47 protein-coding genes (1 of these 47 only partly in view) are annotated in these 57,671 nt (G+C 65.1%); 28 read left to right on the top strand and 19 right to left on the bottom strand.

The genetic code is table 11. The features are described from left to right. On the top strand, window positions 1-1,575 hold the 3' end of the coding sequence (gene icmF, locus AC56KL_RS07450; protein WP_497179530.1) for a fused isobutyryl-CoA mutase/GTPase IcmF. It extends 1,713 nt beyond the left edge of the window; the window shows 1,575 of its 3,288 coding nt (coding positions 1,714-3,288); the start codon falls outside the window, past its left edge; it ends in the stop codon at window positions 1,573-1,575. 158 nt (window positions 1,576-1,733) lie between these two features. On the opposite strand, the gene AC56KL_RS07445 is transcribed toward icmF, so the two are convergent. Continuing rightward, window positions 1,734-2,834, bottom strand: coding sequence for a WD40/YVTN/BNR-like repeat-containing protein (locus AC56KL_RS07445; protein ID WP_497179529.1), 1,101 nt, complete (start codon window positions 2,832-2,834; stop codon window positions 1,734-1,736). 2 nt (window positions 2,835-2,836) lie between these two features. Beyond that, window positions 2,837-3,106 carry a MoaD/ThiS family protein gene (locus AC56KL_RS07440; RefSeq protein WP_497179528.1) on the bottom strand — a complete coding sequence of 90 codons (270 nt, stop codon included), beginning with the start codon at window positions 3,104-3,106 and terminating at the stop codon, window positions 2,837-2,839. Between the two features lie 133 nt (window positions 3,107-3,239). Here AC56KL_RS07440 and AC56KL_RS07435 point away from each other — a divergent pair, with 133 nt between their 5' ends. The 4 genes from AC56KL_RS07435 to AC56KL_RS07420 all read left to right on the top strand — a co-directional run bounded on the left by AC56KL_RS07435 (window position 3,240) and on the right by AC56KL_RS07420 (window position 8,354). Further along, entirely contained in the window at window positions 3,240-3,542 is a 303-nt protein-coding gene (locus AC56KL_RS07435) for a hypothetical protein (RefSeq protein WP_497179527.1), read from the top strand. Window positions 3,543-3,764: 222 nt separating this feature from the next. Then, a complete protein-coding gene (gene prsT, locus AC56KL_RS07430) occupies window positions 3,765-6,545 on the top strand; it encodes an XrtA/PEP-CTERM system TPR-repeat protein PrsT (protein ID WP_497179526.1) in 2,781 nt (926 codons plus the stop codon). 60 nt (window positions 6,546-6,605) lie between these two features. Then, entirely contained in the window at window positions 6,606-7,475 is an 870-nt protein-coding gene (locus tag AC56KL_RS07425) for a PEP-CTERM/exosortase system-associated acyltransferase (protein WP_497179525.1), read from the top strand. A 27-nt stretch (window positions 7,476-7,502) separates the two neighbouring features. Continuing rightward, entirely contained in the window at window positions 7,503-8,354 is an 852-nt protein-coding gene (locus AC56KL_RS07420) for a PEP-CTERM/exosortase system-associated acyltransferase (RefSeq protein ID WP_497179524.1), read from the top strand. A gap of 29 nt (window positions 8,355-8,383) precedes the next feature. Here the strand turns inward: AC56KL_RS07420 and AC56KL_RS07415 are convergent, their stop codons facing one another. After that, a complete protein-coding gene (locus tag AC56KL_RS07415) occupies window positions 8,384-9,211 on the bottom strand; it encodes a ThiF family adenylyltransferase (protein WP_497179523.1) in 828 nt (275 codons plus the stop codon). A gap of 423 nt (window positions 9,212-9,634) precedes the next feature. On the opposite strand from AC56KL_RS07415, the gene AC56KL_RS07410 reads away from it, so the two are divergent. Next, window positions 9,635-10,504 (top strand): PEP-CTERM sorting domain-containing protein, encoded by an 870-nt coding sequence (locus AC56KL_RS07410; RefSeq protein ID WP_497179522.1) that lies wholly within the window; start codon window positions 9,635-9,637, stop codon window positions 10,502-10,504. 76 nt (window positions 10,505-10,580) lie between these two features. On the opposite strand, the gene AC56KL_RS07405 is transcribed toward AC56KL_RS07410, so the two are convergent. From AC56KL_RS07405 to AC56KL_RS07380, 6 genes are all read right to left on the bottom strand, one after another. Beyond that, entirely contained in the window at window positions 10,581-11,681 is a 1,101-nt protein-coding gene (locus tag AC56KL_RS07405; RefSeq protein WP_497179521.1) for a nucleotidyltransferase domain-containing protein, read from the bottom strand. Further along, entirely contained in the window at window positions 11,681-12,604 is a 924-nt protein-coding gene (locus AC56KL_RS07400) for an HprK-related kinase A (protein ID WP_497179520.1), read from the bottom strand. The genes AC56KL_RS07405 and AC56KL_RS07400 overlap by 1 nt, the downstream gene beginning before the upstream one ends. Further along, a complete protein-coding gene (locus AC56KL_RS07395; RefSeq protein WP_497179519.1) occupies window positions 12,598-12,858 on the bottom strand; it encodes an HPr-rel-A system PqqD family peptide chaperone in 261 nt (86 codons plus the stop codon). Before AC56KL_RS07395 ends, AC56KL_RS07400 begins: the two co-directional genes overlap by 7 nt. Window positions 12,859-12,899: 41 nt before the next feature. Then, window positions 12,900-13,466: a hypothetical protein gene (locus AC56KL_RS07390; protein WP_497179518.1), complete on the bottom strand. Its 567-nt coding sequence runs from the start codon at window positions 13,464-13,466 to the stop codon at window positions 12,900-12,902. A 194-nt stretch (window positions 13,467-13,660) separates the two neighbouring features. Beyond that, window positions 13,661-14,275 (bottom strand): XrtA/PEP-CTERM system exopolysaccharide export protein, encoded by a 615-nt coding sequence (locus tag AC56KL_RS07385; protein ID WP_497179801.1) that lies wholly within the window; start codon window positions 14,273-14,275, stop codon window positions 13,661-13,663. 157 nt (window positions 14,276-14,432) lie between these two features. Next, a complete protein-coding gene (locus AC56KL_RS07380) occupies window positions 14,433-15,239 on the bottom strand; it encodes a S1 family peptidase (protein ID WP_497179517.1) in 807 nt (268 codons plus the stop codon). 380 nt (window positions 15,240-15,619) lie between these two features. Here AC56KL_RS07380 and AC56KL_RS07375 point away from each other — a divergent pair, with 380 nt between their 5' ends. From AC56KL_RS07375 to AC56KL_RS07325, 11 genes are all read left to right on the top strand, one after another. Next, the gene (locus tag AC56KL_RS07375) at window positions 15,620-17,149 is read left to right on the top strand and encodes an XrtA system polysaccharide chain length determinant (RefSeq protein ID WP_497179516.1); all 1,530 of its coding nucleotides are present in this window, start codon (window positions 15,620-15,622) and stop codon (window positions 17,147-17,149) included. 18 nt (window positions 17,150-17,167) lie between these two features. Next, a complete protein-coding gene (locus AC56KL_RS07370) occupies window positions 17,168-18,157 on the top strand; it encodes an XrtA-associated tyrosine autokinase (RefSeq protein ID WP_497179515.1) in 990 nt (329 codons plus the stop codon). Then, entirely contained in the window at window positions 18,138-19,724 is a 1,587-nt protein-coding gene (locus tag AC56KL_RS07365) for a TIGR03016 family PEP-CTERM system-associated outer membrane protein (RefSeq protein ID WP_497179514.1), read from the top strand. Before AC56KL_RS07370 ends, AC56KL_RS07365 begins: the two co-directional genes overlap by 20 nt. A gap of 14 nt (window positions 19,725-19,738) precedes the next feature. Next, window positions 19,739-20,776 (top strand): XrtA/PEP-CTERM system-associated ATPase, encoded by a 1,038-nt coding sequence (locus AC56KL_RS07360; protein ID WP_497179513.1) that lies wholly within the window; start codon window positions 19,739-19,741, stop codon window positions 20,774-20,776. After that, a complete protein-coding gene (locus AC56KL_RS07355; protein ID WP_497179512.1) occupies window positions 20,773-21,657 on the top strand; it encodes an XrtA system polysaccharide deacetylase in 885 nt (294 codons plus the stop codon). The genes AC56KL_RS07360 and AC56KL_RS07355 overlap by 4 nt, the downstream gene beginning before the upstream one ends. A 54-nt stretch (window positions 21,658-21,711) precedes the next feature. Further along, a complete protein-coding gene (locus tag AC56KL_RS07350; RefSeq protein ID WP_497179511.1) occupies window positions 21,712-22,809 on the top strand; it encodes a FemAB family XrtA/PEP-CTERM system-associated protein in 1,098 nt (365 codons plus the stop codon). A gap of 3 nt (window positions 22,810-22,812) precedes the next feature. Continuing rightward, window positions 22,813-24,006: a TIGR03087 family PEP-CTERM/XrtA system glycosyltransferase gene (locus AC56KL_RS07345; RefSeq protein ID WP_497179510.1), complete on the top strand. Its 1,194-nt coding sequence runs from the start codon at window positions 22,813-22,815 to the stop codon at window positions 24,004-24,006. Further along, on the top strand, window positions 23,997-25,586 hold the full coding sequence (gene xrtA / locus AC56KL_RS07340; RefSeq protein ID WP_497179509.1) for an exosortase A: 1,590 nt from the start codon (window positions 23,997-23,999) through the stop codon (window positions 25,584-25,586). Before AC56KL_RS07345 ends, xrtA begins: the two co-directional genes overlap by 10 nt. Window positions 25,587-25,602: 16 nt before the next feature. Then, window positions 25,603-26,784, top strand: a complete 1,182-nt coding sequence (locus tag AC56KL_RS07335; protein WP_497179508.1) for a TIGR03088 family PEP-CTERM/XrtA system glycosyltransferase — start codon at window positions 25,603-25,605, stop codon at window positions 26,782-26,784. 67 nt (window positions 26,785-26,851) lie between these two features. After that, complete coding sequence (locus AC56KL_RS07330; RefSeq protein WP_497179507.1) at window positions 26,852-28,747, top strand: XrtA/PEP-CTERM system amidotransferase; 1,896 nt, start codon at window positions 26,852-26,854, stop codon at window positions 28,745-28,747. A gap of 45 nt (window positions 28,748-28,792) precedes the next feature. Further along, the gene (locus AC56KL_RS07325; protein WP_497179506.1) at window positions 28,793-29,857 is read left to right on the top strand and encodes a glycosyltransferase; all 1,065 of its coding nucleotides are present in this window, start codon (window positions 28,793-28,795) and stop codon (window positions 29,855-29,857) included. A gap of 13 nt (window positions 29,858-29,870) precedes the next feature. Here the strand turns inward: AC56KL_RS07325 and AC56KL_RS07320 are convergent, their stop codons facing one another. The 3 genes from AC56KL_RS07320 to AC56KL_RS07310 form a co-directional block, all read right to left on the bottom strand. After that, window positions 29,871-30,752 (bottom strand): hypothetical protein, encoded by an 882-nt coding sequence (locus AC56KL_RS07320; RefSeq protein ID WP_497179505.1) that lies wholly within the window; start codon window positions 30,750-30,752, stop codon window positions 29,871-29,873. 71 nt (window positions 30,753-30,823) lie between these two features. Beyond that, window positions 30,824-31,828 (bottom strand): NAD-dependent epimerase/dehydratase family protein, encoded by a 1,005-nt coding sequence (locus AC56KL_RS07315; RefSeq protein ID WP_497179504.1) that lies wholly within the window; start codon window positions 31,826-31,828, stop codon window positions 30,824-30,826. 8 nt (window positions 31,829-31,836) lie between these two features. Then, complete coding sequence (locus AC56KL_RS07310; RefSeq protein WP_497179503.1) at window positions 31,837-33,204, bottom strand: UDP-glucose dehydrogenase family protein; 1,368 nt, start codon at window positions 33,202-33,204, stop codon at window positions 31,837-31,839. A gap of 323 nt (window positions 33,205-33,527) precedes the next feature. Between AC56KL_RS07310 and AC56KL_RS07305 the strand changes: the two genes are divergently transcribed. From AC56KL_RS07305 to AC56KL_RS07295, 3 genes are read left to right on the top strand one after another with little or no spacing between them, the layout of a single operon-like run. Beyond that, window positions 33,528-34,724 carry a glycosyltransferase family 4 protein gene (locus AC56KL_RS07305; protein ID WP_497179502.1) on the top strand — a complete coding sequence of 399 codons (1,197 nt, stop codon included), beginning with the start codon at window positions 33,528-33,530 and terminating at the stop codon, window positions 34,722-34,724. Continuing rightward, entirely contained in the window at window positions 34,721-35,878 is a 1,158-nt protein-coding gene (locus AC56KL_RS07300; RefSeq protein WP_497179501.1) for a glycosyltransferase family 4 protein, read from the top strand. The genes AC56KL_RS07305 and AC56KL_RS07300 overlap by 4 nt, the downstream gene beginning before the upstream one ends. Next, window positions 35,871-37,196: a putative O-glycosylation ligase, exosortase A system-associated gene (locus AC56KL_RS07295; RefSeq protein ID WP_497179500.1), complete on the top strand. Its 1,326-nt coding sequence runs from the start codon at window positions 35,871-35,873 to the stop codon at window positions 37,194-37,196. Before AC56KL_RS07300 ends, AC56KL_RS07295 begins: the two co-directional genes overlap by 8 nt. Window positions 37,197-37,200: 4 nt before the next feature. Here the strand turns inward: AC56KL_RS07295 and AC56KL_RS07290 are convergent, their stop codons facing one another. Together AC56KL_RS07290 and AC56KL_RS07285 are read right to left on the bottom strand one after the other, a co-directional pair. Then, on the bottom strand, window positions 37,201-38,436 hold the full coding sequence (locus AC56KL_RS07290) for a pyridoxal-dependent decarboxylase, exosortase A system-associated (RefSeq protein WP_497179499.1): 1,236 nt from the start codon (window positions 38,434-38,436) through the stop codon (window positions 37,201-37,203). Beyond that, a complete protein-coding gene (locus AC56KL_RS07285) occupies window positions 38,433-40,031 on the bottom strand; it encodes an acyl-CoA ligase (AMP-forming), exosortase A system-associated (protein ID WP_497179498.1) in 1,599 nt (532 codons plus the stop codon). Before AC56KL_RS07285 ends, AC56KL_RS07290 begins: the two co-directional genes overlap by 4 nt. A 211-nt stretch (window positions 40,032-40,242) precedes the next feature. Here AC56KL_RS07285 and AC56KL_RS07280 point away from each other — a divergent pair, with 211 nt between their 5' ends. Both AC56KL_RS07280 and AC56KL_RS07275 read left to right on the top strand, forming a co-directional pair. Further along, the gene (locus AC56KL_RS07280) at window positions 40,243-41,397 is read left to right on the top strand and encodes an aminotransferase class I/II-fold pyridoxal phosphate-dependent enzyme (protein WP_497179497.1); all 1,155 of its coding nucleotides are present in this window, start codon (window positions 40,243-40,245) and stop codon (window positions 41,395-41,397) included. Continuing rightward, window positions 41,394-42,437 carry a GNAT family N-acetyltransferase gene (locus AC56KL_RS07275; protein WP_497179496.1) on the top strand — a complete coding sequence of 348 codons (1,044 nt, stop codon included), beginning with the start codon at window positions 41,394-41,396 and terminating at the stop codon, window positions 42,435-42,437. Before AC56KL_RS07280 ends, AC56KL_RS07275 begins: the two co-directional genes overlap by 4 nt. Before the next feature lie 34 nt (window positions 42,438-42,471). Here AC56KL_RS07275 and AC56KL_RS07270 read toward each other — a convergent pair whose 3' ends face one another. Then, window positions 42,472-43,536, bottom strand: coding sequence for a polysaccharide deacetylase family protein (locus tag AC56KL_RS07270; protein ID WP_497179495.1), 1,065 nt, complete (start codon window positions 43,534-43,536; stop codon window positions 42,472-42,474). Between the two features lie 818 nt (window positions 43,537-44,354). Between AC56KL_RS07270 and AC56KL_RS07265 the strand changes: the two genes are divergently transcribed. The 6 genes from AC56KL_RS07265 (at window position 44,355) to AC56KL_RS07240 (ending at window position 51,233) form a co-directional block, all read left to right on the top strand. Then, window positions 44,355-46,586: a hypothetical protein gene (locus AC56KL_RS07265; protein WP_497179494.1), complete on the top strand. Its 2,232-nt coding sequence runs from the start codon at window positions 44,355-44,357 to the stop codon at window positions 46,584-46,586. A gap of 395 nt (window positions 46,587-46,981) precedes the next feature. Next, window positions 46,982-47,785, top strand: coding sequence for a glycosyltransferase family protein (locus AC56KL_RS07260; protein WP_497179493.1), 804 nt, complete (start codon window positions 46,982-46,984; stop codon window positions 47,783-47,785). 35 nt (window positions 47,786-47,820) lie between these two features. Further along, complete coding sequence (locus tag AC56KL_RS07255) at window positions 47,821-49,281, top strand: oligosaccharide flippase family protein (RefSeq protein WP_497179492.1); 1,461 nt, start codon at window positions 47,821-47,823, stop codon at window positions 49,279-49,281. 26 nt (window positions 49,282-49,307) lie between these two features. Then, window positions 49,308-49,556: an acyl carrier protein gene (locus tag AC56KL_RS07250; RefSeq protein WP_497179491.1), complete on the top strand. Its 249-nt coding sequence runs from the start codon at window positions 49,308-49,310 to the stop codon at window positions 49,554-49,556. After that, on the top strand, window positions 49,553-50,401 hold the full coding sequence (locus AC56KL_RS07245) for a hydrolase 2, exosortase A system-associated (RefSeq protein ID WP_497179490.1): 849 nt from the start codon (window positions 49,553-49,555) through the stop codon (window positions 50,399-50,401). The genes AC56KL_RS07250 and AC56KL_RS07245 overlap by 4 nt, the downstream gene beginning before the upstream one ends. Further along, window positions 50,394-51,233 carry a hydrolase 1, exosortase A system-associated gene (locus AC56KL_RS07240; RefSeq protein WP_497179489.1) on the top strand — a complete coding sequence of 280 codons (840 nt, stop codon included), beginning with the start codon at window positions 50,394-50,396 and terminating at the stop codon, window positions 51,231-51,233. The genes AC56KL_RS07245 and AC56KL_RS07240 overlap by 8 nt, the downstream gene beginning before the upstream one ends. Window positions 51,234-51,255: 22 nt before the next feature. Here the strand turns inward: AC56KL_RS07240 and AC56KL_RS07235 are convergent, their stop codons facing one another. The 4 genes from AC56KL_RS07235 to AC56KL_RS07220 all read right to left on the bottom strand — a co-directional run bounded on the left by AC56KL_RS07235 (window position 51,256) and on the right by AC56KL_RS07220 (window position 57,648). Next, window positions 51,256-52,758 carry a right-handed parallel beta-helix repeat-containing protein gene (locus AC56KL_RS07235; RefSeq protein WP_497179488.1) on the bottom strand — a complete coding sequence of 501 codons (1,503 nt, stop codon included), beginning with the start codon at window positions 52,756-52,758 and terminating at the stop codon, window positions 51,256-51,258. Continuing rightward, a complete protein-coding gene (prsR, locus tag AC56KL_RS07230) occupies window positions 52,755-54,119 on the bottom strand; it encodes a PEP-CTERM-box response regulator transcription factor (RefSeq protein ID WP_497179487.1) in 1,365 nt (454 codons plus the stop codon). The genes AC56KL_RS07235 and prsR overlap by 4 nt, the downstream gene beginning before the upstream one ends. Before the next feature lie 13 nt (window positions 54,120-54,132). Beyond that, window positions 54,133-56,199 (bottom strand): XrtA/PEP-CTERM system histidine kinase PrsK, encoded by a 2,067-nt coding sequence (prsK, locus tag AC56KL_RS07225; RefSeq protein ID WP_497179486.1) that lies wholly within the window; start codon window positions 56,197-56,199, stop codon window positions 54,133-54,135. Between the two features lie 81 nt (window positions 56,200-56,280). Further along, on the bottom strand, window positions 56,281-57,648 hold the full coding sequence (locus AC56KL_RS07220; protein WP_497179485.1) for a TIGR03013 family XrtA/PEP-CTERM system glycosyltransferase: 1,368 nt from the start codon (window positions 57,646-57,648) through the stop codon (window positions 56,281-56,283). Between the last annotated feature and the right edge of the window lie 23 nt (window positions 57,649-57,671).

The raw sequence follows: 57,671 nt of genomic DNA, 5'->3' as shown, positions 1-57,671 counted from the left end.
ATGCTGGAAAACGTGCCGGGCTCCTTCCCGTACACGGCCGGTGTGTTCGCGTTCAAGCGCGAGGGCGAAGACCCGACCCGCATGTTCGCGGGCGAAGGCGACGCCTTCCGCACAAACAAACGCTTCAAACTCGTGTCGACCGGCATGGACGCCAAGCGCCTGTCCACTGCCTTCGACTCCGTAACCCTGTACGGCGCCGACCCGGCGCTGCGTCCGGACATCTACGGCAAGGTCGGCAACTCGGGCGTGTCGATCGCGACCCTGGACGACATGAAGGTGCTGTACGACGGCTTCGACCTGTGCAGCCCGAGCACGTCGGTGTCGATGACGATCAACGGCCCGGCCCCGACCATCCTGGCGATGTTCATGAACACCGCCATCGACCAGCAGATCGACAGGTTCGTGGCGGACAACGGCCGCCAGCCGACCGACGACGAGGCCGCCAAGATCAAGGACTGGGTCCTGATGAACGTGCGCGGCACCGTGCAGGCCGACATCCTGAAGGAAGACCAGGGCCAGAACACCTGCATCTTCAGCACCGAGTTCTCGCTGAAGGTGATGGGCGACATCCAGGAATACTTCGTCCATCACCAGGTGCGCAACTTCTACTCGGTGTCGATCTCGGGCTACCACATCGCCGAAGCCGGCGCGAACCCGATCTCGCAGCTGGCGTTTACCCTGTCGAACGGCTTCACCTTTGTCGAAGCCTACCTGGCGCGCGGCATGCACATCGACGATTTCGCGCCGAACCTGTCCTTCTTCTTCTCGAACGGCATGGATCCGGAGTACACGGTGCTGGGCCGCGTGGCGCGCCGCATCTGGGCGGTGGCCATGCGCGACAAGTACGGCGCCAACGAGCGTTCGCAGAAGCTGAAGTACCACATCCAGACGTCGGGCCGCTCGCTGCACGCGCAGGAGATCGACTTCAACGATATCCGCACCACGCTGCAGGCCCTGATCGCGATTTACGACAACTGCAACTCGCTGCATACCAACGCGTATGACGAAGCGATTACCACCCCGACCGACGAATCCGTCCGTCGCGCGCTGGCAATCCAGCTGATCATCAACCGCGAATGGGGCCTGGCGAAGAACGAGAACCCGAACCAGGGTTCTTTCATCATCGACGAGCTCACCGACCTGGTCGAAGAGCAGGTGATGCAGGAGTTCGAGCGCATCGCCGAGCGCGGCGGCGTGCTTGGTGCGATGGAGACCGGCTACCAGCGCGGCAAGATCCAGGAAGAGTCGATGCTGTACGAGCACCAGAAGCACGACGGCACCCTGCCGATCATCGGCGTGAACACCTTCCGCAATCCGAACGGTCTGGGTGCACCGGCAACGATCGAGCTGGCGCGTTCGACCGACGACGAAAAGCAGTCGCAGCTGACCCGCCTGGAAGCCTTCCACGCACGCCATGCCGACAAGGCCCCGGCCGCCCTGGCCGCCCTGCAGCAGGCCGCGATCGACAACGAGAACGTGTTCGCCAGGCTGATGGACGCGGTGTGCGTCTGCTCGCTGGGCCAGATCACGACCGCGCTGTTCGAGGTTGGTGGGCAGTACCGCCGCAATATGTAATTCAGGTAGATGAATCTTGACCGGACTAGCGACAAAGTTCGGTCAAGAACTAGCTCAAGGCCGCAGCCTCGCTTGGAGCGCGGTCCGGATGTCGGAAATTTGCGCGACTGAAGCTTGCCTTACGTCGTGGTGGACCTCGAGCACGATTGGGCGATGCGCTAACCGAAGCTCACCGCATACACCGGCGGCAGCGTGGTGGACAGGGTCTGCCAGCTGTCGCCGCCGTTTTCCGAAATCCATACCCCGCCTGTCGTCGACCCCATCAGGAGGGTATTGCCGTCATTGCTGACCGCCAGTCCATGGCGATAGACCATGTCGTAGCAATGCTCCTGTGGCAGGCCATCGCGCAGCACCTCGAAGCTTTTTCCGCCATCACGCGTGCGAATCACTGCCAGCGCGGCGCCGACCGGGATGCGGCGCTGGTCCGCCTCCAATGGCACGAACCAGGCCGTGTTCCCGTCTTTCGGATGGGCCGCTGCTGCGAAGCCGAAACGCGACAGCGGCGCTGCAGTGATTTCCTGCCAGTACCGCCCACCGTCCATCGAGCGCCACATGCCGTTATGGTGCTGGCACCAGAGGACGGTCGGCTGGTCGATACAGCGCACGATGCGGTGCGGGTCCTGGATTTCTTCGTTCTCGTTCATCTCGGGAGGCATATAGTCGGCACGCATGCCGGTCGAGCTAACGGTCCAGCTCTCGCCGCCGTCCTCGCTGCGCCAGGCGCCGCCGCAGGACACCCCTACCAGCATCAGCTTCGGGTCGCGTGGGTCGACACTGATGCTGTGGATGCCGGGTACGTCGTAGCCGCCTCCGAACCAGTTGGCGCGCTGCGGTACGTCCCACAGCGAGCGTAGCAGCTGCCACGAGTCGCCATGGTCGCTCGAAACGAACAGGCCGCCGGGCAGGGTACCCGCCCACAGCAGGCCGGGCTGGCTGGCATGGCCTGCTTCCAGCGCCCAGATCATCCGGTTGTTCCAGTCAGTTTTGTCTTCGTTCTGTCCTGGCAAAGGCGCCGGCTTTGGCGGGTAGGCGGGCGCAGGCAGCTCGGTCCAGGTTTCGCTACCCGCACGGCGGCGATGCAGCTTGACCCCGAAATGGCCCAGGTTCAGCGCAGCATACACGCTGCCATCGCGCCGGTCCGGCAGCGCCATTGAAACCGGCTCGCCAAGGAAGTGAACCGGACCGAATTCCCAGCCGCCGTTCGCCTTGTGGAGCTCGAACAATCCTTTGCGGGTGGACAGGTAAGCACGCTCGCTCATGTTTAGCCTCCAGAAAGTGCTTGCAGCACATAGACCTGACTGCCCGACTGCAAAGGGTCGTCCAGGCACGCCGTATCGCGGCAGCGCCGGCCATCGATAAAGATTGTTACGTTGGCGCGCAGCCGGCCCTGGTCGTCCAGCACGTATCCACGCAGCAGCGGATTGATGGAAAAGGCAGCGTCTAGTCCGCTACGCAAGTCGTGCGCCGCCGTCTCGACTTGCGGCACAGTCGTAAAGCGTGCCAGTTGCTGGGTGAAGAATAGTCGTGCCATCGTGGCCGCCCTTCGTTTCTTGTACAAGATTCCTATCTATCTTCGCAGGATTGCCTGCACGCTGTCCAATCCCGTGGCTGTCACGGGCGGCGCTGACCTAGAATAGACTCACCGATACCAGCGGAGTCCACGCATGCCGATCAAGCCCGACCAGCTCGCCGCCCTGATGCACGAAGTCGAACAGGAAGACCCGATCGATTTCGCCGACCTGCCCTTCCCTGAAGACGAACTGCGCGCCCTCGTGGCCACGCATTTGTGCGAGATGGCGGCTTCCATGGAAAACTTCAGCACCGAAGACCGTTTGATGACCCTGCTCGCCGTGTCGGCCAAGCTGGTGCTCGAAAACCTGGTCTTGCACGTGCAACTGTTGCGCCGCCATGGCTTGCCGGTCGGCGACAATGTCGACGCCTTGCTCAGCCGCCTGCGCAAACCCTGACAGCCCAGGCCGGCCGCGATCTGCAGCGAACTGCTGCTATTTTTCCTCCAATCAATACTTATCATGCCACCAACGCCGAATAGCAACAGGCACGCGCTATTTGCGCGTACGGATGAGCTCATGGCCTTTTCAGCCGATTCCTTAGTGTATTATTAACACTCGGGAACTTCGCTTGCACCCATACCATTTGTAACGCAAGCGCCTTCATCAAAGGGAATGACAATGCCGGGTACTCTCACCAAGAAACAACTTGCCGTTGCCGTGGTTTCCGGCGCTATCCTGCTGAGTGCAGGCATGGCTGGCTGCAGCCGTACGCAGACTGCAGAGGAACTGATTGCGGAAGCGCAGCAGTACGAGCAAAAAGGCGACCGCAAAGCTGCCTTGATCCAGCTCAAGAATGCGGTTTCGCAAAACCCGGAAAACGCCGAAGCCCGCCTGCGCCTGGGCACCATGCACCTCGAACGCGGCGATATCCCGTCGGCGGACAAGGAATTGCGCAAAGCCGCCAGCCTCGGCGCCGCACCGGACAAGACGCTGCCTCTGATCGCGCGCACCCTGCTCCAGCAAGGCAAGGCCAAAGAACTCCTCGAAGAAATCACGCCGGAGGAAGCCAAGGCATCCCCGCTGCTGCTGGCCCGCCGCGGCGATGCCTACCTCATGCTGGGCGATAAAGACAAGGCCAAGGAAGCCTATGACGCCGCGCTGGCGGTGAACGCCAACGCCGGCGACGCGCTGATCGGCCTCGGTCGCCTGGCAGCAGCAGACAACAACCTGGAAGCAGCCAACCGTTTCATGCTGGATGCCACCACCCGCGACCCCGGCAATACCGAAGCCTGGATGATGGTGGGCCACCTGCAGCGCAGCCAGGGCAAGGTCAAGGAAGCCCTGGCCGCCTATGACAAGGCATTGGCAATCAATCCCGCACACCGCAGCGCCCACGTCGAAAAGGCCTATATCCATATCGGCGCCAACGACCTCGCCGCGGCGAAAGCCGATATCGATGCTGCGAAGAAGCACTGGAGCACCGACCTGAACGTGACCTATGCCCAGGCCCTGCTTTCCTACACGGGTGGCAAGCATGCCGAAGCGAAGGAATCCCTGCAGAAAATCCTGAAAGCCGCGCCCGAGCACATGCCGAGTGTCCTGCTTTCCGGCGCCGTGGAACTGAACCTGGGCAGCAACCAGCAAGCCGAACAGCACCTGCGCAAATACCTGGAGACGCTTCCGAACAATGTCTACGCGCGCAAGCTGCTGGCGCAGGCATTGCTCAAATCCGGTCAGCCTGCCGAGGCAACCGCGGTGCTGGCGCCGGCCCTGAAGAACGGCGACCAGGACGTGCAGCTGCTGGCCCTGACCGGCCAGTCCTACCTGCAGTCGCGCGACTTCGCCAAGGCATCCTCCTACCTCGAGCAGGCCAGTGCGCTGGCGCCGGGTGCGGCGAGCATCCGTACCTCGCTCGGCCTGTCGAAGATGGCACAGGGCGACTGGGACAAGGCGATCGGCGAACTGGAGCGCGCCACGACGCTCGATCCGAAATCGACCGAAGCCGGCCTTGCCCTGGTCCAGGCCGAGCTGCGCCGCGGCCAGCTCGACAAGGCCCTGGCGGCCGCGCTGGCGCTCGAGAAAACCCAACCCGACAATCCCGTCGTGCATCACGTGAAAGGCGGCGTCTACCTGGGCAAGCAGGACATCAAGAACGCCCGCGCCAGCTTCGAGAAAGCGGTCGCGTTGAACCCGACCTTCTTCCCTGCCGTTTCGAACCTGGCGCGCCTCGACATGAGCGAGAAGAACGTGGCAGGGGCGAAGAAGCGATTCGAAGCCATGCTCGCGAAGGACAAGAAGAATATCCAGGCCATGGGCGCGCTGGCGGCCGTCGAGCTGTCGCAGGGACGGGCTGCCGAAGCCACCACTTGGCTGGAAAAAGCCCAGTCCGAGAATCCGCAAGAGGTCGCCCCGGCGCTGGCGCTGGCCGGCCATTACCTTAACGTGAAGCAACCCGAGAAGGCCCTGGGACTGATGCGCAAGACGATCACCGCGCATCCAGCTGATCCGGCCGTGCTGGACACGATGGGCCAGGTCCAGGTGGCCAACAAGGACCTGAACGGCGCCTTCGAGACCTATAGCAAGCTGACCGCGGCGATGCCGAAATCGGCGCCGGCGTTCATGCGCCTGGCTTCCGTGCAGGTATTGATGAAAAACGACAGCGGTGCGGGGGAAAGCCTCAAGCGCGCCTTGTCGATCGACCCCAAGTTCGTCCAGGCACGCATGGGGCAGATCGACCTGGCGACCCGCAGCGGCAAGCATGAAGAAGCGCTCGCGATTGCACGCCAGATACAGGCGGAGAACCCGAAAGCGCCTACCGGCCTGCTGGTAGAAGGAGAACTGCTGCTGGCGCAGAAGAAGACGGCGCCGGCATTGGCAGCGTTCGAAAAAGCGTTCGCGATGTCCAATTCGCCGCAAATCCTGACGAAAATCCACCAGGTGATGGTCCAGAACGGCAAGGCTGCCGAAAGCGAGGCGCGGCTCGTGAAATACCATGCCGCCAATCCCGGCAATGACATGATTGCCATGCTGGTGGCCGATAATTACCTGGCCAAACGCCAGTTCAAGCCAGCCATCGCGGCGCTGCAGGCTGCACTCAAGACCAATCCGTCGAACCCCGCCGCGCTCAACAACCTGGCCTGGGCCTACCAGGAGGAAAACGACGCGCGCGCGCTGCCGATGGCGGAACAGGCCTATAAGCTGGCCGGCAACAATCCGGCGATCATGGATACCCTCGGCTGGATCCTAGTCCAGCGCGGCGACACTGCGCGCGGCATCGAACTGCTGCGCAAGGCAGTCAATGCTGCGCCCAAGTCGTCCGATGTGCGCTTCCACCTGGCGGCCGCGCTTGCCAAAGCCGGTGACAAGGCAGGGGCACGCAAGGAAGCCGAACAGTCCCTTGCGGGAGGACAGCCATTTGCGGCGATGGATGAAGCAAGAGCTTTATTACGACAGCTGTAAAACCGGGCGGCCTTCGTGGCCGCCTTTTTTTTTGCCTGACGGCTCTAAATATTTCCTACGATGACTTCCCTTACTCGACAAGAAACATCTGAACGAGCCTCGGCGAGTCGATTCACGAGGCTGATTACCCTATTAAATGGCAAGCGCGATATTCTTATTCCCTATTTCACTTTTCAAAAAGTGCTAAAGGGAAATATCGATTCCTGTGTTCTAAAAGAAATATTTCGTCTGCGCTATGAAGTTTACTGCCTGGAAAGACAATATCTCGACGCAAGCGAATTCCAAAAAGAGCTGGAGACGGACGAATACGACGACTGTTCCATTCACTTCGCCGCGTACACGCTCGACAATAACCTGATTGGGACCGTGCGTCTCGTCCAGCCCCATCCTCATCAGGAATATCCGTTTGCCTCCCATTGCAGCCCATTCCCGGACTTCGTCGCCCCGGCGCGCGAGTCGGCAGCCGAGATTTCTCGTCTTGTCGTAAAGAAAGTCTACCGCCGTCGCCGTGGCGATTCGATGGAAGGCATTTCGCAAGATTTCCTTGAAAAAGGCAGCACTGGCGCCATTAAACCGTACTCAAGCGTACGGAGCGACAGGCGCCAAAATAGTCCGCTATTATTGTTGGGAATGTATCGGGAGATGTACCGCTATAGCCGCCAGAACGGGATTCGTTATTGGTATGCCGCTATGGAAAGGTCGCTGGCTCGCTCGCTGGAAAAGATGGGATTCAGGTTTGTGCCAATTGGGCCACAGGTCGATTATTACGGCCCTGTTACCCCGCACATGGCGGACCTGGATGAACTACTCGAGCGTTTACGAAAAGAAAATAAATTTCTTGCGGCCTGGTTCAACGACGAGCCCATTCCCTTCTGGATCATGGTGAAGACCATGGCCCGGAATCTCATGGGAGGGCTCAAGAAAAAATAACTTGGTTCCAGAACTGGACAAGGACAGATGGACAACGGAAAACTACGCGTCGACCCTGACGCCTTCTTGTCCCGCGTGGAATTCGGGGCTCATCAGGAAACAATCGATCACGTCAATCGCAAGATTTTTCGCGCCTACCGCGGCTGTAATCCCAGTAACATTCCTAACGATATCTTCAGGTTGCGCCACCAGGTCTACTGCCTGGAGTGCGCCTTCCTCCAGCCGGAACAGTACGTCGACGGAATGGAGCTCGACGACTACGATGATGCGTCGACCCACTTTGCTGCGTATACGCTGGATGAAAAGCTGATCGGGGCGGTCAGGCTGGTGCAGCCGCATTCGTCCAAGCCCTACCCGTTCGAGCTGCACTGCCAGGTATTCAGCGACTACGAGATGCCCAGCCGGGACCAGGCGGCCGAGATTTCGCGCCTGGTCGTGAAGAAAAGCCACCGGCGCCGGCGCGCCGATAGCGTGCTCGGCATCCCCGGCTTTGTGCAGCATGACGATCCATCCCAGGAATTCGATCCGGCCATCGACCGGCGCGACCGTACCTCACCCATGCTCCTGCTCGGCATGTACCGTGAAATGTACCGCCACAGCCTGGATTCCGGGATTCGTTACTGGTATGCGGCCATGGAACGCTCGCTGGCGCATGCACTGAAGAAGATGGGTTTCCGGTTCATGGCAATCGGCCCGGAAGCGAACTATTATGGATCAGTAACGCCCTATGTGCTCGACCTGCACGACCTGCGGCGTAAACTGGCGATGAGCAATCCGACGCTGGCGGCCTGGTTTGCCGAAAGGCCGCCGGTCGTCGAACATAGCCACCCGTCGCGCGTGCACGTCGTGCGCAAGCCGGGCATGGGCAACGATCACTAAATGCCTGTCCCGGTAGGCCGGGATAGGCACTAAGCGGCGATATTCACCATCCTGGTGACATGGTTGCGGAAACTGTGGATCACCATGTGCGGCGCTGCCGGCACGTCCATTTCGGCCAGCATGTCGTGCATCATCGCCATCGCTAGCGCCGCTACGGAAAAACTTCCCACCGCAATCTGCGACGCCGGGCACGCGGTGCCGTCTTCCATGATGGTCAGGGCCTTCGCGACTTCTTCCCTGACCTGTTCGTCCAGGTGCGCACCGATGCGCCCCATTACCCGCGTAAACACGGCCGTATAGTTCAGATTCCCCTCGGCGGCTGCAGCCTCGACGTCGCGCTGCAGGAGCTCCGGCAGCGAATTGCCGGAATGCGGAGGGAAATACAGTACACCGGCTCCGAAACCAATGTTCAGCGCCGTGAAGATCGGTTTGCCCTGGGCAGCCGCATTGCCGTGCAGGGCCAGCACCGCCTCCAGGTCGACGAAATCGATGGTGTCGAAGATGACGTCGACCTTGTTGACCAGTTCAGCCGCGTTGTGCTTGTCCAGCATGGCGACATGGACTTCGACCGTCGCTTCCGGATTGATGCGCAGGATGTGCTTCTTGAGTGCCTCGACCTTGGACATGCCCACGTCTTCGAAGTCGAAGAACTGGCGGTTCAGGTTGTGGGCGTCGACGGTATCGCCATCGATGAGCACGAAATGACGGAAGCCGGTCCGGGCGGCACAGATCACGGGTCCGCTGCCGAGTCCGCAGCCCGCAAACAGGATGCGAGTTTGTGCAATCTTATCCTGCGTCCCTGCGTGAATATAACCAGAGTTTCGTTTAGTAAATTCATTGTAATCAAAAGTAGTCATGGGATTCCTAATCATCGGTTAAGTTTCAGCCTAACTGCAGTATACCTGGTAGCAGACAGCACAAATTTTATCAAAAACAACATTATTTCGATTCGTAAATAAATTGTAATTGAAGGTAGCGACCCCGGTATCAATAACATTTCTATTTACCTTAATTAATATTTTTATTGCAGTGCAATATCTTTCCACTAATAAACTACCTAGAATCGAACGTTATTGCACTATATCATCTAATAAACGCTTGTGTTAAATAGCGCACTGTCGGCATCTTTTACAATCCGAGTGTGGATATAATAAATTCCATAAGGAAACCATACAATTTATCTTTATAATCAATTACTTACATTTCAACCTTAAAGCTGGCACAGATAATGCTAATTGTTTATCGTCGCTGTTGTGTATAACCACCTTGTGAGGATTAAGATGAACATGAACAAAGTTTCGAAAGCTGTTGCTGGTATCGCTCTGGCTTGCGGTCTGGCTGCCCCGGCAAGCGCCGCTCCGATCAATCTGAGCGTGGGCGACATCAAGATTACCTTCAACGCCTTCGATGCCGGCACCGTTGGCTACCAAGGTTCGGGCGAGGTGTGCAACACCCGCGAAAGCTGCGATGCAGCCGCAGCGATGAAATCGCCAGGTGGCATCGGTAGCGAAGATACCTGGGGCATCTTCTCGGTCGAAAGCATCAGCAATGAGTCGACCGGCGAGCAAATCTTCGTCGCTGGCCAAGGCGGTCAGTACCTGACCGGTGTCTTCGGCGGCCTGTACGACGTGTACGCCCAAGTGGTCAACGGCGGTGTCACCCTCACTTCGACCCTGAGCCAAGGTGGCTGGCTGAAGATGTACCTGAACGATGCCATGTATGATGGTTCCATCGGTCCGACCGGCCGCATTGGCGCCATGGGCTACGAAGGCATCACCGACATCGGCGGCACGCTGGCCCTCGACGCTATTTTCGCTCCGAATGCGATCGATTCGCCGGTGGGTGAGAATTCCTACGCTTCCACCTTCTTCAACAACGGTGAAACGGGCTTCGGTTCGGGCTACCTGGACGTGACCGGTGGCGCCTGGGCAAAGCAGTTCGATACCAACTCGCAAAAAGATGGCCACGATCTGCTGCTGACCACCACCTTCGACAACAACAACGGCCAAGGCCTGAACGGCTGGACCGTTGACGCCAGCGGCCACGTCGACGGCTCCATCGGCGAAGTCCCGGAACCGGGCTCGCTGGCTCTGCTGGGCCTGGGCTTCGCCGGCCTGGCCGGCCTGCGCCGCCGCCGCGCTGCCAAGTAATGTCTTGACTGCCGGGGAAACCCGGCAGCGCCAGACAGCCGAAAGGCCGGATCCTTACGGATCCGGCCTTTTCCGTTTACACGGCCGCTTCGGCGTGGCGCGGCGCGATGAAGGCCTTGTGGAACAGGTGACGCGCCAGCATCACCGGCGGCATGCGCAGCCAGTTGCCACGCAGGTAGAGGACCCCGAGCGCAAGCCGGGTGAAGCGGTCGGCGCAGCTCGGGTGCGGCGGGAGCAAGGCGCGCAGGAACAGCGCATCCATCAGCGCCAGCAAGGGCCAGGGCGGCCGGCCTGCGGCATCGGCCTGGGCCTGCACCGCCGCCGGCACCACGGTCCCGAACAGGCGGCTGCAATACCGCAGCGCGTAGAACAGCGGCCGCGCCAATTGCAGCTGCACGGCGCGCGCCGCGAGACCATCCCAGAATCCGGGTCTGGCGCCGAAGTGCTGCAACAGCCGGTGCAGGTCGAGCAGGTCGCGCAGGCCATGGTCCATCTCGCCCTCGGAAAACAGGTGCACGGCGCTGTGCAGCACCAGGTCATGCGGCGCCAGCATCCACAGGCCAGCACTGCCCGCAACCGGCTGCGCCGCCGCGCGCAGCAGCGCAGGGTCGGGCCGCATGCGCGCGGTTTCCGGCAGGATCGCATGGTGCACGTCGATCGTATTGCCGCGCTGGACGTGTTCCATCGGCGGCAGCTCGTGCATCCAGTCGCGGTAATAGCGCTGGTCGTAGGGATCCTGCTTGGTGCCGGCCCAACCGTGCAGCATCAGCGCCGCCTCGACCTCGCCGATGCGTTCCTTCGGCACCAGGATGTCGACGTCGGAAAAGATGCGTCCCTGCGCCGGCGGCAGCCCGGCCAACGCATAGGCTGCCCCTTTGAGCAGGATCAGCGGCATGCCGAGGCCCGCCAGGGCACGCCGGATCTGGTCGACCTCGAAGCGCACGGCGCCCCGGTGGCGGCTGGCCCCGGCAGCGGCCCAGTCCAGGTGGCGGCGCGGCGCAGCGGGCACCGTGTCGAGCAGTCCGGCCTGGTCCAGGCTTGCCGCCAGTGTTGCGACCATGCCGGCATTGGCCGCCTGGCGCAGCACCAGGTCCCAGCCGGACAGGTCGAGCCGCCCGATCCGTACCGGCTCGCGCAGGATCTCGACCAGCAGCGGCAGCGGCCTTGCGCCGGGCATCAGTGGCCGCCTTCGGCAAAGCGCTCGAACACGGCCATGGCATCGTCGAGCCGGCCGTAGCTGAACGTGTACCCGGCACAGTCATCGACCAGGCGCCCGAGGGTGTCGAAGCCCCGTGCGCCCAGCACCGGGTAGTTGAAATTGTTGTCGGCCATGCCGGTAAACAGGCGCGCCTTCGGCAGTGGAGTCAGCTGCGCCGGTGCGCCCGCAGCATACGCCGGGAACACGATGTGGGTCGCGCGCGCCGGCTCATCGGCGGCGGCGATGCTGGCCCTGGGCGCACGCATGTGGGCGATGGTGCCCTTGGTGGTGCCATGGATTTCCGGGCCGAACAGCGCATCCGGAGCGAACTCGCGGAGCACTCCGATCGAGGCATTCTTGAGGCTGACCGGGCGCGCCAGCGGAACCAGGGCCAGGTCGTGCGGCCGCACCAGGGTCAGCTCGTCCGACAGCAGGCGCCAGCCGCGGGTGGCCAGGGCGGCGCACAGCGTGCTCTTCCCGGAACCGGGCGGCGCCGGCAGGATCACGCCGGCATGGCCGCGCTGGAGCACGGCGGCGTGGAAAATCAGGTAGCCGTGCGCATGCTGCGTGACGCACCAGTTCATCACCCATTCGAACATGGCCAGGGCCTGGCCCAGCGGCAGGGGCTGGAACGGCGCCCGGCCGTCGCTGTCGAACCGCACCTGCGGGCGGTACCAGCGGCGCAGGCCGCCCGAGCGCCGGAAGCTCAGCTGGAAATCGGCGAAGCCATCTTCGCCTTCCACCGGAGAGTCGGCATACAGGAGCGCGATGGCGTCGGCGAGGTGCCCGAGGTCGGTACGGATGCGGTTGCGGAAAGGGCCGGTGCGCAGCACCAGGCCCGGCCCGGACAGGGCCAGGCGGCGGCGCACTTCATCGCGGCCGAGGCTGGCCACGGTCAGCATGGACAGGGCTCGATCAGGCTGAGCTGCGACAGTTCGCGGAGCAGCGTTTCGAGCTGGCTGCCGAGGGCCTCGTCATCGATGTCGAATTCCTCGAGCAGCCTGGAGGCCAGCACCGCCGGGGACGCAGGCCCTGGGCGCAGCGCTTCCAGCACACACAGTGCGGCCGGTCCCAGCAGGTGGGTGGCGCCGGACAGGTCGTTGTACAACACGGCTTCGTCGTCCCAGCAGCGGTAGTGCAAGGACTGCCCGTTCATCACACGCCAAAGCGGATGCGGCGAATCGACCCGCGACATGCTTAATTGCCGTTATAGGTAGACTCGAGGTAATTCTTCGTGGTCTCGACATTCCAGTAGATACCGCGTGCGGGCTCATAGTGGCCGGAACTCTGCAGCTGCGTCCACATCTGTATCAGGGTGCGCTCGGACAGGAAGCCGATCTTTCCCGACTTGACGTTCAGGTAAGCTGCCACCATGTGCATGCCGATGTTTTGCTTGTCCCAGCTTTGCGAACTAAGCATCTTCAGCAGCGACGTCTTGCCATAGGTGTTCATATTGGCGCTTGAGCAAGGGTATACCTCCCCGAACAAGGTCGAGGTCTCGACCGGCCAGCCCCCATGGTTTTTCCAGTAGCCCGGCGACCTGCCGATACAGGCCGGTCTCGTGTCGTCCGCATCGTTACTGCTCAGGCCGCTGGAGAGCGCGGACGAGGGCGACGCGCACTTGAAGTTGAGCGCATGGCTGCGCGTCGTCCATAACACGCCGGCCGCGCCGAGCCCGGCCTTGGCCAGGCGTCGACGCCCTGCGCCGCGCGGGCTCATCGGCGCTCCCTGCGCGGGGCGCTCTGCTTGGTCTTCGGTGGACACGGTGTCTATCCTCGCATTGGTGGTTCACTACAACGGCACAGTTACACTTAAGCAAGAAATATGCCGTTCCGCTTCGATTACGCAAAACTGTCTGCAAAAACAAGCGCATAGCGTGCCACGCTCATCCTGGCAAGCCCAGTCTAGCGAGATTCCTGGGCGCTGTGTCAAATTTTCCGACAGCTGTCAGGAATCTCTTAGAAAAAACTCTCCGGTATCACCAGCACGTCGCCTGGACGCATCGTGATGTTGGCGGAGATGTCCCCGTCCTTGATCAGGTCGTCAAGGCGCACCGCGTATTTCTGCTGTTTGCCATCCACGGTACGGATGATGCTGGCGCGGTTGCCCGAGGCGAATTCGGTGACGCCACCGACGGCGATCAGTACGTCCATCAGGGACATATCCTTGCGATACGGCAGTGCCTGCGGACGGGCAGCCTGGCCGATCACACGGATCTGCTCGCTATAATTGCCGACGAAATTCGTCACCACCACGGTGACTACCGGCTGCTGGATGAACTTCGCGAGCGCCGCTTCGATGTCGCGCGCCAGCTGGGTCGAGGTCTTGCCGGCAGCCGGCAGGTCTTCGACCAGCGGAGTGGTGATCTTCCCGTCCGGGCGTACCGGGACCGACATCGACACTTCCGGGTTGCGCCAGACGATGATGTTGATGGAGTCGCCCGGTCCGATCAGATATTCGGGGTTGACCGCCGCGGCTGACGGTACGGGAGCCGGGGTGGTGGCGCAGCCGGCCAGGACGAACAGGCAGCTGAGCGCCGCGGCCTGGGCAGCGTGCTTGATCTGATGGGTCATTTTCGTGCTCACGTCAAAATCCTCTGGTTGGCGGGCGCCGCAGGCCTTTCTGGCTAAGCGGCAACATGCTTGAGTCGGTCGAGCATAATTCTATACCATAGCACTTAGGCAACACGTGCACAATTGAAATACCGGCGCTGTCAAGGCATTGCCGGCACTAGGGCGCGCGCCTCAACAGCTCGCGCACGTGGCGCACCGGGATCGCATAGGTGATGCCGCTTGGATTCGATACCGCACTCTCCTTCAGCCCTTTCAGGTACACCGAATTGATCACACCGACCACATTGCCGTTGTCGGGCCGATACAAGGGACTGCCGCTGTTGCCGGGATAGGCCGTGCCGTCGAGCTGGTAGACCCCGAATGCCGAGCGCTGCAGCTGGGCGATCGCGCGCGCATCCAGCCGGCGCGAGTCGAGCGATGGCCTGACTGCCGGCGTGATCGCGGCCAGCAGCGCGCGGTGAGTCGCCGCGTGCAGGCCCAGCCGCATGCCAAGGGGGTAGCCGGTGAAAACCAGGTCCTGCCCCTCGGCCACGCTGTCGTCGGTGTCCAGCGCCAGCGCCGCCAGCGGCGCCCCTGTCAGGCGCAGGTGGGCAAGGTCGTGCTCGGCATCGAGTCCGGCCAGCCGCGCCGGGCGGAAGCTGACGGTTTCGCCTTCTCCACCAACCACAATGCCGAGCTCCTCGTTGCGCGCAAGGTCCAGCAGCTTCGGGATCACGTGGGCATTGGTGATGATGCTCAGGCCGTCGCCAACGGCAAATCCGGTTCCCACGAACACGACAGCAGGCTGCCGCGTCTTGAGCATGGTACCGACCCCGACTACGGACGGTTTTACCCGGGCCACCGTGCGCGGCAGGTCCTGGGCCCGCACTGCACCGACGATCGTACCGAGGCCGAGAACCAGTGCCGCCAGCGCCGCCCTGCGGCGTCGCTGGTGCCGGCCCGGGACGTTTCGGGGAAGAATCAATCGTGTGGGCACTTTTGTATTTCCGACATTAAAATACGTATTTGATACAGGGCAATTTTCGTTAAAGAAACGGTCACGAGTGTACGCGATACGGCCGCTGACTTGACGAAAAAATTGACAGTCGTGAAGCAATTTGCCAACTAAACGTTGCCATCTTGTAACTTTAAGGCGGCAAAAGCGGGTAAAAGCTGTCAAGTATGAGTTGCGTTTAGGAATTTATGTTGCAGAGAGGACTGGTTGTGTCGCCTCCCTCGGCTATTTTTCCGAACCGTAATTGCAATTGCTCAGTCAACAAGCGATCATGCAAACTATTTGACTAATTCATTGATGGATCAGCTTGCCAGCTTACTAAGGCAAGCGACTAGGCGAGAAAGCACGATATGGCAGATATCACAGCCGCAATCCTTACCTTCCTCAAAGCTATCGGGAAGTATCGCTGGCATGCAGTCTTCATTACCTGGGCCGTGGCCATCGTGGGCTGGGTAGTCGTCCTGAAACTGCCCAACCAGTATGAAGCGTCGGCGCGCGTCTACGTCGACACCCAGAGCATCCTGAAGCCGCTGCTGTCCGGCATGACTACCCTGCCGAACCTCGAGCAGCAGGTGCTCTACATGCGCCGCACCCTGATCAGCCGCCCGAACGTCGAGCAGGTGATGCGTATGGTCGACCTCGACGTCAAGGCCAAGTCCAGCAAGGAACACGACGCGATGGTCGAGGAGCTGATGGACAAGATCAAGATCGCCGGCACCGAGCGCGACGACATCTACACCATCAGCTACAGCGCGCCGGACCCGAAACTGGGCAAGGACGTGGTGCAGTCGCTGCTGACTATCTTCATGGAAGGCAGCTTCGGCGGCAAGAAACAGGATTCCGACAAGGCGGTCCAGTTCATCGACGACCAGATCCGCTCGTATGAAGAAAAGCTGGCGGGGGCCGAGAATACCCTGAAGGAATTCAAGATCCGCAACCTGGGCATGCTGCCACGGGAAGGCGGCGACTTCGGCTCGCGCATGATCGCGACCAGCGAAGCGCTGAACACGGCGCGCCTGGAGCTGGCCGAAGCCGAGCAGGCGCGCAACGCGATCCGCCGCCGTATCAGCGGCCAGGCCACGCCGGGCGACATCGCGGCCACGCCGATCACCGACCCCGAGCTCGAAGCGCGCATCGCTACCGTCGTGAAGAACCTGGACAACCTGCGCACCCAGTACACCGAAGCGCACCCGGATATCATCGCCAACACGCGCCTGCTCGAGCAGCTCAATGCGCGCAAGCAAGACCTGGCCAAGAACCGCAAACCGAGCGCCGACCCTGGCGCCGGCTACAGCCCGATGCTGCAGCAGCTCAACGTGTCGCTGTCGGAAGCCGAAGCGCGCGTGGCGTCGCTGCAGGCGCGCGTGGCCGAATATGCGTCGCGGGTGGCGCGCCTGCGCACCCAGAGCGTCCAGGCGCCGGAGATCGAGGCGCAGCTGGCCCAGCTCAACCGCGACTATGAAGTCAACCGCGAGAACTACCAGAAACTGGTGGAGCGCCGCGAGTCGGCCAGGCTGTCGGGCGACCTGTCGTCGGCCACCGACATGCTGACCTTCCGCGTGATCGACCCGCCGACCGCACCGGCGCTGCCGTCCGGCCCGAACCGCCTGCGCGCGTTCTCGCTGGTGTTCGTGGGTGCGCTGGCCGCCGGCCTGGCTTCCGCCTTCCTGATGAGCCAACTGCGTCCGACCTTCCTGAGCCAGGCCACCCTGCGCGAAGCGACCGGGCTGCCGATCCTCGGCTCGATCAGCATGAGTTGGACCGAACAGCAGACCATCCGCCGCAAGCGCCGCCTGGTCGCGCTCGGCGCTGCCGTGCTGGTGCTGCTGGCCATCTACGGCGCGGGCGTGACCGCCATCCTGGTCCGCCCGGGCCTGTAACCGATACAAGGAGCTGACGTGAGCATTATCGAAAAAGCAGCGCGCCGCATCGACCAGGAGCGCGGCCAGGCCGCCGCTGTGCCGGTGGCCGTTCCGGCGCAGGTGCTGCCTGCCGGTGTCGAGGTCCTGCCCGCCGATGTCGAGGTCGTGGAACCGCCTGCCGCGGTGCACACCTCGCCCCCGGTCTTGCCGGCCCCGGCCGCCGCCCCTGCCGCCTCTGCCCCTCCGGTCCTGGAGGCGGACAGCGCCGCTGCGGCGGTATCCAGCCCGGCCGCGCGCCAGACCCGCAAGGTCGACATCGACCTGGCCAGGATGCGCGCCAGCGGCATGGTCACCGCCGCCGGCGGCCGCACCGCGCTGGTGGAAGACTTCCGCATCATCAAGCGTCCGCTGCTCAAGCGTGCCTTCGCCGAGCGCAAGGAAGGCGAGAACCCGGCCAACCTGATCATGGTGACCAGCTCGCTGCCGGGCGAGGGCAAGACCTATTGCGCGATCAACCTGGCGATGAGCATTGCCATGGAACTCGACCATACCGTGCTGCTGGTGGACGCCGACGTGGCCCGTCCCTCGGTGCTGAACACGCTCGGCCTGTCGGCCCAGCGCGGCCTGATGGACGTGCTGGTGGACGACAAGCTCGACGTCTCCGACGTCCTGCTGCGCACCAACGTCGATACCCTGAGCATCCTGGCGGCCGGCACCAGCACCCCGCGCGCCACCGAGCTGCTCGCCAGCTCGACCATGGCGAGCCTGGTGCACGAGATCGCCAACCGCTATCCAGACCGGATTGTCATCTTCGACTCGCCGCCGCTCCTCCTCACGAGCGAAGCGCGCGCCCTGGCCAGTCACATGGGCCAGATCGTGATGGTGGTGGAAGCGCAGAAGACCACCCAGCACGCGGTCGGCGAAGCACTGCGCCAGCTCGAGGGCTGCGCCAACGTGAACCTCATCTATAACAAGACCAGGGACATCCCCGGCATCGAAGAAACGTATGACTATCACTATGGGTGAAGGGCGTGCCTGCCTGGCGCGCAGGTCGCGCCTGCCGCGCCTTGCCCCGCTGGCGCTGGCGGCCATGCTGCTCGCTTCCGAATGCCGCGCCGACTGGCGCGTGGTGCCTGCCCTCGCCCTGACCGAGCGCTACACCGACAATTTTTACCAGGAAGGCAACGACTCGAAACGCTCGCAGCTCATCAGCGAAGCGACTCCGTCGGTGACGTTCTACAACACCGGCCCGCGCCTTGCCCTGACCGGCACGGCGCTGTGGCGCCATTTCGCCTACCGTGACGACGCGCTGCGCGACAAGCTCGACCACAGCTTCGAATACGACGTGCGGGGCCGCGGCACGCTGGCCAAGGACCTGCTGTACGTCGACGCCAGCGCGTCGTCCAGGCCGAACGACATCTCCGCCTTCGGCCCCCGGGTCGCGGACGCGCCCTACCTGGCGGGCAACCAGGCCAAGGTCAAGACCTGGCGCATCAGCCCCTATCTGGAACAGCGCTACGGCCGCATGGCCACGCTGGCGCTGCGCTATGCGCGCGACCGGGTCGAGGGAGGACGAGGCGCGCGCGGCTTCGGCACCAGCGTCGGCGACAGCATCAACGCCAGCCTGGCCAGCGGCACCGCGTTCGGCAAGGTCAGCTGGGGCCTGACCCACTTCCGCCAGGACCTGGACGATACCTATAGCGGCGAAACCTCGAGCGAAGCCACGAACGCCAACCTGCGCTACGCACTCACCGGTCGCCTCGGCCTGACCGCCAGCGTGGGCTACGACAGCTACCAGTTCGAGGGGCTCGGCAGCGACACGGCCGGACGCAACTGGTCGCTCGGCTTCGACTGGACGCCTTCCCAGCGCACCCGCATGAACGCGGCGCTCGGACGCCATTTCTACGGCCAGACCGGCAACTTCTCGCTGCTGCACCGCAGCCGCCGCACCTCGTGGAACGTCGCCTACACCGACGGCGTGACCACCTCGCGCGAACAATTCCTGCTGCCGTCCACGATCGACACCAGCGCGCTGCTGGACCGCCTGTTTTCGGCCTCGATCACCGACCCGGTCCAGCGCCAGCAGGCAGTGGCCGCCTACATGCGCGAGAACGGCCTGCCCGACAGCTTGGCCGACAGCGTCAACTTCCTGAGCAACCGCTATTTCCGCAAGAAGGAACTGCAGGGATCGATGGCCTTCCTGCTGCCGCGCACCAGCGCCGTGCTGACCCTGTCGAGCAGCGAGCGGATCGCCCTGTCGAGCCAGCAGAGCGACAGCGTCCTGCTGGGAACCCAGGTCGGCTCGCGCAACGACAACGTGCGCCAGCACAGCGCAACCGCGACCGGCAGGTACCGCCTCAGCCCGCGCTCGAGCGCGACCGCCATGGCCAGCTGGGGACGTAGCCGCTCGCTCACCACCGATACCGTCGACACCCGGCGCGAGTTCCGGCTCGGGCTGAGCCACCAGCTCGGGCGCAACGTGCGCGCGGCGGTCGACCTGAACCGCCGTTTCGGCACCTTCGGCCGCCTCGGCCGGAGCAGTGGCCCGTACCACGAGCATTCCATTTCCGCCAGCCTGTCCGTCCAGCTTTAAGGAGCCAGCAAGCGATGTACGAGACCTACTACGGGCTGTCCGCCAAGCCTTTCCAGCTGCGCCCGGACCCCCAATTCTTCTTCGGCAGCAAGGGCCACAAGCGCGCCATGGCCTACCTCGACTACGGCCTGTCGCAGGGCGAAGGCTTCATCGTCATCACCGGCGAAGTCGGCGCGGGCAAGACCACCCTGGTGCGCAACCTGCTCAACAAGATCCCGACCGACCAGATCGTCGCCGCCCACATCGTCAACACCAGCCTCGATCCGGAAGACACACTGCGCATGGTGGTGTCGAGCTTCGGCCTGCCCTACGAGGGCGCCAGCAAGGCCGAGCTGCTCAACCGCCTGGAGCAGTTCCTGCGCGGCGTCGACCGCCAGGGCAAGCGCGCCCTGCTCGTGATCGACGAGGCCCAGAACCTGAACGCGCGCACGGTCGAGGAATTGCGCATGCTGTCGAACTTCCAGACCGACGACCGTTCGCTGCTGCAGACCTTCCTGCTCGGCCAGCCGGAGTTCCGCGCCACCCTGCACAGCCCCGGCATGCAACAGCTGCGCCAGCGCGTGATCGCCAGCTACCACCTGGGACCGATGGACGCGCAGGAAACCCGCGCCTACGTCGAGCACCGCCTGGCCACGGTCGGCTGGAAGGGCGATCCTTCCTTCACCGACGGCGCCCATGCCGCGATCTACGCCTATAGCGGCGGCATCCCGCGCAAGACCAATACGCTGATGGACCGGGTGCTCCTGATGGGCTACCTGGAAGAGATGCATGCCTTCGGCGATGCCGACATCCACACCGTGGTGAGCGACATCGCCGAGGAATTCGAGCTGCCCGAGGTGATGGGCACGCCCGCCCCGGCGGCCGCCCTGTCGCAGGGCGAAGCGCAGGCGCTGGACAGCGCCGCCGAGCGCCGTGCCGGCGCCAGCGTGGAGCTGCTGGACGAACGCATGATGCGCCTCGAGAAGTCGATCGTCTCGGTACTGTCGATCCTGAAGAAAATCGTCGCCACGCCGCAGGGCGCCGCGGCCCAGCACATGGATAACCAGGAATGAAACCCTACGAACCCGTCTCCCGCCCAGCCCCCGCTCCGGGCGAGCGCATCAGGAATGCCATGACCTGCGACGTCGAGGACTACTTCCAGGTCTCGGCCTTCGCCCCCTACATCGACCGCACGTCCTGGCCCTCGCGCGAATGCCGGGTCGAGGCCAACATGGAACGCATCCTCGCCATCTATGAACGCCACGGCGTGAAGGCCACCTTCTTCACCCTGGGCTGGATTGCCGAGCGCTACCCGGCCATGGTGCGAAAAATCGTCGCCGCCGGCCACGAACTGGCCAGCCACGGCTATGGCCACCTGCGCGCCTCGGACCAGGACCGCGCCCAGTTCGACAACGACATTCGCTCGTCCAAGGCGCTGCTGGAAGACATCGGCGGCCAGGCCGTGCTGGGCTACCGCGCGCCGAGCTTCTCGATCGGCCACGGCAACCTGTGGGCCCTGGAGGCCCTGCAGGAAGCCGGCTACCGCTACAGCTCGAGCATCTACCCGATCGCCCACGACCACTACGGCATGCCGGACGCGCCGCGCTTCGCCTTCTATCCGCACGGCCCGGACGGCCTGCTGGAAGTGCCGGTCACCACGGTCAACATGCTGGGCCGGAACCTGCCCGCCGGCGGCGGCGGCTACTTCCGCCTGCTGCCCTACGCGCTGTCGCGCTGGATGATGCAGAAAGTGAACCGCGAAGACCGCCAGCCGGCCCTGTTCTACTTCCACCCGTGGGAACTCGACCCGGGCCAGCCGCGCCCACAAGGCCTGGACGCCAAGTCGCGCTTCCGCCACTACGTGAACATCGAGCGCATGGAAGGCCGCCTCGAGCAGCTGGCGCGCGACTTCGCCTGGGACCGCATGGACCGCATCTTCCTCGACCAACGATAAACACCCTTCGCAGTACCGACGCAAGACAACAACACCAACAAGGCTTAGCACGGCATGAACTCGATCATTGAAGCGGCACAGGCCAAGCGCGCCGCCCCGGTGCTCGCCACCGGACCGCAAACCCTCCACCTCCTGCAGCCGCACGAACGCGCGCGCTGGGACGCTTTCGTGCGCGCCTGCCCGGACGCCACCTTCTTTCACCTGGCAGGGTGGCAGAAGGTCATCGAAGAATCCTTCGGCATCAAGACCTGGTTCTACTACGTCCAGCAGGACGGCCAGATCCAGGGCGTGCTGCCCCTTGCCGAGATCAAGAGCCGCCTGTTCGGCCACTCGCTGGGCGCGATGCCCTTCTGCGTGTACGGCGGCGTGGCGGCCATCGACGAGGGCGCACGCGTGCTGCTCGACGAAGCGGCCGACAAGCTGGCGCGCGAGCTGGGCGTGGGCCACCTCGAGTACCGCGGCATGACCCGTGCCCACCCGGACGACGCGAGCTGGCATACCAAGGAGCTGTACGTCACCTTCCGCAAGGAGATCAGTGCGGACGACGAGGCCAACATGAACGCCATCCCGCGCAAGCAGCGCGCGATGGTGCGCAAGGGGATCAAGCTGGGCCTGAAGGGCGTGGTGGAGAACAACGTCGACCGCATGTTCGAGGCCTATGCCAACAGCGTGCTGCGCCTGGGCACCCCGGTGTTCCCGAAAAAATACTTCGCGCTGCTGCAGCAGACCTTCGGCGACGAGTGCGAAGTGCGCAGCATCTACACCGAGGACGACCGCCTGGTGGCTTCGGTGCTGTCCTTCTACTGGCGCGACGAGGTCGTGCCCTACTACGGCGGCGGCATGGACCTGGCGCGCGAAGTGGCGGGCAACGATTTCATGTACTGGAACCTGATGCAGGCCGCCGCCGCGCGCGGTTGCCGCGTCTTCGACTACGGCCGCAGCAAGCTGGGCACCGGCGCCTACGACTTCAAGAAGAACTGGGGCTTCACGGCCACGCCGCTGCCGTATGAATACAAGCTTTACGCTTCCGACAAGCTTCCTGATAACAACCCGCTGAACCCGAAGTACCAGTTGTTCATCAAGATGTGGAAGAAGCTGCCGCTGCCGGTCGCGAACTTCCTCGGCCCCTACATCGTGCGCAACCTGGGATAAGACGTGGACGACCTGCTGCTGCTGATCCACCGGATCCCCTACCCGCCCAACAAGGGCGACAAGATACGTTCCTACCACCTGCTCAAGCACCTGGCGCGCGACTACCGCGTGCACCTGGCGACTTTCGTCGACGACCCCGACGACTGGCAGCACGTGCCGACCGTCGAGAAGATGTGCGCGAGCAGCCATTTCGCGGCCCTGAACCCGCTGCTCGCACGGGTGCGCAGCCTGGGTGCGCTGGTCAAGAACCGCTCGCTCTCGCTGGATTACTACCGCGACGCCGATTTGCAGCGCTGGGTCGACCAGACCGTGGCCGCCCATGGCATCCAGCGGGTGCTGGTGTTTTCGTCGGCGATGGCGCAATACGCGGATAAATACCCGGACGCGCGTCGCGTGGTCGACTTCTGCGACGTCGATTCCGATAAATGGCGCCAGTACGCCGAGAAAAAATCCTGGCCGATGAGCTGGCTGTACCGCCATGAGGCGCGCCAACTGCTGTCCTACGAGCGCCAGGTGGCGCGCGACTACGATGCCTCGCTGTTCGTATCGGCGCCGGAGGCGGACCTGTTCCGCCAGCTGGCTCCCGAAAGCGACGCGCGCATCGGTTTCTTCAGCAACGGCGTCGATACCGAATACTTCTCGCCCGATTGCGCCGGCCCCTCGCCCTTCAAGGAGGGAGAGCGCGCCATCGTGTTCACCGGCGCCATGGATTACTGGCCGAACGTCGACGCCGTGCAATGGTTCGCCGCGGACGTGATGCCGCTGCTGCGCGCGCGTTTCGCCGACCTGCGCTTCTACATCGTGGGCGCACGCCCGGCGCCGGCCGTGCTCGAGCTGGCCAAGCTGCCGAACGTCGTAGTCACCGGCACCGTGCCCGACGTGCGCCCCTACATCGCGCACGCGCGTGCCGCCGTGGCCCCGCTGCGCATTGCGCGCGGCATCCAGAACAAGGTGCTCGAAGCGATGGCGATGGCCACCCCGGTGGTGGTGTCGCCGCAGGCGCTCGAGGGCATCGAGGCCGAGCCGGGCCGCGAGCTGGTGCTGGCGCAGGATGCCGCCGGCTTCGTCGAGGCAATCGCGCTCCTGCTGGAACGCAGCAGCAACGACATTGGCCTGGCCGCACGCGCCAGGGTCGAACGCAAATACAGCTGGCCGAGCAACCTGGCCTGCATCGGGGAGCGACTCGAATGCTATTGAAACCTCCGCCCGGCATCGACCAGGCCGCCGGCGCTTCCTTGACGCTGCCCAGGCCGCTGGCGCGCACCGGCATCCTCGCCCTGGCCGTGGCCCTGCTGGCCCCGATCGTCCTGTTCTACGGCACGGCGCTGTCGATGGTCGGCATCTGGAACAGTTCCGAGACCTTCGCCCACGGCTACGTGATCCTGCCGATCAGCCTGGCGCTGATCTGGCGCGAACGCGCCTGGTTCGCCCGCCTGCCGGCACAGCCCTGGACGCCGGGCCTGGTGCTGCTGGCCGGCGCCGGCGCCGCCTGGCTGGCCGGACGCATGGGTGACGTGGGCGTGGTGATGCAGTACGCCTTCGTGTCGATGATGCCGCTGGCCGCGCTCACGCTGCTGGGCCCGCGCCTGGCGGCCAAGTTCACCTTCCCGCTGCTGTTCCTGCTGTTCGCGGTGCCCTTCGGCGAAGTCTTCGTCGGCCCCCTGATCAACTACACGGCCGACTTCACGGTGTGGGCGGTGCAGGCCACCGGCATCCCGGTGCTGCGCAACGGCACCCGCTTCGAGCTGCCGACCGGGAACTGGTCGGTGGTCGAGGCCTGCAGCGGCATCCGCTACCTGATCTCCTCGGTCACGCTGGGCTGCCTGTACGCCTACCTGACCTATCGCTCGACCCTGCGGCGCGCCGTCTTCATCGGCCTGGCGGTGCTGGTGCCGATCGTCGCCAACTGGCTGCGCGCCTACGGCATCGTCATGATCGGCCACACCAGCGGCATGGAACTGGCCACCGGTGTCGACCACCTGGTCTACGGCTGGCTGTTCTTCGGCATCGTCATGTTCATCATGTTCTGGATCGGCAGCTACTGGCGCGAAGACGACCTGCCTGCCACCAGCGGCAAGGATGCGGCCGAGGCCGAAGCCGCGCTGCAGGCGCCGCGCGGCCCGGCCCGCCCGGTGGCGCCGATGGCGCTGGCGGTGGTGGCGCTGGCTGCCGCATGGCCGGCCTTCGCGGCCTTCAACGACCGCGCCAACCATAATCCGCAGCCGGTCACGCTGGCCGCGCCGGCGGTGTCCTGGCCGCAGGCGCAGGGCTTCCCGGACTGGCGCGCCGACTACATGGAGCCGGATGCGCGCGTGGCCCAGGTCTACCGCTCGCCCGCGGGCAACCCGGTGCTGCTGCAAATGCTGTACTACCGCAACCAGAGCAAGCAGAAGGGCCTGATCAGCTCCGTCAACCGTCTCGCCGGCGAGAAGAGCGCCTTCCACGAGACCGCCTCGGCGGGACGCAGCGAGCAGTTCGGCGAGCGCCGCCTGCCCCTGCGCGAAGCCGTGCTGCACGGCCCGGGCGGACCGCTGCTGGTATGGCAGGTCATGTGGGTCGACGGCCACTACACGGCCAGCAACGTCGCCGGCAAGCTGCGCCAGGCACAGGGCAAGCTGCAATTCCACGGCGACGATGGCGCCATGGTGGCGGTCGCCGTGCCCTTCGATGGCAATGCGCCCGAAGCGCGTGACGCCGCCCGCGCCATCCTGCGCGCCTTCCTGGGCCAGCAATTTGCCGCGGTCGACGGCGCGCTGGTACAGGCACGTGCGCGCTGAACCGGGACCGCATCGCATGCACAACGATCTTGCCCGCCTGAGCGTTCCCGACCGGCAGCGTCCGCTGGTCGTGCACCTGACCTACTCGCTCGACGTCGGCGGGCTGGAAACCCTGCTGGTGGACTGCATCAACCGCATGCCGCCGGAGCGCTACCGCCACGCCGTGGTCTGCCTGACGCGCTACACCGACTTCGCCAAGCGCATCACCCAGCCCGGCGTCGAGCTGTACGCGCTGGGCAAGCCGCCGGGCCTCGGGCTGGGCACCCACCTGAAGTTCTGGAAGCTGATGCGCAAGCTGCGCCCGACGATCCTGCACACCTACAACCTGGCGACCCTGGATTACGCGTTCAGCGCGGCCATGGCCGGGGTGCCGGTGCGGGTGCATGCGGAACACGGCCGCCACGCCGACGATCCGCACGGGCTGAACCCGAAGCACAACTTCCTGCGCCGCCGCATGGTGCCCTTCGTCGACTGCTTCATTCCGGTCTCCGACGACCTGCACCGCTGGCTGGCCGATACGGTGCGGATTCCGCCGGCGAAGACCCTGTTCATCAAGAATGGCGTCGACACCGAGCGCTTCGGCGCGGCGCCTTCCGGCCAGAGCGGCGCCTCGCCCTGGGGGCCGGAGGACATCGTGATCGGCACCGTGGCGCGCATCCAGGACGTCAAGAACCACCGCGGCCTGGTCGAGGCATTCGTGCGCCTGCGCGAGCTGGCGCCGCAGCAGCGCGACCGCCTGCGCCTGAGCATCGTCGGCGACGGTCCCCTGATGCCGGCGCTGCGCGAGCAGGTCGCCGCGCTCGGCCTGCAGGACGTGGTCTGGCTGCCCGGCGCGCGCGCCGACGTGGCCGCGCTGCTGCACGGCTTCTCGCTGTTCACGCTGCCCTCGCTGGCCGAGGGCACGCCGGTATCGATGCTGGAAGCGATGGCCTGCGGCCTGCCGGTAGTGGCGTCGAAGGTCGGCGGCATTCCGGAAGTGGTCACCCACGGCGTCGACGGCAGCCTGGTGCCGCCGCGCGACACCGAAGCCCTGGCCGCCGCGCTGGCCGCCTATGTGCGCGACCCGGCGCTGCGGCGCCGCCACGGCGACGCGGCGCGCACCCGGGTCGAGGAGGCCTTCAGCATGCGCGCCATGCTGGCCGAATACGGCAGGCTGTACGACGGCCTGTGCGCGCGCAAGCTGCGCCAACCTGCCTGAAGGGCCGTAATTCAGTAAAACTGCAGCAACCCAGAAAAAGATTAAAGAAACTTAAGGATTATTTACCATGTGCGGAATTGTCGGCATCCTGGATACCCGCGGCGGTCGCCCCATCGATCGCGAAGCGCTGCGGCGCATGAACGAGAGCCAGCACCACCGCGGCCCCGACGAGGGCGAGCTGTACCTGGAGCCGGGGCTGGGCATGGGCCACCGGCGCCTGTCGATCATCGACATCGCTACCGGCCAGCAGCCCTTCCGCAGCGCCGACGGCAGCATGACCCTGGTGTTCAATGGCGAGATCTACAACTACCGTACGCTGCGCGACGAACTGGTGGCGCTCGGCCACGTTTTCCGCACCAAGTCGGACACCGAAGTGATCATGCAGGCTTACCAGGCCTGGGGCGAGGAATGCGTGCACCGGCTGCGCGGCATGTTCGCGTTCGCCCTGTTCGACCGCAACCGGCAGCTGATGTTCATGGCGCGCGACCATGTCGGCGTCAAGCCGATGTTCTATTCGCTGCTGCCGAACGGCCTGTTCGTGTTCGGCTCGGAACTGAAGTCGATCATGACCTTCCCCGAACTGTCGCGCGAGCTGAACCCGCGCGCAGTCGAGGATTACTTCGCCTTCGGCTACGTGCCCGAGCCGAACACGATCTACCACAATGCCTTCAAGCTCAGCCCAGGCTACAGCATCACCTTGCGCATCGGCGACACGGCCGTCACGCCGCGCCGCTACTGGGACCTGCCTTTCAAGGTGCAGCCGAAGCGCCCGCAACAGGACGTCGAGCGCGAGCTGATCGAGCGCCTGCGCGAATGCGTGGGCAGCCAGATGGAATCCGAAGTGCCGCTCGGCGCCTTCCTGTCCGGCGGCGTCGATTCGAGCGCGGTGGTGGCGATGATGGCGCAGCAAGATGACAAACCCGTGCAGACCTGCTCGATCGGCTTCGACCATCCCGACTACGACGAATCGGTCTACGCCAACGAGGTCGCGACGCGCTACCGCACCAACCACCATGCGCAGATCGTCGACCAAGACGACTACGGCCTGATCGACACACTGGCGCGCCTGTACGACGAGCCCTATGCCGACAGTTCGGCGATCCCGACCTACCGTGTCTGCCAGCTGGCGCGCCAGCGCGTGACGGTGGCGCTCTCGGGCGACGGCGGCGACGAGAACTTCGCCGGCTACCGCCGCTACCGCTTCGCGATGGCCGAGCAACGGGTGCGCGACAAGCTGCCGCTGGGCCTGCGCAAGCCGGTGTTCGGCACCCTGGGACGGCTGTATCCGAAAGCCGACTGGGCGCCGCGCGTGCTGCGCGCCAAGACCACTTTCGAGGCGCTGGCCCGCGACACGGTCGAGGGCTACTTCCATGGCGTCTCGAAAATGCCGGACCGCATGCGCAACGAACTGTTCTCGGACGGCTTCAAGCGCCGCCTGCAGGGCTATAGTGCGATCGAGGTGTTCCGCGAACATGCGGCCAATGCGCCGACCGAGGATCCGCTGTCGCTGATCCAGTACCTCGACTTCAAGACCTGGCTGCCGGGCGACATCCTGACCAAGGTCGACCGCGCCAGCATGGCCCATTCGCTCGAGGTGCGGGTGCCGCTGCTGGACCATACCTTCGTCGAATGGGCATCCAACCTGCCGACCGACATCAAGCTCGGCGGCGGCGAAGGAAAGTACATCCTGAAGAAGTCGCTCGAACCCCACCTGTCGCACGACGTGCTGTACCGGGCCAAGAAGGGCTTCTCGATTCCACTGGCGGCCTGGCTGCGCGGGCCGCTGAGCGACAAGCTGCGCGCCGCGGTGCGTTCGCCGCAGCTGCTCGACACGGGAATCTTCAATGCGGACTACCTGCGCACGCTGGCCGACCAGCACATCGCGGCCACCCATGACCACAGCGCGGCGCTGTGGCAGGTGCTGATGTTCGAGACTTTCTTGCGGGTGAACGTGGAAGCATGATCTTCCAGCACCGTTAAGAGAATATTAATAATTATTCCAGAACTTATGCGAGTCCTATTCTTAACCAATAACGCCTATTTACCGCAATTGATTGGTGGAGCCGAATGGTCGGTCCACCATTTCGCCATCGGCTTGCGGCGGAAAGGGTACGAGGTCGGTGTCGTCGGCCAGTTGCGCGACGAAGGCTGGATCGGCTTCCAGAACAAGCTGCGCCGTGCCATCACGCGCAAGCCCTGCGTTGCAGACTGGATCATGGGCTATCCTACTTACCGTGGATGGGACCTGGGGCTCGGCTTGGCATACGTCAAAGCCGACTTTAAACCTGACCTGCTGGTTGTCGCCGGCATCGGTGCAGGGCCAGTCAAGATGGCTAAGATAGCCGAAAAACTAGGGCTTCCCACGGTCTACATGGTGATGGACGTAAACTTCAGCGCCCACGGCGGTCCCCTGTCCGAATTGACGAACGCTGTGTTCGTCGCCAATTCAGAATTTACGGCAGCTAAGCTGAAGCGCGAATTCGGGCTCGACGCGAGCGTCATCCGGCCACCAATCGACCAAAAGCGCTGCCGGGTGGATCGACCAGGCGGCAAGGTCGTTGTAGTCAATCCCAGCCAGATCAAGGGTGGTCTGATATCGATTGCTGTTGCCGAAGCGCGCAATAACATCCCTTTTGTGTTCTTCGAATCGCGCGGTACCGTCACCGGCATCCGAGAACGTGCTCAAAAGGCCGGAAATGTAGAGTGGCGTTCGGCCGAGCTCGACTCGAGGAATCTGTACAAGGATGCGCGGATCGTCCTCATGCCGAGCCAGTGCGAAGAAGCATGGGGAATGGTTGCGTCCGAAGCGCAGGCTAGCGGCATTCCCGTCATCGGAAGCGAGATCGGTGGACTGAGCGAAGCGATTGGACCCGGCGGGATCCGCGTTAGGGCGGATGCACCGCTCGAGCAATGGCTGGTTGCCTTGGATAGCTTGTGGCTGGATCAAGCAGCATGGCATCGTGCGTCGGACGCGGCGTTGACCCATGCCGCGCGGGATGAGGTCCGGCTCGATTATCAGATCGCTCAACTTGACCGCCTGCTGTCGGCAAGGCTCGAGCCGGCGTCCACGTAAGGACGGAACGCCGCTACTTCGCTCCGTGATTGCCGCTTAACTTACCGAGCTGCCACTTAAGGATCGAGACAAGGCGCTTGCGGTTCTGGCGGATCCATGGCCTGAGTGGCTTGATTGGATGCCACAGCACATTCTGCCGCCGTCCCGGGCGTAGGCGGATATTCATCGTTCCAAAGCTGCCGTTCTTGTCAAAGCCGTCGTTAGGCAAGCCGTAATAGTGCCGGTTGCGATCCTCGTGCGCCACATACTTGCCGTCGCCGCCGATGTCAATGACCTCCATGCCAGCGTGTTTGAGGATCGTGGCCCACATGTTCTCACTATGACCGGCCCACCCTACGCGATAATAGCGATCAATTGTGTCGAGTGACGCTCCGCTAATGCGGAAAAAGGTCAGGAACACCAGCCAGCTCTGCGCCGGCTGTATGTCCACACCAGGGGAGCGCAGCTTCGAGGCATAGGTCCAACCATCGAACCCGTGCGCCAAGTGGGAGGCAAGCAGGTCGCCGGAGCGGCGGGCCAGATCTACGAACAGCTCATGAACGTCCCCCGAATACTCAACGTCATCTTCCACAGACCAATATTGTGCGTACTGAGGCTGGGCTTTCCTGAAAAGCATATGTACCAAGTCGCAATTGCCGGGAATAAGCCGGAACGGTCGCTCGGCGCCCTTGACTGGGTAGGCCAAGCTATCGATCGCATCCGGCCCGAATACATATTGGCTGACTTGGACTCCCTCGAGGACAAGCTGGTGGACGCAAGTGCGTGCCTTGGCGTCGTATGAGACGATGGCGAAATGGTATTCTGGCCCAAGCTTGAGGAAAGCTTCACGAAAACGTAGCAGGCGCTTACTAACCTTGGTGGGGTCGGTACCAAAGAAAAGCAGGATTTGCGGCATTGCGAACATCGTCTATTTACTATATTCCGGCAGGTTGCGGTTTGTGGAGAAAGGGTGGCTGTTCCGTTCAATCAGATTAGGCGCGACCATTCCTTGTACCAGGCGTAAAAGTGCGCCAAACCGGTCTTGAGCGGAGTTACCGGAGCAAAGCCGACCCAGCTTCTCAGCTTGTCGATCGAGGCATGGGTGGCGGGCACGTCGCCGGCCTGCATCGGCAGGAATTCCTTGCGCGCTTCGATGCCGGTGACTTCCTCGATGGTGCGGATGAAGTCCAGCACGCGCACCGGATTGTGGTTGCCGATGTTGAAGACGGTATGCGCCGCCTTGCCGCCTTGCGCCGGGGTCGGCTTGAACAGCAGCCGCACCACGCCCTCGACGATGTCGTCGATGTAGGTGAAGTCGCGCGTGAGCAGGCCTTCGGCGAACACCGGGATGGATTCGCCCTTCATCATCTTCTGGGTGAAGCTGAAGTAGGCCATGTCCGGACGGCCCCAGGGACCGTAGACCGTGAAGAAGCGCAGGCCGGTGGCCGGCAGCCCGAACAGGTGGCTGTAGGAATGCGCCATCAGCTCGTTCGACTTCTTGGTGGCCGCGTACAGCGACACCGGCTCGTCGACCTGGTCGTCCTCGCTGAACGGCACCTTGGCGTTGGCGCCGTACACGCTGCTGCTGCTGGCGTACAGCAGGTGCTCCACCTTGTGCTGGCGGCAGGCTTCCAGGATATTCCCGAAACCCACCAGGTTGGATTGCACGTAGGCGGCCGGATTCTCCAGCGAGTAGCGCACCCCGGCCTGGGCGGCCAGGTGCACCACCAGGGTCGGACGCACCTGCTCGAACAGCGCGCGCACCGCTTGCGCATCGGCCAGTTCGACGCTGAGGCACTCGACTCCGGCAGGCGCCAGCAGCGCATCGACCCGGTCGTGCTTCAGGCGCGGCGTGTAGTAGTCGTTGAAATTGTCGCAGCCGACCACCTGGTGGCCCATGGCCGCGAGCCGCGTCGCGACGTGGCTGCCGACGAAGCCAGCCGCGCCCGTCACCAGGACGCGATGCGTCCCGGCGATCATTGCACCGCTCATTGCACCGCTCATTGCACCGCGCTTCGGCTGACGCGGCCGATCCCTTCGTAGGCCAGGCCGGCTGCGGCCACGGTGGCCGGATCGTAGATGTTACGGCCGTCGAAGATCGCCTTGGCGCGCAGCGTCTGGGCCAGCGAGGCGAAGTCCGGCGCACGGAATTCCTTCCACTCGGTGACCAGCACCAGCGCATCGGCGTTGTCGGCTGCCGCCACCGCCGAGCTGGCGATGGTCAAGAGTTCCTCGCAACGCGCGGCGCCGTGTTCGCGCTGCAGGATGTGCAGCGCTTCCTTGCTGGCTACCGGATCGTAGGCGCGCACGCGGCAGCCCAGTGCGAACAGTTCGCGGATCAGGACCAGGCTCGGCGCTTCGCGCATGTCGTCGGTGTTCGGCTTGAACGACAGACCCCACAGGGCGATCGTCTTGCCGCTCAGGTTCTCCGTGCCGCCGAAGAAGCGGACCAGCTTCTTGAACAGGACGTTCTTCTGCGCTTCGTTGACGCGTTCGGTCGCTTCCAGCAGGTGCAGCACCTGGTCGTGCTCGGCGCCGGTCTTGACCAGGGCTTTCACGTCTTTCGGGAAGCAGGAGCCGCCGTAGCCCATGCCGGCGTACAGGAACTGGGAACCGATGCGCGGGTCCAGGCCCATGCCGTGGCGCACCGCTTCGATGTCGGCGCCCAGCCGTTCGGCCAGGTTGGCCAGCTCGTTCATGAAGCTGATGCGGGTGGCCAGCATGGCGTTGGCGGCGTACTTGGTCAGTTCGGCGCTGCGGATGTCCATTTCGACCAGTTTTTCGTGATTACGGCTGAACGGCGCGTACAGCTGGCGCATCAGCCTGGTGGCGCCGGCGTCGTCGCTGCCCACCACGATGCGGTCCGGGCGCATGAAGTCCTCGATCGCCGCGCCTTCCTTCAGGAATTCGGGGTTGCTGACCACCGTGAACGACACGGTGACGCCGCGCTTGTCGATTTCGCCCTGGATGGCGGCGCGCACCTTGTCGGCGGTGCCGACCGGCACGGTGGACTTGTCCACCACCACGATCGGCTTCTCGATGCGCTGGCCGATGCTGCGCGCGGCGGCCAGGATGTGGGTCAGGTCGGCGCTGCCGTCTTCGTCCGGCGGGGTGCCGACCGCCAGGAACACGACTTCGGCGTGCTGCACCGCTTCGTCGTAGCTGGTCGAGAACAGCAGGCGGCCGGCGGCGGCATTGCGCTCGACCATGCCATCCAGGCCCGGTTCGTGGATCGGAATCACGCCGTTCTTCAGCGAAGCGATTTTCTGTTCGTTGACGTCGAGGCACAGGACGGTGTTGCCGACGTCGGCGAAGCAGGCGCCAGAGACCAGGCCCACGTAGCCGGTTCCAATGATGGTGATCTTCATAGTGTTATCTCAGTAAGCGGGTGATGGATAAGCAGGTGATAAGCGTGCGAAAAACGATGATACGCGGGATGTGACCGAGCCACGGAGGCAGTCTCCACAAGGCTTCCTGCGTTTTGGAGGCCGAGCACGATTGCCGCGTAACAATGCTTTATGGAACTTGAATTATAGTATCATGGTTGTCAAATTTTTATGGGTTGTGATTCAACCGTGCTGCCCCCCGGCAAAAAATTTCACGTTTCCGCAACACTTCTATTGTCCAGCGGCGCCCCCGTAGTATCGTTGCCAACTCAGCGGTGCCGGACGCCCAGCAAAACGACCCTAAGATGAAGCTACTTACCTTTAGCACCTTGTACCCGAACACGGAGCAGCCCAGCCACGGCATCTTCGTCGAGACCCGGCTGCGTTATCTCGTTGCTAGTGGAAAAGTCGAATCGCGCGTCGTCGCGCCGGTTCCGTGGTTCCCCTCGGGCAACCCACGCTTTGGCCATTACGCCAAGCTGGCCCGGGTGCCACGCACGGAAGTGCGCAACGGCCTGTCGGTATCGCACCCGCGCTACGTGGTGCTGCCACGGGTCGGCATGAACGTCACGCCTTACCTGCTGGCCCACGCGGCCAAGCGGGACATCGGCCGCATCCTGGACGAGGGCTACGACTTCGATGCCATCGATGCCCACTATTTCTATCCTGACGGCGTGGCAGCCGTCATGCTCGGCAAGTATTTCCGCAAGCCGGTCGTGATCACCGCGCGCGGCACCGACATCAACCTGATCCCCCGCTTCGCCCGGCCACGCAAGATGATCCTCGACGCGGCCGGCCAGGCCGACGGCATCATCACGGTGTGCAATGCGCTGAAGGAGGAAATGGTGTCGCTCGGCGTGCGCGCCGACCGCATCACGCCGCTACGCAACGGGGTCGACCTGCAGCGTTTCCAGCCGATGGACCGCGCCGCCGCCCGTGCGCAACTGGGCTTGAAGCGCTTCACGCTGCTCTCGGTCGGCCTGCTCGATCCGCGCAAGGCGCACGACCTGACCATCCGCGCGATGCCGGCCCTGCCCGACGTCGACCTGCTGATCGCCGGCATCGGGCCGGAGCAGAACAACCTCGAGGCGCTGGCGCGCGAGCTGGGCGTGCAGGACCGCGTGAAACTGCTCGGTCCCGTGCCCCAGACCGAACTGAAGACTTATTACAATGCCGCCGACGCGATGGTGCTGTCCTCCAGCCGCGAAGGCTGGGCCAACGTCCTGCTCGAGGCCATGGCCTGCGGCACGCCGGTGGTGGCCAGCAATGTGTGGGGCACGCCGGAAGTGGTGGCCGCACCGGAGGCCGGCGTCCTGATGCCCGAACGTACCCCGGAGGGGCTGGTGCAGGCCCTGACCCGGCTGCGCGCCAATTATCCCGACCATGGCGCGACCCGGCGTTATGCCGAAGGCTTCGGCTGGGAGCCGACCACCCAGGGCCAGATCGACCTGTTCGGAAGCATCCTCGCAAGAAAACAAGACATGGCAAGGAAAGCTGCGTGAAAATCCTTTATCACCACCGTACCCGCTCCAAGGACGGCCAGTACGTCCACATCGAGGAAATGATCAATGCCCTGCGTGCGCAGGGCCATGAAGTGATCATCGTCGCCCCGCCCAGCGCCGAGACCGAATCCTTCGGTTCGGACGCCGGACCGGTGGCCCTGCTCAAGCGCTACATGCCGAAGACCTTCTACGAACTGATGGAATTCGCGTATTCGCTGGTGGCCTACCGGCGCCTGGTCAAGGCGATCCGCGAGCACAAGCCGGACTGCATCTACGAGCGCTACAACCTGTTCCTGCCGGCCGGCATCTGGGCCGCGCGCAAGTTCAAGCTGCCGATGCTGCTGGAAGTGAATGCGCCGATCCTCGAGGAGCGGACGCGCTATGACGGCCTGGCCTTGAGGCGCCTGGGCCGCTGGTCGCAAGCCTATTGCTGGCGCAACGCCGATGTCGTGCTGCCGGTCACCCAGGTGCTGGGCGACATCGTGGCCTCCTACGGCGTCGACCCGAAGCGCATCGTGGTGATCCCGAACGGCATCAACCCGGAGCGCTTCGACAGCGCCCCAGACGTACAGGCGGCCAAGCGCGCGCTCGGGCTGGAAGAATACCTGGTGCTCGGCTTCACCGGCTTCGTGCGCGACTGGCACGGCCTGGACAAGGTGATTACCCTGATCGCCAAGGATCCGCCGGAATCGCGCCGCCACCTGCTGGTGGTGGGCGACGGCCCGGTGCGCGCCCAGCTCGAGCAACAGGCGCGCGATCTCGGCATCGAACACCGCGTCAAGTTCACCGGCATCATCGGGCGCGACGAAGTGGCGCGCTACGTGGCGGCCTTCGACATCGCCCTGCAGCCGGCCGTGGTCAGCTACGCTTCGCCGCTCAAGCTGTTCGAATACCTGGCCCTGGGCAAGGCGATCGTCGGGCCGGACCAGCCGAATATCCTGGAAATCCTGCGCGCCGACGACAATGCCGTGCTGTTCGACCCGGCCACGCCGGACGGGCTGGCGGGCGCCGTCAAGCGTCTGTGCGAGGATGTCGAGCTGCGCAACCGGGTCGCCGCCAACGCGCGCGCCACCATCGCCTCCCAGCAGCTGACCTGGCATGCGAACGCGCACCGTGTCACCGACCTGTTCAGGGGATTGATGAGCCGTGCGTGACCTCCCGCTGTTCCTGGCCTTCTTCGCCGTCATCCCCTTCATCTTCAAGCGGCCGGTGGTGGGCGCGCTGGCCTATGCGGTCGTCAGCCTGATGAATCCGCACCGGCTCAGCTACGGTGCGGCCTACAGCTTCCAGTTCGCGATGCTGATCTGCGTGATCACCTTGATCAGCGTCGTGATGTCGCGCGAGCAGAAGAAGATTCCGCTCAGTCCTCCCGTCGTCATGCTCGGGCTGTTCTGCCTGTGGATGCTCATCACCTTCCTGTTCGCGCTCGATCCGCCGCGAGCCCTGGTGGTGGGCGACCGCGTGTACAAGATCATGCTGATGGTCTTCATCACCATCCTCACCGTGCGCACCAAGCAGGACGTGCAGGCGCTTGCGCTGGTGGTGGCCATCTCGCTCGGCTTCTGGGGCCTCAAGGGCGGCGTCCATACCATCCTGTCGGGAGGCCGCGGCGGCGTGCTCGGCCCTGCCGACAGCTTCATCAGCGACAACAATACCATCGCGCTGGCCCTGCTGGTGACGGTGCCGCTGCTGGTCTACCAGGTCACGCAGGCGCGCACGAAACTGGGCAAGTGGATCGCGATCGGGGCCACGCTGCTGACCGTGGTGGCGACCATCGGCTCGTACTCGCGCGGCGCCCTGGTCGGCTGCGCGGCCATGACCCTGTTCCTGTGGCTGAAGTCGACCTCGAAGATCAAGACTGGTCTCGTCATTGCCCTGCTGGCCCCGGCGCTCGTGCTGTCGATGCCGGACGAGTGGACCGGGCGCATGAACACCATCAACAGCTACGAAGAAGACCAGTCGGCCCAGGGCCGCCTGAATGCCTGGGGCTTCGCGATGAACGTCGCCAACCAGTTCCCCCTGGGCGGCGGTCCCGGCGTGTTCTCGCCGGAGATGTTCTCGAAATATGCACCGCATCCCGAGACCTACCACGTGGCGCACAGCATCTACTTCCAGATGCTGGGGGAACACGGCTGGTTCGGCCTGGCGCTGTTCCTGGCGATGCATGCCTGCACCTGGCGCACCGGGACGCGGGTCATCCGGCATTGCGAAAACAAGCCCGAGCTGGCGTGGGCTGGCATGCTGGCGCGCATGTGCCAGGTGAGCCAGATCGGCTACCTGGTGGCCGGCGCCTTCCTGACCCTGGCCTACTACGACCTCGCCTACTACGTCATGGCGATCGTGGTCACGCTGGACAAGGTGCTGATCCGGGCGCCCCAACCGGACGACACGCCGCCGCTGCGCCTGCCGTTCGGCAAGCGCAAGGCGGCGCCGCGCGGGCCCCTGAAACCGGCCGCTCGCGGACCGGCTTAAGCGCTCATAGCAGCACTTCCAGGGCTGCGGGATGGCCCAGGAAGTTGGCCGGGCTGGCGCTGGGACCGTAGGCGCCGGACTGGAACACGACGATCAGGTCGCCCTCTTCGGCATGGGCCAGGTCGAGCCGGTCGGCCAGGATGTCGAGCGGCGTGCACAGCGGTCCCGTCACCGAAGCGGGGCCGGTCTGCTCCGGCGTCATGCGGTTGCCCACGGCCACCGGATAGTTCTTGCGGATCACCTGCCCCAGGTTGCCGGAGGCAGCCAGGTGGTGGTGCATGCCGCCGTCGGTTACCAGGAACACCTCGCCGCGCGAGACCTTGCGGTCGAGCACGCGCGCCACGTAGATCCCGCACTCTCCCACCAGGTAGCGCCCCAGTTCCAGCGCCAGCCGCGCTTGCGGCAGGTCCGCCTGCAGGCGCGGCAGCCAGCTTGCCAGGTGTGCGCCGACCGGCGCGATGTCGAGCCGCGCCTCGCCCGGGAAATACGGAATGCCGAAGCCGCTGCCGATGTTCAGCTGGCGCACCGCCGCTGGCGCGTCGCCCGCCAGGCGCAGCGCCAGTTCCAGGCTCCTGGACTGGGCCTCGATGATGGCGTCGACCCGCAGGCTCTGCGAACCGCTGAAGATGTGAAAGCCCTGGAAGTCCAGGCCCATGGCCGCCACCTTGCGCAGCACCGCGGGCGCCTGCTCGGCGTCGATGCCGAAGGGCTTGGCGCCGCCGCCCATCCTCATGCCCGAGGACTTCAGTTCGAAATCCGGGTTGATGCGCAGCGCCACGCGCGGCGCGATCCCGAGGGCCTCGCCGAGGCGCGCCACGCAGGCCAGCTCGCGCTCCGACTCCAGGTTCAGGCAGACCCCGGCCGCAATGCCCTGGGACAGTTCGGCCTCGGTCTTGGCCGGCCCGGCGAAGCTGATGCGCGCCGGGTCCATGCCGGCGTCCAGCGCGGTGCGCAGCTCGTTCGAGGAGGCCACATCAAGCCCATCGACCAGGCCGGCGAGGTGCTGCACCAGGGCCGGCATCGGATTGGCCTTGACCGAATAATGCAGGGCCACCGCGCCAGGCAGCTGCGCGCGCAGCTCGCCCACGCGCGCCGTGCACAGCGCGCGGTCGTAGGCGAAGAAGGGGGTGCGGCCGACCCGCTGCGCCAGCCGGGACAGGGGGATGCCGCCCACTTGCAGCATGCCGTCCACGACGGGAAAGTGGATCTGGGGGGCGTGGCGGGGTTTGGCGGTGCTCATGTGGGTGTCCGTGCTTCGGTATACAGGGTCTGGCACAGCAGCTTGCGGTCGATCTTGCCGTTCGGGTTGCGCGGCAGGCTGGCGCACTGCAGCGTGACGTGGGCCGGCACCATGTAGGCAGGCAGGCGCCGCCGGCATTCGGCCAGCAGGGCCGCGGGCTCGAGCGCGCTCGCCTCGGGCACCTGCGCGACCAGAGCGATCGCCTGGCCGAGCTGGCCGTCGTCGACGCCGAACACGGCCGCCTCCAGCACCAGCCCGGTTGCCAGCACCACGCTTTCGATCTCGGTCGGGCTGATGCGGTAGCCGGACACCTTGATCATCTCGTCGCTGCGGCCGATGAAGTACAGGTAGCCCTCGCTGTCGCGGCGCACGGTGTCGCCCGACCACACCGCCAGTTCCGGCAGCGGCAGGCCCGGTTCCTGGCCCGGGGCCGGACGGAAGCGCTGGGCGGTACGGGCCGGGTCATTCCAGTAGCCCATGGCCACCAGCGCGCCGCGGTGCACCAGCTCGCCCGGCTCGTCGGCGTCGCACAGGCTGCCGTCCGGCCGTACCACCAGCACCTCGGCATTCGGGATCGCCTTGCCCATCGATCCGGGACGGCGCTCCAGTTCGGACGGCGGCAGGTAGGTCGAGCGGAAGGCCTCGGTCAGTCCGTACATCAGGAACACCTGGGTGGACGGCAGCCGCGCGCGCAGCGCCTCGACCGTCACGGGGGGCATGGCGCCGCCCGAATTGGTGATGAAGCGCAGCGTGCAGCCGGCCGGCCAGTCGAGGCGCGCGAGCGCGTTCCACAGCGGCGGCACCGCCGCCAGCCCGGTAATGCGGGCGCTCGCCACCATCGCCACGACGTCCTTCGGGAACAGGTAGTTCATCAGGACCACGGTGGCGCCGCAGCGGAAGGCCGTGGTCAGCTGGCTCAGGCCGTAGTCGAAGCTGAGCGGCAGCACGGACAGGATGCGGTCGTCGGCGCGCAGGCCCAGGTAGCCCGCGACGCTGGCGGCGCCCGCCACCAGGTTACGGTGCGACAGCACCACGCCTTTGGGCGAACCGGTGCTGCCGGAGGTGTACAGGATGGCCGCCATGTCGGCGTCGATACGGCGCGCCGCCCCGGCGGCGAAGCCTGCGCCGGCGCAGGCCTCGACGGCGCTCCAGTCGAGGAGACGCAGGGCGGTCGCGGGGCCCGCTCCCCCCGCCGGCAGGCTGTCGGCCAGCAGTACGGTCTGCAGGTCCGGGCAGGCCGCCAGCGCGGGGGCCAGGCTTGCCAGCCGGTCGGCCGTGGTGGCGAGCAGCCGCACGTTGCAGTCGGCCAGGATGTAGGCCACCTGCTCGGGCTTGAGCAGCGGGTTGACCGGAACGAACACGCAGCCGGCGGCGGCGGCGCCGAACATCGCGGCCACGTTCTCGATGCGTTTTTCCATGTAAACGGCCACGCGGGCGCCGGGCGCCAGGCCCTGCTCGCGCAGCAGCGCCGCCACCGAAGCCACCAGGCCGGCCAGCGCGGCATAGCTGCAGCGCCGTGCGCCGTATTCCAGGGCGACGGCATCGGGCGCGCGTTGCGCCGTGTCGAAAATGGTGTCGTGGATCAGATAGTTCATCAATGCTGGTTTCCCTGCCTGCGCGGCGGGCGCCGGCCGTCCGGCGCTGCGCTGCGGAAAGGCGCCATCTTACCAGTTCACGCCAGGCAAGGCGCGCCGGCCCGGGCGCGCTATCCTGCGCGTCCCCGCGGGGGCTGCATGTTATATTTAATGCATGTCGACAATAGAACATACTCAAGGCGTGCGCCGGGCGCTTCCTGGCGTCCCCGTCATGTCGCTGGCCGCTTTTTTCAAGCCCGGCAAGGCCGCGCTGCCCGGCCTGCTCGACGGGGGCCAGGTGCGCCTGGTGTCGAGCGGACGCATCGCGATCGGCCTGGCCCTGCGCGCAATGGGCGTCGGCCCGGGCGACGCGGTGCTGGTCCCGGCCTACCACAGCCCGTCGATGATTCCGCCGGTCCACTGGTGCGGCGCCTCCGTCGTGTTCTACCGGGTGCGCCCGGACTCCACGGTCGATCTCGACGACCTCGCCGGCAAGATCGATGGCAGCGTCAAGGCCGTCATGGCCACCCATTTCTTCGGCTTTCCGCAGGACTTCGCCCCCCTGCGCGCGCTGTGCGATGCGCACGGCATCGGGCTGCTGGAAGATTGCGCGCATGCGTTCTTCGGCCACCATGGCGGCACCCCGGTCGGCGCCACCGGCGACTACGCGATCGGCAGCAGCATGAAGTTCTACCCCATCTATGAAGGCGGCTGCCTGGTGTCGCGGCGCCACCAGCTGGCGCTGCCCCTCCATTCGGCAGGGGCCGGATTCGAGGCCAAGGCGGCGCTGGCGGCGCTCGAAGCGGCATTCGTCCACGGGCGCCTGCCCGCCCTGCGCCTGGCCCTGTCGCTGCCGCTGCGCCTCAAGAGCGCCCTGTGGAATGCGCTCAAGTCGCGCCGGCCCGCCGGCGCTAGCGCGGCGCTGGCCCCGGATTCCTCGGACAGCAGCTTCAATTTCGATCCGCGCTGGATCGACAAGCGCTCCTCGCTGTTTTCGCGCCTGGCGCTGCGCTTCGCCTCGCGCACGCGCATCGTCACGCTGCGCCGCCGCCACTACCTGCAGCTGCAGGAGGCGCTCGCGGGACTGCCGGGCTGCCGGCCGCTGTTCCCGGCGCTGCCGGACGGCGCCTGCCCGTGGATCTTCCCGCTGCTGGTGGACCAGGCCGACGCGCTGGCGGCCAGCCTGCAGGCCGAAGGCGTGCCGATGGTGCGCTTCGGCGCCAAGCTGTGGCCCGGCGTGGACGCCGGCGTATGCGCCAACAGCGTGGCGCTGGGGCGCCACCTGATCGGCCTGCCCTGCCACCAGGAGTTGCGCGAGGCCGAGCTCGCACGCATCTGCGCCGCCGTCCGCCGCGCATGCGGCGCCACGGCGGCGCTGGCGGCATGAGCTGGACCGTCGTCCCGGCCGCCGGACTGGCTGCCCACCTGCCCCGCTGGCAGGCACTGCATGCGGACTGCGCCGCCTCGCCCCTGCTCGCAGCCGACTTCCTCGCGGCCGCGCTGGACGCCTTTGCCCGCGGCGACGAACTACTGGCCTGGTACGAGGACGGCGGCGTGACGCGCGTGATGACGGTGGTGTCGCCGAACGGCTTCGGCCGCTGGAACACCTTCCAGCCCTCGCAGGCGCCGGTCGGATTCTGGCTGCAACGCACCAGCGAGTCTCCTGAACGCTGCATCCCCGGCCTGCTGCGCGCCCTGCCCGGCCCCGCCATCGTGCTCGGCATCACCCAGTGCGATCCGATGCTGTTGCCGCGGCCGGCCGACAGCGCCCGTGCGCGCACCCTCGACTACATCGAGACGGCGCGCATCAGCCTGGCCCCCGGCTTCGACGCCTACTGGAATGCGCGCGGCAAGAACCTGCGCAGCAACCTCAAGAAACAGCGCAAGCGCCTGCAGCAGGAAGGCTGCACCACCCGCCTCCAGGTGAGCCGCGCGCCGCACGAGATGGCGGAGGCGGTGGCCGACTACGGCAGGCTGGAAACCATGGGCTGGAAAGCCGCGGCGGGGAGCGCGGTGTCCGCCGCGAACGAGCAGGGGCAGTTCTACCGGACCATGCTCGAAGCCTACGCCCGGCGCGGCGCGGCGCGCGTGTACCGTTACTTCGTCGGCGAACGGCTGGCGGCCATGGACCTGTGCATCGAAGGGGGCGGCTGCGTGGTGGTGCTCAAGACCGCCTATGACGAAAGCCTCGGCGGCGCGCTGTCGCCGGCGCTGCTGATGCGTGAGGAAGCCTGCCGCGACATCTTCGAGGACGGCCGGTTCGAGCGCATCGAGTTCTATGGACGGGTGATGGAATGGCACCTGCGCTGGACCGACGAGGTGCGCACCATGTACCACCTGAACAGCTACCGCTGGCCCGGACTGGCGCAGCTGCATGCGCTGGCGGCCCAGCGGCAACGGCCGGGCGCGCCCGGCGCGGCCGCCTGAGCGCCCCCGGCCGTTGCCACTGCACCGCCGGCGATCATCCCAGCATCCGCCGTTTCGATTCCCTGTCGTGCGCATACAGCTGCGGCGCCGGCCGGACGCCGCCGACCATCCCGCGCAGCTGCGCCAGGCTGGCGAACTGTCCGCCCATCTCGTCGCGGAACCAGGCGCAGAAATCGTGCACGGTGGCGATAAAACGCTCCAGGTCGGCCGCGCTGCGCACATACGGCGTATGGCCGACCGCCATCGACGGGCTGTGGTAGGTGAGCGAGAACACCTCGCAGCCGCCGGCGCGCAGGGTCGTCGCCAGGCGCCGCATTTCGGCGCCGGTAGCCACTTCGGGGCTGAGACGGATGCGCTCGAGCGCGCGCAGGTGCGCCAGCATCCCGCCCATGCGCGCAGCGCGCGCCAGCGGATGCTGCGCCAGTTCATACAATTGCGGACCCATGGTCCGGAGCCAGCCCGCGTAGCCGGTCGTTACCGGCACTTCGAGCAGCTCGCCCTGGCCAGCCTGGAACCAGTAGGGGTGTTCGTCATGCTCCCTGAAGTCGGGACCGCCGTCGTAGGCAAACGAGGTGTACGGCACCACGCTGGCGTCGATGGCATAGCCCAGCGCGGCGATCGATGCGGCCGTATGCTCGCCGAGCCCGTAGCGGCCTGCCTTGAAGGCCAGCGGCCTGCGTCCGAAGGAGTGGGCGATCGCATCGGTAAGCCTGTGCAGCTTGTCGTACTCCAGTTCGCGCGGCAGATTGCCGGCATAGGAATTGAAGCGGGTGACCTGCTCGACATAGGGCGGCGAGACCCACGGATGCAGGTGGGCGCCGATGTCGCAGCGGCCCTCTTCCATCAGGCGCCGCAGCGTCGCCGCCGAGGCCGGCGCCGTGGTGACCGGCCAGTCGCACATATAAGTCGGCACGATGCCGAACTTGTCGAAGACGCGCTCGTGCATGAGCGGCTGGCTGGCAATCGAGGTGGTGCGGACGTTGACCCGGTCGAACGGGCCGTCCCAGGCGAACTCTTCCTCCGCGTCGACGACCACCACCAGCACCGGGCGCTCGCCGGAAGCCAGGCGGGCCCGGATACGACCCTCGGTTCCTAGCATGGCAAGCCGTCCTGTCGATTTCCGGTGCGCGAGGTCTGCCCGTCCGGCCTGGACGGGCAGGTACCGGCAGGCCTGGCCCTCGCGGCATGGCTTGGGCAGGCATAGCGCCTGCCGCGAATGCCGGAACGCTCGCGACTGACTACAAGAGCGGTGGAGGGGAAGCCTTTGCCGGAGGGTGACACGTTCTCGCCTTATGCGGTTGAGCGTAGCAGCCCTTGCCACTCGCTATATTTCCATCTTAACACAAGGGTCTTGTTGCTCTGCGCACAACAGAACAGGGGTGCATCCGACGCTGCCGTCGATAACATACAATAAACGGGATTTTTTCTGGTTTTTATTTATGCAATATTAAAAAGAGAATATCTTGAATTGTTTTATTTCAACAAACTAGACGGATTATCTAATTTAATTCATTTATAAGGATCATCTTGTGATTAATGCAAACCAGCATTTCATTTCCAGGCCAACGCTGCATCAAGATGACGTTAAGTGTATGAATTTAAACATCTAAATTGAAGATTTACTATTTTCTTTTTAAATGTCTGTGGTCTTCTGACACAATTCAATCGTGCGGCTTGACTTTGATCATCGAATAGATAGCGGAACACCAGTTTTTCGTTGTTTTTGCCTGGAAACTGCCTAAATATTGAACACGGAATTTGTTGAATCAGGTAAAGTAAAGTTCCTCAAAGAAATTCTTTCTTTGCGAACACTTGCCTATAATCATGAATTCCATAATGAGTGTCCTGAAATCGACCAATGCAAGCAAGACTGTACAGGGATCCCGCAACCCCTTTTCTTCCCGTCGTGGCATGGGCATGAGTGCGCTGCTTGCAGCTGCCTTGCTGGCCGGTTGCGGCGGCGGCGACGGTAGCGACCCGGCCATGGAGAAGAGCGTCACGATGGCGACGGTCATTTCCAACTATGTACCGAAACCGATCACGCCGGTCATCGCCACCCCGCTCCCGTCCAGCACCACGGCATCGATCGTCGTTGGCGCGCCGATCACCGACGTGCGCATCCAGAATACCGGCGCAGCCCAGACCAATGTCCCGTTTACCTTCGGCCAGGTGATCGCCGCCGGCGACATGCTGTCCACCGAGGGTCTCGTGGGCAAGCTGGCGGACGGCAGCCTGGTCCGCCTGCAGGCCGACATCAAGGCCAGCCATGCCGACGGTTCGGTGCGCCACGTGATCGTATCGGGCGTCCTGCCCGCGCTGGCCGCCGGCCAGACCCAGACCATGACGCTGCTGAAGTCGAGCGCTTCGGAAGCGAGCAATGCGAGCCTCGCACAACTGGCCGCTTCCGGCCTGGACAGCAAGGTGACGATCACCCTCGACGGTATCCAGTATACGGCCTCGCTGGCGGACGCACTGGCCGGCGCCAGCCCGGTCGCCTGGCTGTCGGGCGCGATCGCCAACGAATGGATCATGGCGACGCCGCTGAAGAACGCCGCCGGCAGCGCCCATCCGCTGCTGACCGCCCGTTTCGGGGTGCGCTGGTATGCGGCGCTACCGAAGAGCGCCCAGGTCTCGGTCAGCCTCGAAAATGACAAGACCTTCACTGCCAGTGCCCGCAACCTGACCTATGACGTCACGATCGATGTCGGCGGCCGCACCGTCTATGCCGCTCCCGGCCTGACCCATTATCGCCATTCCCGCTGGCGCCAGTCGGCGTGGTGGGATGCCGCGACCGCACCCTCGGTCCACCTGCAGCACAATCCCGCCTACCTGATCGCCAGCAAGGCCGTGTCGAACTACGACCAGTCGATCGTTCCGTCGGAGAAGGAACTGGCGCGCTTCGCCACCCAACTCAACGCCACGAATACCGGTCCGATGAAGATCGGCCCGATCAATTCCTACATGCCGACCACGGGCGGGCGCAACGACATCGGTCCGCTGCCGGGCTTCTCGGTGATGTACCTGCTGTCGCAGGACAAGCGCGCCAAGGACGTCATGATGGCGGTAGCGGAAGGTTCCGGCGCCTGGTCGATGCACCTGCGTGACGAGAAAACCGGCTATCCGGTGCGCACCGACAATACTGCGAACCGCGAGCTGTCGACCCACGGCAACCTGGCGCACAAGGGCCCGCTGCCGGTGCCGCGCTGCGCCAACAATGACGGCACCCTGTGCAAGACACCGTACTCCAGCGATACGGCGCACCAGCCGTCGATGGCCTATCTGCCTTACCTGGTCACGGGCGATTATTACTTCCTGGAAGAACTGCACTTCTGGGCGGCGACCAATTCGCTGGAAACCGCGCCCGGCAACTCCGGCTACGGGCAGGGGCTGGTCCGCTGGCAGCAAGTGCGCGGCCAGGCCTGGTCGCTGCGCACGCTCGGCCATGCCGCCTACATCACGCCCGACCAGCATCCGCTGAAGGCCTATTTCACCAAGCAGCTCGACAACAACCTGGACTTCTACCACAACGCCTACGTGGTCGGGAATCCTAACCAGCTGGGGGCCTACGACGGCTCGGGTGCGGGTTCGTTCAGCGTGACCGGCTCGGCGCCGTGGCAGGACGACTACTTCACCTGGAGCTTCGGCTACCTGAACGAACTCGGTTTTGCCAAGGCACTGCCGATCCTGCAATGGAAGGCGAGGTATGCCGTCGGCCGCATGACGGCGCCGGGTTTCTGCTGGATCAAGGGCGCCGCGTACGCGCTCAAGTTCCGGGAAAGCATGAGCACGCCGCTCTACGCCAGCTTCGACGAGCTGTACCGCGCCAACTTCAGCGGCCCCGGCATTCCGAACGACGACCGCAAGATCATCACCGATCCGCTCGGCATGCAGTACATCGACCAGCCCTGCGCTTCTGCTGCGCAGGCAGCGTGGCTGACCCGCGCCGACCGCCGCACTTGGGAACTGGGCCGCATGGCCGGCTACGCCAGCTCGGTACTCGGCTATCCGTCGAACATGCAGCCCGCCCTGGCGGCGGCGGCCTCGGCGAATATCCCGAACGCCGCCCAGGCCTGGTCCGTCTTCATGGGCCGTACGGTGAAGCCGGACTACAGCGTGGCGCCGCAGTTTGCGATCATCCCGCGCAAATAAGTGCTCGGCACCACGCGCCGGCACAGCGCCCAGGATTCCTGGGCGCTTTTTTTTACCATTCGTAAAAATTTTGGATTTCATGCACATGAGCAACAAACTGTGTTATCCAGGGACACAATGTTGAAAACTTGTCACGCGTAGCGTGTGCGCGCCGCGTTGCAGCATATAATGTTGTGCGTTATGGCAAGGAAGTTGCCGAAGCAAATCGAACCATCGATTCTTCACAGGGACACAGCGTGCGGTGTCCGCCAAAACCAATACAGGAGTCAGCAGGGATGTCTTTACTCAGCAGGGTAATCCAGCGTGTCAAGCGGGACTATTTTCGCGGCCAATACAACAAGGTCGTCCGGCAAGTCCTGGATACTGCGCCTCTGAAACAGGGGACGCTTCCCTTCATGCTACTGTCGATGGTGCACCAGCGTGACGTCCAGTCCTACCTGGTGGCAGTCAAGTCCTTCGCCCATTTCCTGAACCCGGAACGCATCGTCGTCGTCTGCGACCCGTCCATCAACGCGGCCGACCGCGCGACGCTGAAACAGCACGTGCAGCACATCGAACTGCGCGACGCCGACGAGTTCACGCACCCGGACATGCCGCGCGGCGGCACCTGGGAACGCCTGTTCGCGATCGCCAACTTCTCTCCCGAGAACTATGTGGTGCAGCTCGACGCCGATACCCTGACGGTCCGTCCGATCCCGGAAGTGCTGGAAGCGATCCGCGCCGGCCACGGCTTCGTGCTCGGCGAACTGCCGGAGACCCCGATCCGCTCGCTGGCCGACACGCGCGCCAACGCGCTGCCCAAGGTGCGCCCGGGCGCGCACATCCAGAGCATCTCCGAGGCCGAGATGGCCAACGTCGGCCTGCCGGCCGATGCCCGCTACGTCCGCGGCTGTTCCGGCTTCACCGGCTTTCCGCGCTCGGCCGCGATGCGCGAACAGATGATCGACTTTTCGCGCCGCATGGGCGGCAAGCTCGGCGAGGACTGGAAACGCTGGGGCACCGAACAGGTGACCTCGAACTACCTGATCGCGAACGCCACCGGCACCCGCGCCTTGCCCTTCCCGAAATACGGCACGCCGGATTGCGCGACGGGCGATACCGCCTTCTTCCACTTCATCGGCTCGATGCGTTTCATTAACGGCAAGTACGAGGCCACCTCGCGCCATGCCATCGAGCTGATCGGGAGCGTGCCGGCCTAAAAGCCAGCGTTACCGCCCTTCGAGTCAGGCAATCCATGGCAGATCTGCGCCGTTCGCTGGTCATCAATTTCTTCTCGTCGTCCGGCGCAACGATCATGCGCTTCGCGGTCAGCGTGCTGCTGGCCCGCATCCTGAGCCCGACCGAGATCGGCGTCTATTCGATGACGGTCGTGTTCGTCAATCTGGCGCACGTGTTCCGCGACTTCGGCGTTTCGACCTACCTGCAGCGCGAACCCAACCTCACGCCGGACAAGATCCGCTCGGCCACGGGCGTCGTGTTCACCTCGTCCTGGCTGATCGCCATCGCCATGTTCCTGTCGAGCGAATCGATCGGCCGCTGGTTCGAGGAGCCTGAAATCATCCCCGTGATGCAGGTGCTGTCGATCGGTTTCCTCCTGATTCCCTTCGGCGCCATCACTAATGCCCTGCTGACGCGCGAACTCGCCGCCGAGAAGCAGGCGATCGTTAACATAGCCGGTACTCTCAGTTTCTGCATCGCCTGCGTAGTGTTGGCCCTGCTCGGCCATGGCAGTATGAGCCTGGCCTATGCCAACTTGGTCAACATCATCGTGTGTGCACTGGCCTTAGTGCCCTTGCGCCCGAAAAACATGCCATGGCTACCGGCTTTCAAACACTGGCGCAGCGTGACGCATTTCGGCCTTGGTTCCCTGCTGTCGAGCTGTATGGTGGCAGTGAACAATGCCATCCCCGATCTGCTGCTGGGCAAGCTCGGCAACGCACGCCAGGTCGGCCTGCTCAGCCGCGCCAATTCGACGGTGACCATCTTCACCCACATCGCCGGCTCGACCGTCAGCTATGGGGCGGTATCCTATATGTCGCAGGCCCACCACCGCGGCGAATCGCTGGTGCCGGTGCTGACCCGCGCCACCACGCTGCTGACCGGGGTCGGCTGGACCGCGCTGGCCCTCACCACCGTGCTGGGAAAGGACATCGTGCTGGCCCTGTACGGCGAGGCCTGGCTCGAATGCGTGCCGGCCATCCTGCCGCTGTCGCTCGCGGCCGGCGTGACGATGGCCCTGCATTACATCCCGATTGCCGTGACCGCGATCGGCCGCCCCTACCTGAGCGCGGCGCCGGTGGCAGTGACCCTGCTGGCCCGGATCGGCTTCGCCGTCGTGCTGTTCGACGGCACCCTGGCCGGCTTCGGCTGGGTGCTCTGCCTGGCCACCGTGGCGGCCGCGCCGGTCACCCTGTTGCAGCAGCAACGCTACTTCGGTTTTGGCGCCACGGCCCTGCTGCGCGCCCTGCTGCCGAGCGCCTTCATCACGGCCGGGACCACTGCGGTCGCGGGGCTGCTGGCGCTGTTGCTGCCGTCTTCGCTGGCGCCGCTGGCGCGCCTGCTGCTCATGTTCCCGGTACTGGCCGTCGCCTGGTACCTGCTGCTGCGCGCCAGCAACCATGCCATGCTGGACGAAGTGCACCGGCTGGCGGGCATGGTGCGTGCGCGCCTGCCGCTGCAGCGGCCGAATATATAATCCGAAAGCTGTTTAAGGATCCCGACATGTATCTCGACGAAGTAAAGACCATCCTGATTGACGTACTGAGCCTCGGCGAGGCCGGACAGCGCCTGCAGGCCGATTCTCCGCTGCTGGGCAGCCTGCCCGAACTGGATTCGATGGCGGTGGTGAGCCTGGTCGGCGCGCTGGAAGACCATTTCGGCATCGTCATCGACGACGACGACCTCAGCGCCAGCACCTTCGAAACCCTGGGCAGCCTGGCGGACTTCGTCGCCCGGAAGAGCGGCGGATGACCCTGGCCGCGGACGAATCGCGCGCCGAACCGTTCTTCCTGCAGCGAGCCGACCGCCGGCTGTTCTGCCTGTACCACCCGCCGCGCGGCAGCTGCCGCGGGGCCGTCCTCTACGTTCCGCCGTTTGCCGAAGAAATGAACCGTTCGCGCCGCATCGCGGCGCAGCAGGCGCGCGCCCTGGCGGCGCTCGGCTACGGCGTGCTGCAGCCCGACCTCACCGGCACCGGCGACAGCAGCGGGGATTTCGGCGATGCACGCTGGGACACCTGGAAAGACGACCTGGCGGCCTGCTGCGCCTTTCTGGGCGAACGCCTGGGCCAGCCGCCGGTGCTGTGGGGCCTGCGCCTGGGCGCCCTGCTCGCGCTCGACTATGCGCAGTCGGCGCCGCATCCGCTGCGCGCGCTGCTGCTATGGCAGCCCGTGACGGGTGGCCAGGCCTTCCTGACCCAGTTCCTGCGCCTGCGCACCTTCAATGCGGTGCTGGCCGACAGCGCCTCGGAGCAGACCGGCACCAAGGCCCTGCGTGCGGCGCTGCAGTCCGGAGAGGTGCTCGAGATCGGCGGCTACGCCCTGGATCCCGCGCTGGCCGCGGCCATCGACGCGCTGGCGCCGCTCGATCGCCATCTGCCTCCCTGCCCGGTGCACTGGTTCGAGATGGCCGCAGGCCCCGGCCAGGACCTGCCTCCGGGCGCGGCCCGCACCGCGGACGCCTGGCGTTCCCGTGTGCGGCTGCAGGTCCACCCGGTTGCCTGCCCGCCGTTCTGGTCGGCGGCCGACGCCGGCGCCGCGCCGGCCCTGCTGGCCGCCACCACGGCGCTGATGCGGGAGGACCGGCTCGATGCTTGAAGAACGCGCGCTGGCCTTCCGCTGCGGCGGCGACTGGCTGTTCGGGGTGGCAAGCCTGCCGGCGTCCGGCGCCGGCCGCGGCGTGCTGGTCGTGGTCGGCGGACCGCAATACCGCGCGGGCAGCCACCGCCAGTTCACGCTGCTGGCGCGCGCACTGGCCGGCGACGGCGTGCCCGCCATGCGCTTCGATTACCGGGGCATGGGCGACAGCGAGGGCGAAGCCCGCACGTTCGAAGAGATCGGGGACGACCTGCGCGCCGCCATCGACGCCTTTTTCGCGGCCTTGCCCGGCATGCGCGAGGTCGTGCTATGGGGCTTGTGCGACGGCGCCTCGGCTGCCGCCATGTATGCGCCCACCGACCGCCGGGTAGCCGGCCTGGTCCTGCTCAACCCCTGGGTGCGCACGGCCGACGGCCTGGCGCGCACCACGCTGCGCCATTACTACCGCCAGCGCCTGGGGGAACGCAGTTTCTGGACCGGCCTGCTGCGCGGGCGATTCGACCCGGCCGGCTCGCTCAAGTCGCTGTTCGGCCTGGTGCGCACCGCGCTGGCGCCGGCCCCGGCCTCGCCGGCCAGGGCGGCGGCGCTGCCCGAGCGGATGCAGTCCGCCCTGGCCGCCTTCAAGGGACGCGTGATGGTGATCACGGGAGGCGCCGACCTGACCGGGCGCGAATTCTGCGACCTGGCGGCGGCCACGCCGGCATGGAAGCGGCTGCTGGACGCGCCGCGCGTGACGCGCCATGCGCTCGACGGCGCCGACCACACCTTCTCGCGGCGCGACTGGCGCGACCAGGTTGCGGCCTGGACCAGCGCCTGGGTGCGCTCCTGGTAGGAAGGATGCGGGCCGGCGCGCCTCAGCGTGCGGCCGCGTCGCGGCGCTGTCCGCAGCCGGCGATGCTGTCGAAGGCGCCGTAGGCAGGCGGCTGCAGGCGGCGCCCGCCGCACAGGTCGGCAATGCCGGCGTCGTCTTCGCGCGCACGTCCGCGCAGCGGCGCCTCGCCGCTCCAGCGGAAATCCCCGGCGCCCGGCGCCACGAACAGGCTGCGCACCGGATGCCGGCCGGCGAAGGCCTGCCACACGGGCGAGGTCCGGTTGTCGCCCTCTCGCACCAGGCCGCCGTCGCGGCTGCGGATCGGCCCGTCGACCAGGTTGCCGTCCAGGCGCGCGCTGCTGGTCGGGAAACGCACGTCGATGCCGGTGGTGTCGATCAGCGTGTTGTCCTCGACCCGGGTATTCGCCGCGCTGTTCAGGTAGATGCCGGCATCGGAGCAGCCGACCACCAGGTTGGCGCGCAGGATCCCGTTCTCGTGTTCGGTGATGCAGCGGCCGTCGCGGCACATCTGCGTGCCGGTGCCGCCGCCGCCGAAGGACAGGCCGATGCGCTGCCCCGGCTGGCCGCGCAGGCGGCGCTCGCACCACACCAGGTTACGCTCGAACAGGTTGCCGCTGCCGCCGCCCTTGGCGAAGGCGCCGTAGCTGACCCCGTTGCCCCCCTCCTTGACGAAATCGCTGATCACGTTGGCGCGGATGGTCCAGCCGCTTGCCGCCACCAGGTCGATCGGGGTGACCGGATTGGCGGTACGGCGCGGACGGCTGGCCTGCAGCGTATTCGATTCGATCAGGCCGGCGTCCGGGAAGCGTCCCTTCAGGCCGTTGATCTTGAAGTGGGCATTGAAGTCGCCGATGGTGTTGTTGCGCGCGACGAAATGGCTGGCCGCGCCGTAGACGTGGAAGGCGTGCTCGCACTTGGAATCGTCCTGGCACACGCCGCGGATCTCGAGGTTTTCGAAATGCCAGTGCGGCGCGCTCACGCGGAAACCCTCGACCATGTCGAATTCGAGCTGCACGCTGCCGGGTACGGCCGCGCGCACCACGATCGGCCTGCCGGGGGCCCCGGGTCGGTCGGCGTTCAGCCCCGCGCTGCCGCCGAAGCGGTAGGCGCCGGGGGCGATGGTGATGACCTCGCCCGGGTTCGCGCGCGCCAGCGCCGCGCGCAACGCATCGCCGCTGGCGACCACGGTGCCCACGCTGCCGCTGCCGGCCGGCCGGGCCTGGGCGCCGAGGGCCGGCGCAACGCCTTCCTGCGCTTCCAGCGCCTCGAGCGTTCCGCGGTCGAGGCGGTGCAGGGTATCGGCGGTATACTTTCCGGCAGCGACGATCGCGGCGTTGTGCCCGCTCGTGCGTTTTTCGATGTAGGGCGCAAGCTGGCGCGGCGCCACGCCGGCGGCGTCGACGGCGATGGCTGCGGCCACCCCGCCTGCAACAAGCAAGGCCGCCGCGAAGGCCAGCCGGCGGACCACACGGCTGCCGCCGCGCCTGGCGCTTCCCTTCGGTGCTGCCGGACGGGCAGGCCTCATGCCGCGCTCTTGATGCCGTGGCGGTTCATCAGGTCGTACATGGTCGGACGGCTGATGCCGAGCATCTCGGACGCCTTGACGATGTTGCCATCGACCCGCGCCAGCGCCTTGACGATCGCCATGTACTCGGCTTCGTCGCGCACCTGGCGCAGGTTCAACGGCTCCTCTTCCGGCTTGTCGCTGTCCGGCAGGCCAAGGTCATCGGCGACGATGGTCGCGCCGTCGGCCATGATGACCGCGCGCTTGATGCAGTTCTCCATCTCGCGCACATTGCCCGGCCAGCCATAGTTCTCGATCGCGGCGATCGCGTCGGGCGCGAAGTGCAGCGCGGAGCGCGATTCCTGGGCACAGAACTTGTTCTTGAAATGGTGGGCCAGCAGGGCGGCGTCGCCATGGCGCGTGCGCAGCGGTGGGATGGTCACCACGATCTCGGACAGTCGGTAGTACAAGTCTTCGCGGAAGCGTCCGGTCGCGCACAGTTCCTTGAGTTTCTGGTGGGTGGCGCACACGATGCGCACGTCCACGGGAATTTCCTCATGGCCGCCGATGCGCTCGATCACGCGCTCCTGCAGGAAGCGCAGCAGCTTGGCCTGCAGCGGCATCGGCAGGTCGCCGACCTCGTCGAGGAAGAAGGTGCCGCCGTGGGCCAGTTCCACCTTGCCCTTGGTCTGCTTGGCCGCGCCCGTGAAGGCGCCCTTTTCGTAGCCAAACAGTTCGCTCTCGAGCAGGTTTTCCGGGATCGCGGCGCAGTTGATGGCCATGAAGCGTTCCTTCGCGCGCGGCGACAGGGCGTGCAGGGCGCGTGCCAGCACTTCCTTGCCGGTGCCCGATTCGCCCAGCAGCATCACCGACGCGGAGGTCGGCGCCACTTTCTCGATGTTGCGGCAGACCTTGAGCATGCCGGCGTCGCGGCTGATCACGCCGGCCATCGGCGAATCGGCCTGCGACTGCTGCATGCGGCGGTTTTCCATCTGCAGGTTGTACAGGAAGAAGGCGCGCTCGATGACCAGCTTCAGCACGTCGGGCTCGCAGGGCTTCTGGTGGAAATCGTAGGCGCCCATGCCGATCGCCTTGACCGCGTTGCTGTGGTCCTGGTTGCCGGTCAGGACGATGACGCGGGTGTCCGGGGCCAGCGCCAGGATCTGTTCCAGCGTCGCCAGCCCTTCGGTGGAGCCGTCGGGATCGGGCGGCAGCCCGAGGTCCATGGTGACGACGGCCGGTTCGTGGCGGCGGATCTGGGCCAGCGCCGCTTCGCGGTCACCGGCAACGACCACGTCGTAGGCGTCCAGGCTCCAGCGCAACTGCTTCTGCAGGCCCGGATCGTCTTCGATGATCAGGAGTTTGGGTTTATTTTGGGTCACGGCAATCCTCGGATCATGCGGCTTGCCCGACGCTGCGAGCTTCCTCGCTGTAGAGCGGCAGGCTGACTGTAAAGGTGGTTCCGGCGGACGGCGCACTGGCAAGTTCCAGCTTGCCGCCCAGCTCGTTGATGTATTCCCGGCTTTCGAACAGGCCGATGCCCATCCCCGCCGGCTTGGTGGATTCGAAGGGCTTGAACAGGCGCTCGCGGATGAATTCCTCGCTCATGCCCGAGCCGGTATCCGCGATCTCGACCACCGCGCAGCCGCCGCCCTGGCGGATGCTGACGGTGACCAGGCCGCTCTTGGGCGTGGCCTCGATCGCGTTCTGGATCAGGTGGCCAAGCACGCGCTCGAGGCGCTCGTTGTCGGCCAGCACCTGCAGGCCGCCGTTCTCGACCCGCAGCACCGGGCGCGGCTCGAAGGCGTCCTTGAGGGCGATCGCCTGGCGCACCACGCGGTCGACCGTCAGCGGCAGCGGCGTGACGGGAGCGTCGTTGCGGCTGAGCTTTTGCAGCATCATCTTCATCTTCTGGATCGAGTGCGTCACCGTGTCGAGCATGTCCCGCTGGAATTCCGGATTGTCGCGGTGCTTCTCGGCGTTCGCGTTCATCAGGGAGAGCTGCGACACCAGGTTCTTCAGGTCGTGCACGACGAAGGTCGACATGCGGTTGAAGGATTCGAACTGGCGCGCCACCATCAAGTCGTTGGCGGCGTCCTGCAGGGCCAGATAGCTGGCGGCCTGGCTGCCGGCGATTTCCAGCAGGTCGAACACCTCCCAGTTCAGGGCCACCGAGCTGCGCGAGGTCTGCAGCACCACGAAACCGAACAGCTTGCCGTGCAGGATCAGGGGCACCACCACCCAGGCGCGCGGGAAGGCGGCCAGCCAGTCGGGCAGCACCAGGTCGCCGTATTTGTCGGGCAGCGCCCGGTATTCGTGCAGGTCGATCACCCACTGGGTGCTTTCCAGGAAGCGGCAGAAGTTCGAATCGGCCGGCTCGCTGTCCCTGGCGGTGGCCTGCCAGCTGGCCACCGGCTCGTACACGTCGTTGGCGCGGCGCTGCCACAGCACCCCGCCCGGGCTTTCCACCAGGGCCGCGACCGCCTCCACGGCGCGCTCGCCCAGGTTCGGGCCGTGCTCGGACAGGGTGCGGGTAAAGCGCATCCATTCCTCGCGATAGTCGTAGCCGTAGCTGTAGAAATGCTTGCTGATGAAGACCTTCAGCCAGGCACGGAAGGCGCCGGAAAACAGCACGCCCGCCAGCAGGATCAGCGCGCCGCACAGGAACACCACCTGCATCAGGGTGCCCCAGTCGCCGCCGAAGTATTTCAGGTAATAGCCGGCCGAACCCATGGCCAGCAGGTAGATGGCCGAACCGAGCAGTGCGGCGGAATGGAACATTACGCGCCGCGACAGCGCCAGCGGGGTGGCCAGCGACCTGCTGCGCTTGACCGCCGTGCCGATCAGGGGCACTGCCAGCGCATTGACCACGCCGCGCGCATCCCACACCTCGGGGCTCATCTCGTGGAACAGCATCGCGTGGGTGTACATGTAGAAGTCATAGCCGAACATCGCACCGATGCCGAGGCAGGCGAACTTCACCATCCAGCGTTCCTGCATCGTCTTGTTGCGGTACACCTGCTCGACCAGCAGCATGCCCAGCACGGCCATGCAGACCCGCCCCATGACGTTCGGCACCAGGCCGGACTCGGTCTTGTACATCAGGTCGAGCTGCAGCACCAGCTTGGCCAGCAACAGCAGCAGGTAGACGGCGATACCGGCCGCAACCACGCGGCGCAGGCCGAAGGGGCCGGCCGGGTCGCGGTAATGCCCGAGTATCAGCACCATCACGCCCGACCAGGCGCCGTTGCGGAGGATCTCGAGGGCTTCGGTCCAGATCGACACGGTCGGCCCGTGCGAGGCTTCCCAGGCGATGGCGCCGGCCCACAGCGCGGTAATGGCGCAGGCAGCCGCCATCGCCGTCACATGGGTGCCGCCGCGCCACAAGGCGAGCAGCAACACTCCCAGCAACAGGAAAGCGACGGCGGCAACGCTATAACTATAAACAGCAATACTGGTCAACGTGCGCCATCCATGAAAACTGCCCGCAAGGGCATGGAGAGTCGAAGCCGGGCGGCGGCGCCGGCTGGCGCCACCGGAATATCAACGGCCGCTACGGAAGAGCACGACCTTCAGGGTGTCGATCAACACCAGCACGTCGAGGAACAGGCTGTTGTTCTTGACATAATAAAGGTCGTATTGCAGTTTCTGCAGCGCATCCTCGGCGGACGAGCCGTAGCCGTAGCGCACCTGGGCCCAGCCGGTAATGCCAGGCTTGATGCTATGACGCACATTGTAATACGGCACCACCTCGATCAGCTGTTCGACGAAGTAGGGACGCTCCGGACGCGGGCCGACGAAGGACATCTCGCCCTTGAAGACGTTCAGGATCTGCGGCAGTTCGTCGATCCGGGTCTTGCGCATGAAGTTGCCGACGCGGGTGACGCGCGGGTCGTTCTGCGCCGCCCACTGTGGCTTGCCGCCTTTTTCGGCATCGGCGCGCATGCTGCGGAACTTGTGCACGCGGAAGGTCTTGCCGTCCTTGCCCACCCGTTCCTGCGAATAGAACACCGGGCCGCGGTCTTCCAGCTTGACCGCCAGCGCAGCCAGCAGCATCAGCGGGAAGGCCGCCAGCAGGATGATGGTGCTGCAGACCAGGTCGAAGCCGCGCTTCATGAAGGTGCGGATAAAGCTCTGGTCGAAGCCGCCGCCGAAGACGAGCCAGCTCGGCTGCAGGGAGTCGACCCGGATCTGGCAGGTTTCGCGCTCGAAGAAGGTGGCCGCATCGGTCACTTTCAGGCCGCGCAGCTTGCAGTCGAGCAGTTCCTTCATCGGGAAGCCGCCGCGGCGGTTCTGCACCGAGACCACGATTTCCTGGACGTTGTATTTGTTTGCCAGCGACACCAGCGAGTCGCCGTCGCGCACCTTCAGCAGTTCGTCTTCGGGAACGCAGAGTTCTTCGTTCGGGGTCGGGATGAAGCCGGCGATGTTGTAGCGGTGGTAATTCGACTTGCGCTCGGCCAGGTCGCTGCATTCCTTGGCCAGCGGTCCGCTTCCGAGGAACAGGATGCGCGACTGCAGCAGCTGCAGTTCGGAGGTCTTGAAGAACAGCATGCGCGCCAGGAAGATGCCGATCGCCGACAGGGCGAACACCAGCACCAGGATACCGCGGCCGAAGGACAGGTCCGGCGCCACATAGAACACGATGGTCAGGATCAGGAAGCCCATCAGGAAGGACGGCATCAGCTTCATGAAGAAGGGATGGCGCAGGCCTTCGTCGGCGTCGAGCTGGTACATGCCCATGGCGCTCATGCTGAAGATGATGGCGGTGGCGAACGCGACCGCCGATGTCAGGAAATGCTCGACATGCGGCGCCCCCGCATCCATGAAGCGCAGCGACGCGCCGGCATAGGCGGCCCCCAGCAGGATCATGGCCTCGATGAACAGCAGGACGAAGACAATCTTCGACACGTAGTGGTTAGAGATCCTAAACA

The organism is Telluria sp. ZB4P34, assembly GCF_059686055.1.
This window is presented reverse-complemented; position numbering and strand designations above follow the sequence as displayed.

Coding starts and splice junctions, on each gene's coding strand:
- AC56KL_RS07420 (WP_497179524.1), top strand. CDS start 7,503: ATGGACAACGGAAAACTACGCGTCGACCCTGACGCCTTCTTGTCCCGC.
- AC56KL_RS07395 (WP_497179519.1), bottom strand. CDS start 12,858: ATGAACGGGCAGTCCTTGCACTACCGCTGCTGGGACGACGAAGCCGTG.
- AC56KL_RS07270 (WP_497179495.1), bottom strand. CDS start 43,536: ATGCTAGGAACCGAGGGTCGTATCCGGGCCCGCCTGGCTTCCGGCGAG.
- AC56KL_RS07365 (WP_497179514.1), top strand. CDS start 18,138: ATGACTATCACTATGGGTGAAGGGCGTGCCTGCCTGGCGCGCAGGTCG.
- AC56KL_RS07375 (WP_497179516.1), top strand. CDS start 15,620: ATGGCAGATATCACAGCCGCAATCCTTACCTTCCTCAAAGCTATCGGG.
- AC56KL_RS07260 (WP_497179493.1), top strand. CDS start 46,982: ATGCTACTGTCGATGGTGCACCAGCGTGACGTCCAGTCCTACCTGGTG.
- AC56KL_RS07255 (WP_497179492.1), top strand. CDS start 47,821: ATGGCAGATCTGCGCCGTTCGCTGGTCATCAATTTCTTCTCGTCGTCC.
- AC56KL_RS07285 (WP_497179498.1), bottom strand. CDS start 40,031: ATGAACTATCTGATCCACGACACCATTTTCGACACGGCGCAACGCGCG.
- AC56KL_RS07325 (WP_497179506.1), top strand. CDS start 28,793: ATGCGAGTCCTATTCTTAACCAATAACGCCTATTTACCGCAATTGATT.
- AC56KL_RS07440 (WP_497179528.1), bottom strand. CDS start 3,106: ATGGCACGACTATTCTTCACCCAGCAACTGGCACGCTTTACGACTGTG.
- AC56KL_RS07235 (WP_497179488.1), bottom strand. CDS start 52,758: ATGAGGCCTGCCCGTCCGGCAGCACCGAAGGGAAGCGCCAGGCGCGGC.
- xrtA (WP_497179509.1), top strand. CDS start 23,997: ATGCTATTGAAACCTCCGCCCGGCATCGACCAGGCCGCCGGCGCTTCC.
- AC56KL_RS07240 (WP_497179489.1), top strand. CDS start 50,394: ATGCTTGAAGAACGCGCGCTGGCCTTCCGCTGCGGCGGCGACTGGCTG.
- AC56KL_RS07405 (WP_497179521.1), bottom strand. CDS start 11,681: ATGCCCGGCGCAAGGCCGCTGCCGCTGCTGGTCGAGATCCTGCGCGAG.
- AC56KL_RS07435 (WP_497179527.1), top strand. CDS start 3,240: ATGCCGATCAAGCCCGACCAGCTCGCCGCCCTGATGCACGAAGTCGAA.
- AC56KL_RS07290 (WP_497179499.1), bottom strand. CDS start 38,436: ATGAGCACCGCCAAACCCCGCCACGCCCCCCAGATCCACTTTCCCGTC.
- AC56KL_RS07310 (WP_497179503.1), bottom strand. CDS start 33,204: ATGAAGATCACCATCATTGGAACCGGCTACGTGGGCCTGGTCTCTGGC.
- AC56KL_RS07360 (WP_497179513.1), top strand. CDS start 19,739: ATGTACGAGACCTACTACGGGCTGTCCGCCAAGCCTTTCCAGCTGCGC.
- AC56KL_RS07445 (WP_497179529.1), bottom strand. CDS start 2,834: ATGAGCGAGCGTGCTTACCTGTCCACCCGCAAAGGATTGTTCGAGCTC.
- AC56KL_RS07355 (WP_497179512.1), top strand. CDS start 20,773: ATGAAACCCTACGAACCCGTCTCCCGCCCAGCCCCCGCTCCGGGCGAG.
- AC56KL_RS07415 (WP_497179523.1), bottom strand. CDS start 9,211: ATGACTACTTTTGATTACAATGAATTTACTAAACGAAACTCTGGTTAT.
- AC56KL_RS07335 (WP_497179508.1), top strand. CDS start 25,603: ATGCACAACGATCTTGCCCGCCTGAGCGTTCCCGACCGGCAGCGTCCG.
- AC56KL_RS07265 (WP_497179494.1), top strand. CDS start 44,355: ATGAGTGCGCTGCTTGCAGCTGCCTTGCTGGCCGGTTGCGGCGGCGGC.
- AC56KL_RS07400 (WP_497179520.1), bottom strand. CDS start 12,604: ATGCTGACCGTGGCCAGCCTCGGCCGCGATGAAGTGCGCCGCCGCCTG.
- AC56KL_RS07250 (WP_497179491.1), top strand. CDS start 49,308: ATGTATCTCGACGAAGTAAAGACCATCCTGATTGACGTACTGAGCCTC.
- AC56KL_RS07330 (WP_497179507.1), top strand. CDS start 26,852: ATGTGCGGAATTGTCGGCATCCTGGATACCCGCGGCGGTCGCCCCATC.
- AC56KL_RS07385 (WP_497179801.1), bottom strand. CDS start 14,275: ATGACCCATCAGATCAAGCACGCTGCCCAGGCCGCGGCGCTCAGCTGC.
- AC56KL_RS07320 (WP_497179505.1), bottom strand. CDS start 30,752: ATGCCGCAAATCCTGCTTTTCTTTGGTACCGACCCCACCAAGGTTAGT.
- AC56KL_RS07280 (WP_497179497.1), top strand. CDS start 40,243: ATGTCGCTGGCCGCTTTTTTCAAGCCCGGCAAGGCCGCGCTGCCCGGC.
- prsT (WP_497179526.1), top strand. CDS start 3,765: ATGCCGGGTACTCTCACCAAGAAACAACTTGCCGTTGCCGTGGTTTCC.
- AC56KL_RS07410 (WP_497179522.1), top strand. CDS start 9,635: ATGAACATGAACAAAGTTTCGAAAGCTGTTGCTGGTATCGCTCTGGCT.
- AC56KL_RS07275 (WP_497179496.1), top strand. CDS start 41,394: ATGAGCTGGACCGTCGTCCCGGCCGCCGGACTGGCTGCCCACCTGCCC.
- AC56KL_RS07425 (WP_497179525.1), top strand. CDS start 6,606: ATGACTTCCCTTACTCGACAAGAAACATCTGAACGAGCCTCGGCGAGT.
- AC56KL_RS07350 (WP_497179511.1), top strand. CDS start 21,712: ATGAACTCGATCATTGAAGCGGCACAGGCCAAGCGCGCCGCCCCGGTG.
- AC56KL_RS07315 (WP_497179504.1), bottom strand. CDS start 31,828: ATGAGCGGTGCAATGATCGCCGGGACGCATCGCGTCCTGGTGACGGGC.
- AC56KL_RS07245 (WP_497179490.1), top strand. CDS start 49,553: ATGACCCTGGCCGCGGACGAATCGCGCGCCGAACCGTTCTTCCTGCAG.
- AC56KL_RS07305 (WP_497179502.1), top strand. CDS start 33,528: ATGAAGCTACTTACCTTTAGCACCTTGTACCCGAACACGGAGCAGCCC.